Annotated in this window: 48 protein-coding genes (1 of these 48 only partly in view); 23 read left to right on the plus strand and 25 right to left on the minus strand. The window is 73.6% G+C overall.

Annotated elements, in window-relative coordinates:
- Positions 1-279: hypothetical protein (locus tag MUU72_RS18125; protein WP_248014344.1), on the plus strand; the 279-nt coding region annotated here is incomplete at its 5' end.
- 194 nt (positions 280-473) lie between these two features.
- On the opposite strand, the gene MUU72_RS18130 is transcribed toward MUU72_RS18125, so the two are convergent.
- Positions 474-1,481, minus strand: coding sequence for a stage II sporulation protein M (locus MUU72_RS18130; RefSeq protein ID WP_248014345.1), 1,008 nt, complete (start codon positions 1,479-1,481; stop codon positions 474-476).
- Between the two features lie 150 nt (positions 1,482-1,631).
- Between MUU72_RS18130 and MUU72_RS18135 the strand changes: the two genes are divergently transcribed.
- Entirely contained in the window at positions 1,632-2,771 is a 1,140-nt protein-coding gene (locus tag MUU72_RS18135; RefSeq protein ID WP_248014346.1) for an RDD family protein, read from the plus strand.
- A gap of 583 nt (positions 2,772-3,354) precedes the next feature.
- Here MUU72_RS18135 and MUU72_RS18140 read toward each other — a convergent pair.
- From MUU72_RS18140 to MUU72_RS18175, 8 genes are all read right to left on the minus strand, one after another.
- A complete protein-coding gene (locus MUU72_RS18140; RefSeq protein WP_248014347.1) occupies positions 3,355-3,969 on the minus strand; it encodes a hypothetical protein in 615 nt (204 codons plus the stop codon).
- A 159-nt stretch (positions 3,970-4,128) separates the two neighbouring features.
- Positions 4,129-5,586: an adenosylhomocysteinase gene (gene ahcY / locus MUU72_RS18145; protein ID WP_248014348.1), complete on the minus strand. Its 1,458-nt coding sequence runs from the start codon at positions 5,584-5,586 to the stop codon at positions 4,129-4,131.
- Positions 5,587-5,883: 297 nt separating this feature from the next.
- Positions 5,884-6,828 carry a cation diffusion facilitator family transporter gene (locus tag MUU72_RS18150; protein WP_248014349.1) on the minus strand — a complete coding sequence of 315 codons (945 nt, stop codon included), beginning with the start codon at positions 6,826-6,828 and terminating at the stop codon, positions 5,884-5,886.
- A 129-nt stretch (positions 6,829-6,957) separates the two neighbouring features.
- Entirely contained in the window at positions 6,958-8,160 is a 1,203-nt protein-coding gene (gene manA / locus MUU72_RS18155) for a mannose-6-phosphate isomerase, class I (protein WP_248014350.1), read from the minus strand.
- 66 nt (positions 8,161-8,226) lie between these two features.
- Positions 8,227-9,363 carry an SIS domain-containing protein gene (locus MUU72_RS18160; protein WP_248014351.1) on the minus strand — a complete coding sequence of 379 codons (1,137 nt, stop codon included), beginning with the start codon at positions 9,361-9,363 and terminating at the stop codon, positions 8,227-8,229.
- 39 nt (positions 9,364-9,402) lie between these two features.
- A complete protein-coding gene (locus MUU72_RS18165) occupies positions 9,403-9,597 on the minus strand; it encodes a Trm112 family protein (RefSeq protein WP_248014352.1) in 195 nt (64 codons plus the stop codon).
- 132 nt (positions 9,598-9,729) lie between these two features.
- Positions 9,730-11,088, minus strand: a complete 1,359-nt coding sequence (locus MUU72_RS18170) for a phosphomannomutase/phosphoglucomutase (protein WP_248014353.1) — start codon at positions 11,086-11,088, stop codon at positions 9,730-9,732.
- Between the two features lie 128 nt (positions 11,089-11,216).
- On the minus strand, positions 11,217-11,663 hold the full coding sequence (locus tag MUU72_RS18175; RefSeq protein ID WP_248014354.1) for a DUF3499 domain-containing protein: 447 nt from the start codon (positions 11,661-11,663) through the stop codon (positions 11,217-11,219).
- A gap of 247 nt (positions 11,664-11,910) precedes the next feature.
- Between MUU72_RS18175 and MUU72_RS18180 the strand changes: the two genes are divergently transcribed.
- Positions 11,911-12,369, plus strand: coding sequence for a metallopeptidase family protein (locus MUU72_RS18180; protein ID WP_248014355.1), 459 nt, complete (start codon positions 11,911-11,913; stop codon positions 12,367-12,369).
- A gap of 36 nt (positions 12,370-12,405) precedes the next feature.
- Here MUU72_RS18180 and MUU72_RS18185 read toward each other — a convergent pair whose 3' ends face one another.
- From MUU72_RS18185 to MUU72_RS18195, 3 genes are all read right to left on the minus strand, one after another.
- Positions 12,406-14,013, minus strand: a complete 1,608-nt coding sequence (locus MUU72_RS18185; RefSeq protein WP_248014356.1) for a DUF5719 family protein — start codon at positions 14,011-14,013, stop codon at positions 12,406-12,408.
- A complete protein-coding gene (locus MUU72_RS18190) occupies positions 14,010-17,795 on the minus strand; it encodes a glycosyltransferase (RefSeq protein ID WP_248014357.1) in 3,786 nt (1,261 codons plus the stop codon). The genes MUU72_RS18185 and MUU72_RS18190 overlap by 4 nt, the downstream gene beginning before the upstream one ends.
- Before the next feature lie 319 nt (positions 17,796-18,114).
- Positions 18,115-18,378: a WhiB family transcriptional regulator gene (locus tag MUU72_RS18195; protein ID WP_003983763.1), complete on the minus strand. Its 264-nt coding sequence runs from the start codon at positions 18,376-18,378 to the stop codon at positions 18,115-18,117.
- A 716-nt stretch (positions 18,379-19,094) separates the two neighbouring features.
- On the opposite strand from MUU72_RS18195, the gene MUU72_RS18200 reads away from it, so the two are divergent.
- The 3 genes from MUU72_RS18200 (at position 19,095) to MUU72_RS18210 (ending at position 22,475) form a co-directional block, all read left to right on the plus strand.
- Positions 19,095-19,679 (plus strand): cysteine dioxygenase, encoded by a 585-nt coding sequence (locus MUU72_RS18200; protein WP_248014358.1) that lies wholly within the window; start codon positions 19,095-19,097, stop codon positions 19,677-19,679.
- A gap of 67 nt (positions 19,680-19,746) precedes the next feature.
- The gene (gene cofD / locus MUU72_RS18205) at positions 19,747-20,706 is read left to right on the plus strand and encodes a 2-phospho-L-lactate transferase (RefSeq protein ID WP_248014359.1); all 960 of its coding nucleotides are present in this window, start codon (positions 19,747-19,749) and stop codon (positions 20,704-20,706) included.
- A 137-nt stretch (positions 20,707-20,843) separates the two neighbouring features.
- Complete coding sequence (locus MUU72_RS18210; RefSeq protein ID WP_248014360.1) at positions 20,844-22,475, plus strand: coenzyme F420-0:L-glutamate ligase; 1,632 nt, start codon at positions 20,844-20,846, stop codon at positions 22,473-22,475.
- A gap of 172 nt (positions 22,476-22,647) precedes the next feature.
- On the opposite strand, the gene MUU72_RS18215 is transcribed toward MUU72_RS18210, so the two are convergent.
- Together MUU72_RS18215 and MUU72_RS18220 are read right to left on the minus strand one after the other, a co-directional pair.
- On the minus strand, positions 22,648-23,553 hold the full coding sequence (locus MUU72_RS18215; RefSeq protein ID WP_248014361.1) for a DNA-3-methyladenine glycosylase family protein: 906 nt from the start codon (positions 23,551-23,553) through the stop codon (positions 22,648-22,650).
- Positions 23,554-23,634: 81 nt separating this feature from the next.
- The gene (locus MUU72_RS18220; RefSeq protein ID WP_248014362.1) at positions 23,635-24,897 is read right to left on the minus strand and encodes a peptidoglycan recognition protein family protein; all 1,263 of its coding nucleotides are present in this window, start codon (positions 24,895-24,897) and stop codon (positions 23,635-23,637) included.
- An 817-nt stretch (positions 24,898-25,714) separates the two neighbouring features.
- Here MUU72_RS18220 and MUU72_RS18225 point away from each other — a divergent pair.
- The 4 genes from MUU72_RS18225 to MUU72_RS18240 all read left to right on the plus strand — a co-directional run bounded on the left by MUU72_RS18225 (position 25,715) and on the right by MUU72_RS18240 (position 31,933).
- Positions 25,715-26,473 (plus strand): TIGR03089 family protein, encoded by a 759-nt coding sequence (locus MUU72_RS18225; protein WP_248014363.1) that lies wholly within the window; start codon positions 25,715-25,717, stop codon positions 26,471-26,473.
- 387 nt (positions 26,474-26,860) lie between these two features.
- A complete protein-coding gene (locus MUU72_RS18230) occupies positions 26,861-28,102 on the plus strand; it encodes an LCP family protein (protein WP_248014364.1) in 1,242 nt (413 codons plus the stop codon).
- 246 nt (positions 28,103-28,348) lie between these two features.
- Positions 28,349-30,109, plus strand: coding sequence for an LCP family protein (locus MUU72_RS18235; protein WP_248014365.1), 1,761 nt, complete (start codon positions 28,349-28,351; stop codon positions 30,107-30,109).
- 63 nt (positions 30,110-30,172) lie between these two features.
- Positions 30,173-31,933, plus strand: a complete 1,761-nt coding sequence (locus tag MUU72_RS18240; RefSeq protein ID WP_248014366.1) for an LCP family protein — start codon at positions 30,173-30,175, stop codon at positions 31,931-31,933.
- Between the two features lie 46 nt (positions 31,934-31,979).
- Here MUU72_RS18240 and MUU72_RS18245 read toward each other — a convergent pair whose 3' ends face one another.
- Positions 31,980-33,011 (minus strand): glycosyltransferase family 2 protein, encoded by a 1,032-nt coding sequence (locus MUU72_RS18245; RefSeq protein ID WP_248014367.1) that lies wholly within the window; start codon positions 33,009-33,011, stop codon positions 31,980-31,982.
- Positions 33,012-33,283: 272 nt separating this feature from the next.
- On the opposite strand from MUU72_RS18245, the gene MUU72_RS18250 reads away from it, so the two are divergent.
- The 3 genes from MUU72_RS18250 to MUU72_RS18260 are packed head-to-tail and all read left to right on the plus strand — an operon-like array spanning position 33,284 to position 35,845.
- Entirely contained in the window at positions 33,284-34,753 is a 1,470-nt protein-coding gene (locus MUU72_RS18250; RefSeq protein ID WP_372503175.1) for an LCP family protein, read from the plus strand.
- On the plus strand, positions 34,750-35,202 hold the full coding sequence (locus tag MUU72_RS18255; protein ID WP_248014368.1) for a hypothetical protein: 453 nt from the start codon (positions 34,750-34,752) through the stop codon (positions 35,200-35,202). The genes MUU72_RS18250 and MUU72_RS18255 overlap by 4 nt, the downstream gene beginning before the upstream one ends.
- A gap of 40 nt (positions 35,203-35,242) precedes the next feature.
- On the plus strand, positions 35,243-35,845 hold the full coding sequence (locus MUU72_RS18260) for a VanZ family protein (RefSeq protein WP_248014369.1): 603 nt from the start codon (positions 35,243-35,245) through the stop codon (positions 35,843-35,845).
- A gap of 33 nt (positions 35,846-35,878) precedes the next feature.
- Here the strand turns inward: MUU72_RS18260 and MUU72_RS18265 are convergent, their stop codons facing one another.
- Positions 35,879-36,430 (minus strand): acyl-CoA thioesterase, encoded by a 552-nt coding sequence (locus tag MUU72_RS18265; RefSeq protein WP_248014370.1) that lies wholly within the window; start codon positions 36,428-36,430, stop codon positions 35,879-35,881.
- A 282-nt stretch (positions 36,431-36,712) separates the two neighbouring features.
- Between MUU72_RS18265 and MUU72_RS18270 the strand changes: the two genes are divergently transcribed.
- Entirely contained in the window at positions 36,713-37,996 is a 1,284-nt protein-coding gene (locus tag MUU72_RS18270) for an LCP family protein (RefSeq protein WP_248014371.1), read from the plus strand.
- 228 nt (positions 37,997-38,224) lie between these two features.
- On the opposite strand, the gene MUU72_RS18275 is transcribed toward MUU72_RS18270, so the two are convergent.
- A complete protein-coding gene (locus MUU72_RS18275; RefSeq protein ID WP_248014372.1) occupies positions 38,225-39,328 on the minus strand; it encodes a helix-turn-helix domain-containing protein in 1,104 nt (367 codons plus the stop codon).
- 140 nt (positions 39,329-39,468) lie between these two features.
- On the opposite strand from MUU72_RS18275, the gene MUU72_RS18280 reads away from it, so the two are divergent.
- The 4 genes from MUU72_RS18280 (at position 39,469) to MUU72_RS18295 (ending at position 42,250) form a co-directional block, all read left to right on the plus strand.
- Positions 39,469-39,693 (plus strand): hypothetical protein, encoded by a 225-nt coding sequence (locus MUU72_RS18280; RefSeq protein WP_248014373.1) that lies wholly within the window; start codon positions 39,469-39,471, stop codon positions 39,691-39,693.
- Between the two features lie 407 nt (positions 39,694-40,100).
- Complete coding sequence (locus tag MUU72_RS18285; protein WP_248014374.1) at positions 40,101-40,640, plus strand: class IV adenylate cyclase; 540 nt, start codon at positions 40,101-40,103, stop codon at positions 40,638-40,640.
- A 24-nt stretch (positions 40,641-40,664) separates the two neighbouring features.
- A complete protein-coding gene (locus MUU72_RS18290) occupies positions 40,665-41,777 on the plus strand; it encodes a radical SAM protein (RefSeq protein WP_248014375.1) in 1,113 nt (370 codons plus the stop codon).
- 164 nt (positions 41,778-41,941) lie between these two features.
- Complete coding sequence (locus tag MUU72_RS18295) at positions 41,942-42,250, plus strand: hypothetical protein (protein WP_248014376.1); 309 nt, start codon at positions 41,942-41,944, stop codon at positions 42,248-42,250.
- Positions 42,251-42,495: 245 nt separating this feature from the next.
- Here the strand turns inward: MUU72_RS18295 and MUU72_RS18300 are convergent, their stop codons facing one another.
- Complete coding sequence (locus tag MUU72_RS18300) at positions 42,496-43,677, minus strand: acyl-CoA dehydrogenase family protein (RefSeq protein ID WP_308403834.1); 1,182 nt, start codon at positions 43,675-43,677, stop codon at positions 42,496-42,498.
- Positions 43,678-43,893: 216 nt separating this feature from the next.
- On the opposite strand from MUU72_RS18300, the gene MUU72_RS18305 reads away from it, so the two are divergent.
- Both MUU72_RS18305 and MUU72_RS18310 read left to right on the plus strand, forming a co-directional pair.
- Positions 43,894-45,261 (plus strand): UDP-glucose dehydrogenase family protein, encoded by a 1,368-nt coding sequence (locus tag MUU72_RS18305; protein ID WP_248014377.1) that lies wholly within the window; start codon positions 43,894-43,896, stop codon positions 45,259-45,261.
- 205 nt (positions 45,262-45,466) lie between these two features.
- Entirely contained in the window at positions 45,467-45,847 is a 381-nt protein-coding gene (locus MUU72_RS18310; RefSeq protein WP_248014378.1) for a VOC family protein, read from the plus strand.
- A 4-nt stretch (positions 45,848-45,851) separates the two neighbouring features.
- On the opposite strand, the gene MUU72_RS18315 is transcribed toward MUU72_RS18310, so the two are convergent.
- From MUU72_RS18315 to MUU72_RS18325, 3 genes are read right to left on the minus strand one after another with little or no spacing between them, the layout of a single operon-like run.
- Positions 45,852-47,039 (minus strand): dipeptidase, encoded by a 1,188-nt coding sequence (locus MUU72_RS18315; protein WP_248014379.1) that lies wholly within the window; start codon positions 47,037-47,039, stop codon positions 45,852-45,854.
- Positions 47,036-47,572 carry a 5-(carboxyamino)imidazole ribonucleotide mutase gene (gene purE, locus MUU72_RS18320; protein ID WP_248014380.1) on the minus strand — a complete coding sequence of 179 codons (537 nt, stop codon included), beginning with the start codon at positions 47,570-47,572 and terminating at the stop codon, positions 47,036-47,038. Before purE ends, MUU72_RS18315 begins: the two co-directional genes overlap by 4 nt.
- Positions 47,569-48,741: a 5-(carboxyamino)imidazole ribonucleotide synthase gene (locus MUU72_RS18325; protein WP_248014434.1), complete on the minus strand. Its 1,173-nt coding sequence runs from the start codon at positions 48,739-48,741 to the stop codon at positions 47,569-47,571. Before MUU72_RS18325 ends, purE begins: the two co-directional genes overlap by 4 nt.
- Positions 48,742-48,923: 182 nt before the next feature.
- On the opposite strand from MUU72_RS18325, the gene MUU72_RS18330 reads away from it, so the two are divergent.
- Both MUU72_RS18330 and MUU72_RS18335 read left to right on the plus strand, forming a co-directional pair.
- On the plus strand, positions 48,924-49,358 hold the full coding sequence (locus tag MUU72_RS18330) for a protease inhibitor I42 family protein (RefSeq protein WP_248014381.1): 435 nt from the start codon (positions 48,924-48,926) through the stop codon (positions 49,356-49,358).
- A gap of 141 nt (positions 49,359-49,499) precedes the next feature.
- Positions 49,500-50,009, plus strand: coding sequence for a GtrA family protein (locus tag MUU72_RS18335; RefSeq protein WP_248014382.1), 510 nt, complete (start codon positions 49,500-49,502; stop codon positions 50,007-50,009).
- Positions 50,010-50,028: 19 nt separating this feature from the next.
- On the opposite strand, the gene MUU72_RS18340 is transcribed toward MUU72_RS18335, so the two are convergent.
- Both MUU72_RS18340 and MUU72_RS18345 read right to left on the minus strand, forming a co-directional pair.
- Positions 50,029-51,276: a sensor histidine kinase gene (locus MUU72_RS18340; RefSeq protein WP_248014383.1), complete on the minus strand. Its 1,248-nt coding sequence runs from the start codon at positions 51,274-51,276 to the stop codon at positions 50,029-50,031.
- 6 nt (positions 51,277-51,282) lie between these two features.
- Complete coding sequence (locus MUU72_RS18345) at positions 51,283-51,963, minus strand: response regulator transcription factor (protein WP_016575659.1); 681 nt, start codon at positions 51,961-51,963, stop codon at positions 51,283-51,285.
- Between the two features lie 510 nt (positions 51,964-52,473).
- Here MUU72_RS18345 and MUU72_RS18350 point away from each other — a divergent pair.
- Complete coding sequence (locus MUU72_RS18350) at positions 52,474-54,000, plus strand: peptide MFS transporter (protein WP_248014384.1); 1,527 nt, start codon at positions 52,474-52,476, stop codon at positions 53,998-54,000.
- Between the two features lie 83 nt (positions 54,001-54,083).
- Here MUU72_RS18350 and MUU72_RS18355 read toward each other — a convergent pair whose 3' ends face one another.
- On the minus strand, positions 54,084-55,559 hold the full coding sequence (locus tag MUU72_RS18355; protein WP_248014385.1) for a hypothetical protein: 1,476 nt from the start codon (positions 55,557-55,559) through the stop codon (positions 54,084-54,086).
- Positions 55,559-56,163: the end of a hypothetical protein gene (locus MUU72_RS18360; protein WP_248014386.1), read on the minus strand. The gene runs 619 nt beyond the window's last position; only the last 605 of its 1,224 coding nucleotides appear in the window; the start codon falls outside the window, past its right edge; it ends in the stop codon at positions 55,559-55,561. The genes MUU72_RS18355 and MUU72_RS18360 overlap by 1 nt, the downstream gene beginning before the upstream one ends.

The raw sequence follows: 56,163 nt of genomic DNA on the forward strand, positions 1-56,163 counted from the left end.
ACTCTATCAGATCCTTTCGGTTCCGATTTTCGCCGGTGCGATCCGGCCTTTCGGCTTTCTCGCGGTTCCAACCTTACCAGATCCGTTTCCGTCTCTGGCCCCCTGCTGGAGCGGGGTCCGGCCGTTTCGCTTTCGCTTTCCGGCCTTTCCGACTTTATCAGATCTTCTTTCGTGTCGGACCGCGTAGCGGCCGAGGCGAATTCCGTTCTGAATTACCCGTCGGAAGGGTTTTGCCTTTCGGCTTTTTTGACTTTATCAGAAGACGTTCGATCTGAATGAACGAGCGGGCTTCTGTAAGAGGTCGGTGCGCTCCGCCACTGTGAAGGTGGGGCCGGAGCGGACGTAGACGCTAACCGTCGCGGTTGAACCTGTCCAGTCCGTCGCAACCGTTTGAATCTACCTCACCCAGCAAGCCGTGTCAACGGATCGCTGGGATGGAGAGAGATTAGCAGGTCAGCGGGGTGGGACGCACCTCAGGCGGCGGTCGGGAGGAGCGCGTCGCGGTCGGCGGCGTCGACGTCGCCGGTCTCGCCGGCCCGGACCGCGCGGCCCCCGAGGACGTAGACGTAGGTCAGGAAGGCCAGCTCGGCGAGGACGCCGATGCCGATGCGGGCCCAGGTGGGGAGGCCGGAGGGGGTGACGAAGCCTTCGAGGATGCCGGAGACGAAGAGCACGGCGGCCAGGCCGAGGGCGACGCCGAGGGCGGCGCGACCCTCCTCGGCGAGGGTGGCGCGGCGGGTGCGCGGGCCCGGGTCGATGACGGTCCAGCCGAGGCGGAGGCCGATGCCGGCGGCGACGAAGACCGCGGTCAGTTCCAGGAGGCCGTGCGGGAGGATCAGGCCGAGGAAGGTGTCGAGGCGGCCCGCGGAGGCCATCAGGCCCAGGCCGGCGGCCAGGTTGAGCATGTTCTGGAAGAGGACCCACAGGACGGGGAGGCCGAGGAAGGCGCCGAAGACCAGGCAGAGGGCCACGGCCTGGGCGTTGTTCGTCCATACCTGGGCGGCGAAGGCCGCGGCGGGGTGGCTGGAGTAGTAGGTCTCGTACTCGCCGCCGGGGCGGGTCATCTCGCGGAGCTCCTGGGGGGCGCCGAGGGTGGCCTGGACCTCGGGGTGGGCCGCTATCCACCAGCCCAGGAGGGCGGCGACGGCGACGGAGAGCACCGCGGTGGGGATCCACCAGTGGCGCAGGCGGTAGACCGCGGCGGGGAACCCGGTGGTGAAGAAGCGGGCGGCGTCGCGCCAGGAGGACCTGCGGGCGCCGGTGACCTTGCTGCGGGCGCGGGCCACGAGGGAGGTCAGGCGGCCCGTCAGGGCGGGGTCGGGGGCGCTGGAGAGGAGGAGGGAGAGGTGCGTGGTGGTGCGTTGGTAGAGGGTGACGAGCTCGTCGGCCTCGGTGCCGGTCAGTCGGCGCTTGCGGTTCACCAGGGCTTCCAGGCGGTCCCAGTCGGCGCCGTGGGCCGTGACGAAGACATCGAGGTCCATAACGGGGGTCGCTCCTCGCAGCGCGGTGGGTGGGTGCCGGGTCAGCTTGGCAGACTGACCGGGCGCGGGGTCGTGGTCCTCAGGGGTGGCCCACCGGTAACGGTGGCCGGAGGGCGGGCTCCGGGAACCGAGGCGTGAGGGAGTGGGCGGATGAGTCAGCTGGTGACGGGTGAAGCGGTGGTCCTGGGGCTGCGGCCGGCCCGGCTGGCGAGCCGGGGGCTGGCGGTGGTGGTGGACCTCGCGGTGGCCTGGGCGGCGTACCTCGCGGTGACGCTGGGGATGGTGACCGCCTTGTCCTCGATGGACGAGGCGGTGCTGGCGGCGGTGACGGTGGCGACGTTCGTGCTGGTGCAGGTGGGGATTCCGATCGCGGTGGAGACGCTGAGCCACGGGCGGTCGCTGGGGAAGCTGATCTGCGGGCTGCGGGTGGTGCGGGAGGACGGCGGGCCGATCCGGTTCCGGCATGCGCTGGTGCGGGGCGCCATGGGGGCGATCGAGATCGTGATGACCATGGGGGTGGTGGCGTCGATCGCGTCCCTGGTGTCGGCGCGGGGGCGGCGCCTGGGGGACGTGTTCGCCGGGACCCTGGTGATCCGGGAGCGGGTGCCGGAGGCGGAGGCCGGCGGGGTGCTGCTGCCGGCGCCGCCCGCATGGCTGACCGGTGAGGTGGGCGGGCTGGATCTGTCCCGGGTCCCGGACGGGTGGTGGCTGGCCGTGCGGCAGTACCTGGGGCGGCTCGGGGAGCTGGACCCGTCGGCGGGTGCGGCGATGGCCGGGCGGCTCACCGCCGATCTGCGGGGTTACACGGGGGCGCAGGTGCCCGCCGGGGTGGACCCGACCCTTTATCTGGACTCGGTGGTGCGGGAGCGGCAGGGGCGGGAGTCCCGGCGGGCCTTCGGGGGTGTGCAGGCGGGCGGCGGTGCGGCGGGGCCGGCGGGGGCGGTCGCCGGGGGGACGGTGGCTTCGGGGGCGGTGGTCGCGGGGGCGCCGGTTTCCGGGGTGGCTGTGCCGGGTGGGGGTGCAGGGGGCGGGGTGGCCGGTGTCGGTGCCGGTCCCGGTACGGGTGTCCCGGTGGGTGGGCAGGCCGGTGGGGCGTGGGCGGCGCCTGGGGGCACGGGGTCGGCAGGTGCTGCGGGGGTGCCGCGTGGTGGTGCGGTGTCGGGTGCGGGGGTGTCGCCGGGTGCGGAAGTGGGTCTGGGGGCGGGAGTGGCGCCGGGGGTGCGTGAGGGCAGTGGTCCGGCGGGTGGAGAGGTACCGCGTGGGGGGAGCGGGTTCGCGCCGCCGGCGTAATGGGATGGCGGACGCCGGGGCCGGGGCTTGGAGCCAGCGCCCGGCGTCGCGGAGGCGCGGAGGCGCGGAGGCGCGGAGGCGCGAGGGTGGCGGGGCTGCGGCGTGGGGGGACAGGTCCGGGGGCGACCCGGTTCCGCGCCTGACGGGCGGCGTCCAGCCATCGCGTTCCGGAGGTCGGCCGCATCGCGCCGGGGTCAGCGCCTCGGGCCCGGACTCGTGGACGCACGGTCCCGGGCCCCGGCCCTGGAGGTGGGCTTTTAAAGGACGCCGGGCTCAGGATCTCCGACCCGTTCCCAGGAGCCCGACCGCCGGCCTCGTCCCCAGGGCTCCGGTCCCAGCACACCGGACCCCGGGGACCCGGCCTCAGCGCGCCGGGCCCCGGCACGCCGGTGCTCAACCCCCTCTCAGCACCCCGTTCTCCGTCCGCCGGGTTCCGTGTTTCCCGCCTCGTTCTCCTCCGTGCGGCCTCCGGCGTGCGGCGTGCGGCGTTCCTGTGGCGCGGCGTCGGCGGGGCGAGGGCGGCCGTGGCGGTGGGGGCAGGTGTGGCGGTGGGGGCGGGTGTGGCGGTGGGGGCGGGTGTTCGTCAGGTGAACGTCGACGGGGGTGTGTCGAGGGATTCGAGTTCGATGCCGGGGGCGGACAGGACGACGTCGCCGGCGAGGTGGACGGTGTGCTGTTCGCCGGTTTCGAGGTCGGTGACCTGGTATTCGTCGGCGATGAGCGGGGCGCTGTCAGTGGCGTGTGGTGTGCTGGAACGCAGGGCCCAGGACTGGTCGAGGGTGCGGGGTGCGAGGACGGGGGGTGTGAAGGCGACGAGCCGGACGCGGGTGGCGCCGGCGCCGAGGGCGGGGCGCAGCAGGCGGGCGGTGGCGACGAGGAAGGCCGGGGAGGCGCCGGTGAAGGCGTGCGCGGGGGCGTTCCCCTCGGTGGCGTGGGTGCCGGTGGGGTCGGTGCGGACCCAGGTGACGCCGTCCAGGGCGGCGCCGCGGACCTGCCAGGCGCGGGCGTGCAGTTCGAGGCGGAGCGGGCGGCCGAGGTCGTCGAGGGTGAGGTCGACGGAGCCGGTGTGCTCGCCGGCGGTGTCGAGGGTCTGGGAGACGTAGCGCCAGCCGGAGGGGCCGGGGGCGCAGTGGAAGTGTTCCTCGCCGAGGGGGGTGTGGTCGTGCGGGTCGTACAGGGAGTAGTGGCCGCGGGGCATGGGGGTGCAGTCCTTGGGACAGGGGGGTGGGGCGGTGCGCCGGTGGCGCGGGGTTTTCCGGGGACTCTACGGGTCAGGCCCCCGCCGAGGGGGCGGGGGCCTGGTGCCGGCGGCTGCCGAGGGTGCCGGGGGCCGGCCCGGGGGCGGGCCGGCGGCGGCTCAGTAGCGGTAGTGGTCGGACTTGTACGGGCCCTCGACCTCGACGCCGATGTAGGCGGCCTGCTCCGGGCGCAGGGTGGTGAGCTTGACGCCCAGCGCGTCCAGGTGGAGGCGGGCGACCTTCTCGTCCAGGTGCTTGGGCAGGACGTAGACGTCGGTCGGGTACTGCTCGGGCTTGGTGAACAGCTCGATCTGGGCCAGGGTCTGGTCCGCGAAGGAGTTGGACATCACGAACGAGGGGTGGCCGGTGGCGTTGCCGAGGTTGAGCAGGCGGCCCTCGGAGAGCACGATGATGGCCTTGCCGTCGGGGAAGGTCCAGGTGTGGACCTGCGGCTTGACCTCGTCCTTGACGATGCCGGGGATCTTCGCCAGGCCGGCCATGTCGATCTCGTTGTCGAAGTGGCCGATGTTGCCCACGATGGCCTGGTGCTTCATCTTGGCCATGTCGGCGGCCATGATGATGTCCTTGTTGCCGGTCGTGGTGACGAAGATGTCGGCGGTCTCGACGACGTCTTCGAGGGTGGCGACCTGATAGCCGTCCATCGCGGCCTGGAGGGCGCAGATCGGGTCGATCTCGGTGACGATGACGCGGGCGCCCTGGCCGCGCAGGGACTCCGCGCAGCCCTTGCCGACGTCGCCGTAGCCGCAGACGACCGCGACCTTGCCGCCGATGAGGACGTCGGTGGCGCGGTTGATGCCGTCGACGAGGGAGTGCCGGCAGCCGTACTTGTTGTCGAACTTCGACTTGGTCACCGCGTCGTTGACGTTGATCGCCGGGAAGAGCAGGACGCCGTCGCGCTGCATCTCGTAGAGGCGGTGGACGCCGGTGGTGGTCTCCTCGGTCACTCCGCGGATCTCGGACGCGAGCTTGGTCCACTTCTGCGGGTTCTCGGCGAGGGTGCGGTTGAGGAGCTCCAGGATGGCGCGGTGCTCGTCGTTCTCGGCGGTCTCGACCGCGGGGGCCTGGCCGGCCTTCTCGTACTCGACGCCCTTGTGGACGAGGAGGGTCGCGTCGCCGCCGTCGTCGAGGATCATGTTCGGGCCGCCGGTGGGGGCGTCCGGCCAGGTCAGGGCCTGCTCGGTGCACCACCAGTACTCGTCGAGGGTCTCGCCCTTCCAGGCGAAGACCGGGACGCCCCGGGGGTTGTCGGGGGTGCCGTCCGGGCCGACGGCGATGGCCGCGGCGGCGTGGTCCTGGGTGGAGAAGATGTTGCAGGAGGCCCAGCGGACCTGCGCGCCCAGGGCGACCAGGGTCTCGATCAGGACGGCGGTCTGCACGGTCATGTGCAGGGAGCCGGTGATCCGGGCGCCGCTGAGGGGCTGCTGGTCGGCGTACTCCTTGCGGATCGCCATCAGGCCGGGCATCTCGTGCTCGGCGAGGGTGATCTCCTTGCGGCCGAAGGCGGCGAGGGAAAGGTCGGCGACCTTGAAGTCCTGGCCGGTGGCTGCTGTCGTCATACGTGCTGCTCCTCGGATGTCGAGGTCGGTCGGGCAATTCGGGCAGTCTGCGGCGCGGGTCGGGGTCCCCGGTGGTGTCCGGGCGCACCGAGCCTACGTGGGGGCCGGTACACCTCTCCCCTTGCCGCAGCGCAGTCCGTCGGAGGCCCTCTCTCCCTCGGCCGGTCCGCGGTGCGGGCCGCCCGACCGCCATCAGCAGCGACGTCTGGCACTGGGATCGAATTTACACCGATCGGGTCCGTGACCCCAGACCGTGTGGACGTTGGCCGGTTCTGTGCGGTGGGCGGCCGGGCGGGGTCAGCCGGCGGCGGGCGGGGCGGCCGCGGCGGCGCGCTCGTCGTAGATGTCGGGTTCGAGGTAGATGACGCGGGCGATCGGGACGGCTTCGCGGATGCGGGCCTCGGCGGCGTCGATGGCGCGGGCGATCTCGGTGGCGGTGTCGTCGTGCTGGACGGCGATCTTGGCGGCGACGAGGAGTTCCTCGGGGCCGAGGTGGAGGGTGCGCATGTGGATGACGCGGGTGACGACGTCGCCGTCGACGAGCGCGGCGCGGATCCGGGCGACCTGGTCGGGGCCGGCGGCCTCGCCGAGCAGCAGGGACTTGGTCTCGGCGGCGAGGACGAGGGCGATCAGGACGAGCAGGGCGCCGATGCACATGGTGCCGATGCCGTCCCAGACGCTGTTGCCGGTGGCGAGGGTGAGGCCGACGCCGCCGAGGGCGAGGACGAGGCCGATCAGGGCGCCGAAGTCCTCCAGGAGGACGACGGGCAGCTCGGGGGCCTTGGCGCGGCGGATGAACTGCGCCCAGCTCTGCTGCCCGCGCAGTGCGTTGGACTCCTTGACGGCGGTGCGGAAGGAGAAGCCCTCGGCGACGACGGCGAAGACCAGGACGCCGACCGGCCAGTACCAGGCTTCCAGCGGCACGGGGTGCTGGATCTTCTCCCAGCCCTCGTAGAGCGCGAAGACGCCGCCGACGGTGAACAGGACGATGGAGACGAGGAAGCCGTAGATGTAGCGCTCGCGGCCGTAGCCGAAGGGGTGTTCCTCGGTGGCGGCGCGCTGGGCGCGCTTGCCGCCGAGGAGGAGCAGGCCCTGGTTGCCGGAGTCGGCGAGGGAGTGGACGCCTTCGGCGAGCATCGAGGAGGAGCCGCTGAAGGCGAAGGCGACGAACTTGGCCGCGGCGATCGCCAGGTTGGCGCCGAGCGCCGCCACGATCGCCTTGGTACCGCCGGATGCGCTCATGGGTGCGCCATGTCCCTTCCGTAGACCGGGCTTTACCGCCCCTTTAATGCCGTGCGGCGGTCATTGTTGCAGCCCGGTCCGCGGGCGCGGCGGCGAGGTTCGTCCCCGGGGGGGGCCGGGGGCGGTGGGTCAGACGGCGACGGTGGCGCGGAAGAGGGTGCCGTCGCCGGCGGCGGTGAGGTGTTCGCCGGCGGGGGCGAAGACGGCGCCGCCGGGGGTGAGGGCGGCCTCCCGGGTGGTGCCGCGATCGCTGGTCAGGCGGACGGCGCCGGCGGTGCACAGGAGGATCTGCGGGGGGCCGGCGGGCAGCGGGTGGGGGGCGCTGCCGGGGGCGAGGACGAAGCGGGAGAGCCGGAATTCGCCGGCGGGGGTGTCGTAGACCTCCTCGCCGCCGGTGTCCTCGGGGCGCAGCACGGCGGCGTCGCGGGGGGCGAAGCGGACCACGCGCAGGAGTTCGGGGACGTCGACGTGCTTGGGGGTCAGGCCGCAGCGCAGGACGTTGTCGGAGTTGGCCATCAGCTCGACGCCGAGGCCGCTGAGGTAGGCGTGCGGGATGCCGGCGCCGAGGAAGAGCGCTTCGCCGGGCTGGAGGCGGACGTGGTTGAGGAGCGTCGCGGCGAGGATGCCGGGGTCGCCGGGGTGGTGGTGGCCGAGGGTGGCGCAGGCGGCGTAGGCGGCGGCGTACGGGCCGCCCTTGGGGGCGAGCCGCTCGGCGGCGGCGGCGGTGCGGTCGGCGGTGTCGGCGAGGGCGCGGGGTTCGGCGCCGAGGACGGCGCTGAGGACCTCGCGCAGGGCGGCCTCGGCGGGCTCGGCGCGCAGGATGTCGGCATAGGGCTTGAGGTCGCCGATGCCGAGGTCCTCCAGGAGGTCGGCGGTCTCGGCGGGGTGGCGGAAGCCGCAGAGGCCCTCGAAGGGGGTGAGGGCGCAGATGAGTTCGGGCTTGTGGTTGCGGTCCTTGTAGTTGCGGTGCGGGGCGTCGAGGGGGATGCCGCGGGCCTCCTCGGCGGCGTAGCCGGCCTCGGCCCGGGTGCGGTCGGGGTGGACCTGGAGGGAGAGGGGGGCGCCGGCGGCGAGGAGTTTGAACAGGAACGGCAGGCGGGGGCCGAAGGCGCGGACGGTGTCGGGGCCCAGTTCGGCCTCGGGGTCGGCGGCGATGACGTCGGCGAGGGAGACCGGGCCGTGGCCGCGGTCGAGGCGGGAGGGGGCGCCGGGGTGGGCGCCGAACCACATCTCGGCCTGGGGTTCGCCGGTGGGCGGGACGCCGAGGAGGTCGGGCAGGGCGGTGGTGGAGCCCCAGGCGTAGGGGCGCACGGTGTTGACGAGGCGGTCCATGGGGGGCTGCTTCCTGACGGTGCGGGGCGGTCCGGCGGGGCGCCGCCGGGCGGCGCCCCGCCATGATCACTCGGTGCCGGCGAGCGCCAGGTAAACGGCGCCGAAATCGGCGATGGCGAGGAGTTCCGCGGCGCGTTCCAGGTCGCTGCCGGTGCCTGGTTCCAGTGCGCTGAGGGGGGTGTCGCGTTCGTCGGCGAGCTGCTGGGCGGCGCGGGTGGCGGACAGGGCGTCCGGGGCGCGTTCGCGGAGCAGGACGATCCTGGCGTGCAGGGCGGGGGGCTGCTCGACGCGGTCGCGGAAGAAGTCGTCGGGGTCGGCGCCGGCGGCGAGCGCGCCGGCCAGCAGGGTGCGGTGGGTCAGCAGCGCCTCGGGGAGCTCGGCGGCGAGCGCGGGGCGGCCCGCCAGGCCGGCGAGTTCGGTGGCGAAGTGGCGGCCGACGGCGCCGGCGAGCGGGCCCTCGGTCCAGATCAGCGGGAGCGCGTCGGCGAGGTCGGCGGCGAGGGTCTTGCCGGGGTTGGTGTACGTGGGGATGGCCGGGCCGCAGCGTTCGGCGACCTGGTCGAGGCGGTCGGCGAGGGAGCCGAGGGCGTCCGGCGGGGCGCTGATCAGGCCGATCCGGTCGGCGAGCGCGAGCAGCGGGATGAGCACGGACCACAGGGTGCCGGGGGCGGCGGGCGGGGCGCCCTCGAGGTCGAACTCGGCGTCGTAGGCGGTGGTGGCGAGCGGCACGGCCAGGCCGCGGGCCTGGATGATGGCGTCGGCGAGGGGGCCGCCGGCGGGGGTGACGGCGACGACGGCGCAGCCGCGGCGGTACGCCTGCTCGACGAGTTCGGCCAGGCCGGGGTCGGCGGCGTCGGGGCCGGCGAGCAGGAGCAGGTCGAGCGGGCCGGCCCAGCCGGGGAGGGTCCAGCGCAGCGCGCCGGGGACGGGGGCGACGCCGGTGGGCTGGAGGAGGCTGACCGGGCAGCTGCCGCCGCTGAGGGCGCGCAGCAGGTCGGCGACGCCGGCGGCGGCCGGGCCGGGGCCGGCGACCAGGACGGCGCGGGGCCGGCCGTCGGGGGTCAGTTCGGCGATGCCGGCCTCGGCCGCGCTGCGGACGGCGGTGCGGACCCGGGCGCCGGATTCGGCGACGGCGCGCAGCAGGCCGAAGCGGTCGGCGCCGGCCAGCGCCTCGGGAGCGTCGAGCAGGGACTCGTCGAGCATGGTGGCGCGGCCTCCGTTCGCCGGCGGGCTGGTACCGGGTCAGGCGGTGGGGGTGCCCTTGGGGGTGGCTTCGTCGACGAGGAGGACGGGGATGCCGTCCCGGACCGGGTAGGCCAGCTCGCAGTCGGCGGAGGTGCAGACCAGCTCGGCCGGGTCCGCCGCGGTGCGGTCCGTGAGCGGGGCGTGGCAGGCCGGGCAGGCGAGGATCTCCAGCAGGCTGGCTTCGACGGGCATCGGGCGCTCCTTCGGCGTGGTTGCGGCGTGGCCAGCGTACCGCCGGTGCGGGGGGCGGGGCCTGCCCGGAGGGGGTGTGGCCCGGTGGGGCGCCGCCGGGCCACACGCCTCCACCGGGCCGTTGCCGGGCGGTCAGCCGCGGATGATCCCCAGGGCCTCGTCGCGGACCCGGTCGACGGTGGTGCGGTCGCGGGCCTCGGCGTTGAGGCGGAGCAGCGGTTCGGTGTTGGAGGGGCGGACGTTGAACCACCAGTCGGGGGCGGTGACGGTGAGGCCGTCGAGCTCGTCGAGGGTGATGCCGTCGCGGCCCTGGTAGGCGGCCTTGACGGCGGCGAGGCGGGCGGTCTGGTCGTCGACGGTGCTGTTGATCTCGCCGGAGGCGGCGTACCGGTCGTAGGCGGCGACGAGCTGGGACAGCGGGCGGTCCTGTTCGCCGAGGGCGGCCAGGACGTGGAGGGCGGCGAGCATGCCGGTGTCGGCGTTCCAGAAGTCGCGGAAGTAGTAGTGCGCGGAGTGCTCGCCGCCGAAGACGGCGCCGGTGCGGGCCATTTCGGCCTTGATGAAGGAGTGGCCGACGCGGGTGCGGACGGGGGTGCCGCCGTGCTCCTTGACGACCTCGGGGACGGACCAGGAGGTGATGCAGTTGTGGATGACCGTGCCGCCGGGGTGCTTGGCCAGTTCGCGGGCGGCGACCAGGGCGGTGATCGCGGACGGGGAGACCGGGTCGCCGTGCTCGTCGACGACGAAGCAGCGGTCGGCGTCGCCGTCGAAGGCCAGGCCGAGGTCGGCGCCGACGGCGCGGACGCGGGCCGTCAGGTCGGTGATGTTCTTCGGGTCGAGGGGGTTGGCCTCGTGGTTGGGGAACGAGCCGTCGAGCTCGAAGTAGAGGGCGTCGAGGTCGAGCGGCAGGCCCTCGAAGACGGTGGGGACGGTGTGGCCGCCCATGCCGTTGCCGGCGTCGACGACGACCTTCAGGGGGCGGATGGCGGTGAGGTCCACCAGGGACCGCAGGTGGGCGGCGTAGTCGGCGAGGACGTCGCGGTGGGTGACCGTGCCGGGCCGGGCGGCCGGTTCCGGGGCGCCCTCGGTGCTCCAGCGCTCCACCAGGGCGCGGATGTCGGCCAGGCCGGTGTCCTGGCCCACGGGGGCGGCGCCCGCCCGGCACATCTTGATGCCGTTGTAGCGGGCCGGGTTGTGCGAGGCGGTGAACATCGCGCCGGGCAGGTTGAGTGCGCCGCTGGCGTAGTACAGCTGGTCGGTGGAGCACAGGCCGATCTCGGTGACGTCGGCGCCGCGGGCGGCCGCGCCGCGTCCGAAGGCGGCGGCCAGGCCGGGGGACGAGGGCCGCATGTCGTGCCCGATGACGATCGCGTCGGCGCCGGTGACCTCGACGAAGGCCGCGCCGAAGAGTTCGGCCAGGGTCTCGTCCCACTGGTCGGGGACCACACCGCGCACGTCGTACGCCTTCACGATCTGCGACAGATCAGTCACAGCCAAGCCCTCCTGGAGTCGCGTCGGAGTCACAAACCTACCCGCAGGTTCGGTGCGGGGGCCGTGAACAAGCCGGGTACGGCGGCGGGCGGGCCGGTGGCGGTCCGGGAGGACTGAGCGCGGGCCGGTCAGGAGTCGGGTGAGCGCAGGACCCGGAGGTGGCCGCGGCGGGCGACCTCCATGGGGTGGCCGTCGCGTCCGGTGGGGGCCGGGGTGTCGGTGCCGCCGGCGGCGCGCTCCTGGGGGCGGGCGGCCTCGCGGACGGCGTTGGCGAGGGCTTCGAGGTCGTCGCCGCTGGGCCGGGCGGGGCCGGAGTCGATGGCGAGGCGGACGACTTCCCACCCGCGGGGGGCGGTCAGGCGCTCGGAGTGCTCGGCGCACAGGTCGTAGCAGTGCGGCTCGGCGTAGGTGGCGAGCGGTCCGAGCACGGCGGTCGAATCCGCGTAGACGTACGTCAGCGTTGCGACGGCGGGGCGGCCGCACGCAGTGCGCGAACAGCGACGTACAGGGCTCACGACGTTGGACGGTACCGCACTCTTGAGCGGGCCGCGACGACTCCGCCCCGGCTCACCCAACCGTGTCGTCCCGCTTCGTCCGATGCGTCTGACCTGCACCCCGCGACCGGGGCCGGAGCCGCGGGGCGGTGCGGCGGGCGGCACCTCCGGACGAGGTGGGGCAATTCATGTCAGGACGCAGGGGCGGGGCGGTCGGAGGCGGGGCCGCAAACGATCCGAAGGGGGTCCGGTCCGGTCACCCGGCGACAAGTGGCGAGTTGTCGCACAACGCGGTGCGGGCCGTCCCCGGAGGGCTACGCTCGATCTGATGGACAGTCCCGTACCTCCCCGCCCGGCGGCGCCGCGGCCCCGCCACCGCGACCGGCACGGCCGCGGTATGCGCGGCCCGATCGCCCCGCCCCAGGTGCCGCTGTCGGTGTCCCGCGCCGACGCGTTCGCGGATCTCGTCTACGACTCCCGGGACCGGCTGGAGCGGCGCTGGCCGCAGCTGGCGCAGGTCGACTTCCTGGTGCTGGAGGTGCCGGGCTTCGGGCCGGACGGGGATCCGGACCCGCTGGCGGACGAGGAGGGCGTGCCGCTGGGCCGGGCGCTGCCGGCCGAGGGCGGATATCGCGACCGGATCGTGATCTACCGCCGGCCGGTGGAGATCCGCAGCAAGGGCCGCGACGAGCGGGCGCTGCTGGTGCACGAGGTCGTCGTCGAGCAGGTCGCCGACCTGCTGGGGCTGGCACCGGAGTCGGTGGACCCGCGCTACGGGCAGGAGTGAGCCGGAGCGCGGGTCCGGGGCGGGCCGGGCGCCGGGTCAGCGGGTGAGCAGCGACAGGTCCTGGCCGGCGGACGGGACGAGCACCGAGCCGCGGTCGTCGGGCAGCGGCTGGATGGTGAAGGCCGGCACCCCGCCCTGGGGCAGCGCCAGCATCCGCGAGGCGTGGACCGGGCCGCCGCCGGGCTTGGGGGCGACGGTCAGCGCGTAGGCGCCCTTGAGGCCGGCGGGCCGCGGCGGGGTGACCGCCAGGGTGGTGCCGCCCTTGACCGTGTACGTCCGGGAGGCCGGGGTGCCGCCCCCGGAGCCGGCCGAGGCGGTGACCGTCACCGTGGCGTCCTTGCCCTTCTCGGGGGCCACCAGGAAGAGGGTGCTGCCCTTGTCCCGGTTGTCGGCGGCGGTGCCGCGCGCCTCCAGGGGGCGGGTCGCCGGGATGAAGGCCATCTCCTGGTCGGCGCCCTTGCCGCGGGTGACCCGCACGGCGGCGGTGACCGGTGCGGCGGACCCGTCGTCGCCCGGCGTGAGGACCAGCGAACCGGCCTCGCCCCGGGTGAGGCCCTTCAGGTCGGCGGTGACCGCCATCCCGCTCTTGACGTGCAGGGACTCCAGGCCGGCCGGGGTGATCAGACCGGTCTTGGTGGCCAGCTGGACCTTGAGGTCGGCGTCGGAGTCGCCGGGGGCCACCACGACCAGCTGGACGTCGGTGGCGTCGGCCGGGATGCCGGGGAGGACGGCGGACGGTGCCGGGTCGGCGGCCGGTGGCAGCCAGTCGCCGCCCTGCGTGCCGTCGGCGGCCTGCACGGCGGCCCCGATCCGGCCGGAGCGGGCGGTGACGTGCAGCGCCGCACCGTCGACGGGGGTGCCGGTGAGGGTGGACAGCAGCACCGGGACCGTGGTGTGCGGCGGGACGGTGATGTCCTCGCCGCCGCCGCCCGACAGCGGGCCGTCCTTGCCGCGCAGCTCCAGGTCGACGACGGCCGGCACCGGGTCGGGGTTGGTCAGGTGGACGTAGTCGGTGCGGCCGGAGGCGGTGCTCACCCCGGGGAACCAGAACTGGGTGTCCGGGGCGGTGCAGCTCAGCCCCTGGAGCCCGCGGCCGGAGCCGGCCGCGATCGCGGTGGTCTGCTGGACCGTCCAGCCGGGCGCCAGCAGCCCGTCGGCGTTGCCGGTCAGCGCCGGGGCGTCGGCGCTGTCGGTGGACGCGGTGACCGGCTTCCCGGCCTGCGTCAGGGGCACCACCGGCTTGGTGTCGGGCGGCGGGACGGTCCGCGGCCCGCCGGCGTCCGCACCCCCGGCGGGGCCCTTGGTGTCCTTGGCGCCCTTGCCGTCCTTGGCGTTCCGGCCGCCCTTGCCGGCGGGGTTGCCGCCGCTGTCGGCGACGGTGCCGGCCGGCTGGAGCTGGGCGGTGCCCTTCTTGGTGTCCGCGCCGGCCGCGGCGCCCGGCGGCGCGAACGCGGTGTAGGTGGTGTCGGCCACCTCGGAGGAGCTGGGCGCCGGGCAGACCAGCGTGGACCGCTGGACGGGCAGCCGGGTGCCGCCCGCGGGCGCCGCGGCCGGGGCGCCGCCCGGGGCCGCGACCGCGGCGACCCCGGTGACGGCGGCCAGTGCGGCCGCCGCGGCGGTCAGGGACAAGATGGTGCGCTTCACTGCTGCTCGCTCCCGTCACGGCGCGGCTCGGGGAAGGCGCCGGGATACGTCGTGCCGTCGTAGGGCTGCTGGTAGGGCGCGGACTGCTCCGGCGCGGTGCCGGGGTAGGGCTGCTGGGCGCCGTAGCCGTACGGGTCGTAGGCGCCCGCCTGGTAGGGGTCGGCCGGATAGCCGCCGGGCGGGTAGCCCTCGGCCGGATAGCCGTCGGCCGGGTACCCCTCTGCCGGATAGCCGGCGGCCTGGTACGGGGCGGCCTGGTACGGGTCGCCGGCCGGGGCGTGGCCGTACGGGTCCGCCGGGGCCTGGGCCGGGGCGGCCTGCCAGTCCTCGTAGGAGGGCTGCGCGGGGACCGCGGCGTACGGGTCGGCGGGCGGCGCGGGGTCCGGGACGGGGGCCGGCTCCGGGGCGGCCGGGGGCTCCTGGCCCGTGCCGGCGGTCGTGGCGCCCGCCGGGGACGCGGCCGCGGCGGCCTCGGCGCGGTCCCGCAGCCGGCGGGCCCGGCGGCCCTCCCCCGCGGGCTGCGGAGCGGCGGCCGCGGCGGCCTCCTCGGGCAGGTCGTCGTCGATCTCCCGGCGGCGGCCCGGCAGCGCCATCACCACCAGGACGAGGGCGAGCAGGCCCTGCGTCCACAGCCACAGGGTGTGGCCGAGGGGGGCGTCGTGGGTGAGGTCGAGCCGGCCGCCGCCGGTCGGCAGCTGGAAGCCCTGGGCCCAGCCGTCGACCGTGACGGGCTTGAGCGGCGTGCCGTCGAGGGTGGCGTGCCAGCCGTCGTCGGCGGCGTCGGCGATCCGCAGGACCCGGCCGGCGGGCCCGGCGGGCACCTTCGCGGTGTGCGCCTCGACCGGGCCGGCCGGGACCGGGACGGGCGCGGCGGCGTCGCCGCTGCCGGTGCCCTCCTCGGTCGTTCCGGACACGATCGCGATCCGGGACACCCGCTGGTCGACCCGCCACAGGGCGCTGCCGTCGTCCTGGCTGAGCCGGGTCAGGCCCGGGGTGGCGTCCAGGACGCGGCCCATCTCGCGTGGGGCGCCCTTGCGGACCAGGACGTAGCGGACCGCGTAGCCGCCGAGCCGGTCGGTCTGGTCGGCGCCGGACCCGGCGACGAGGTGCGCGACGACGGCGTCGAGCCGGGCGTCCGGGCCCGCCTCGGCGGCCAGGTCGGCGTCGCCGAGCCGGGCCCCGGAGCCGCGGACGAGGGAGTAGGAGACCGTGCCGGGCGTACCGTCCAGGACGAGGGTGCGGGCCTGGTCGGAGGTCGAGGACTCCTCGGCGACGAACGCCGGGACCTGCGTGGGGTCGCGCCGCTCGACCGGCCCGGCCGCCCCGGTGACCATCCAGCTGACCGCGGCGTACAGGGGGGCGACCAGGCAGGCCGCGGCGATCAGCACGGCGGCCGGCTGCTTCCAGCCGAAGCCGAGCGCGGCCATCCGGGTGCGGATGCCCTCGGCGCCGACCGCGGCCGCGCACAGCAGCGCCAGCCCGTAGACGAGCATGGCCGGGCCGGTCCAGCCGGACGCGTTGCCGAGCGCGGCGCACAGCAGCCCGGTCAGGGCGACCGCCCAGGCGGTGCGGGTCGCGGTCCGCCGCTCGTCGCGCAGCATGGCGCCGAGCGCGGCCAGGACGACGCCCAGCAGCAGGACGCCGCCGACCGCCTTGGGTCCGCCGGGGCTGAGCCCGACCAGGTCCAGGACGGACGCGGACCCGGCGCCGTAGTCCAGCCCGGCCTCCCGGAAGAACCGCGAGGGGTGCGCGAGCAGCGCCAGCGACCAGGGCGCCAGCACCACCAGCGGCACCACCGCCACGGCCAGGAACCGCAGCGCGTACGCCACGATCAGGCCGCGGCTGCCGTCGAGGAACCGCAGGACCAGCAGCGCCACGCCGAGCACCACCGCGATCGGCCAGACGATCGGGGTGAAGGCGGTGGTGACGGTGACCAGCAGCGCGTAGGCCCAGGCGGCGCGCCAGCCGGGGCGGGTGCCGGGGGCCAGCCGCAGGCCGCTCGCGGCGACCGCGGCACGGGCCATCAGCGGCAGCAGCACGGCCAGCACGGCGGTGCCCAGCCGGCCGCCGGCCAGCGCGCCGGTCGCGGCGGGCAGGAACGCGTAGGCGACGCTGCCCCAGGCGCGCAGCAGCCGGGAGGCGACCAGCGGGCGGGACGCGAAGTAGGCGGTCAGGCCGGCCAGCGGGACCGAGCAGACCAGCAGCAGGGTCAGGGTGAAGCCGGTGCTGCCGAGGAAGACCGTGGAGAGCACGGCCAGTACGGCGAGGTAGGGCGGGGCGGACGCGGTGTCGCCGACGCCGACCGGGTGCCAGCCCTGGACGTAGGACGACCACAGGGCGCCCAGGCCGTCCGGGGCGGGCAGCAGCGCGCCGCCGGCCAGCGAACCGCCGCCGAGCAGCCCGCGGCAGGCGACCAGCGAGACGACCAGCAGTACCAGGAAGAGCACCGGGGCGGGGCGGCGGGCGATCCGCTTGAGCCGGGCGAACTGCTCGATCTCCAGGAAGTCGGCGTCGTCGCCGCCGGGCCCGGACTCGACGGCGCCGTGCCGGCCGGAGGACGCCACGTCGGGGGCGGCCCGGCCGGCGAGGTTGCCGGCGATCTGCTCGACGGTGGCCCGGACGGTGGCGCCGGGCGGCGGGAACAGCGGCCGCAGTTCACCCGCGTCCACCGGTGGTTTCCCGCGCCGCTTGCGGGCGGCGAGGATCTTGCCGGGCCGCAGCAGGGTGCCGAACAGCCCGGCGAGTTCGTCCAGCGCCTGCCCGGGGACCTTCCCGACCAGGTAGGCGACGACCCGCAGCAGGGTGCCGATCAGCAGCCGCACCAGGGTGTACGGGACCAGCGCGCCGCGGGTGTTGGCGAGCAGGGTGTAGACCGCGCCCGCCTTGTCGACGCGGTGCGGGCTGGCCACCGAGCGGCCGACGCAGTCGATGGGGCGGCGCTCCCGGGCGGCGGCCTCGGCGTGCCGGAGCACCGCGTCGGGGGCGACCAGGACCTGGTGGCCGGCGGCCTGGGCGCGCCAGCACAGGTCGACGTCGTCGCGCATCAGCGGCAGCCGGCGGTCGAAGCCGCCCAGCTGCTCGTAGACGTCGCGGCGGATGAGCATGCCGGCGGTGGAGACGGACAGCACGGGGCGGACCTGGTCGTGCTGGCCCTGGTCCTGTTCGCGGCGGTCCAGCCCGGTCCAACGGCGGCCGCTGCGGGCGATGCTGACGCCGGCTTCGAGCAGCTGCCGGCGGTCGTACCAGCTGCGGAGCTTGGGGCCCACGATGGCGGTGGACGGGCTGGCGTCGGCGACCCGCAGCAGGGCGGCGAGGGCGTCGGGGGCGGGCGCGCAGTCGTCGTGCAGCAGCCACAGCCACTGGACCGGCTCCCCGTGCGGGAGTTCCGGCATGTCGTACGCCTCGTCCTGCCAGGTGCGGCTGACCGGGTCCCAGCCGCTGGGGCGGCGCAGGTAGGGCAGGTCGTCCGGGCCGAGGACGGGAGCGGTGCGCACGGCCTCGTCGACGGCGGTGCCGAAGCCGGAGCGGCGGGCGAGGTGCAGGACGCGGTCGTCGCCGATCGCCTCGGCGAGCAGCTGGGCGGAGTCGTCCGCGCTGCCGGTGTCGGCGCCGATGACGTTCTGCACCGGGCGTTCCTGGCCGAGCAGGCCGGCCAGTGCGTCGGGCAGCCAGCGGCCGCCGTCGTGGGAGACGAGCACGGCGGTGACGACGTGTCGCGGGAACTCTGGTGTGGCGGCTGCGTACGGGGCGGCCTGGGCCGCCGGCTGGCTGTGCACGGACATCGAGGTACGGGCCCTCCGGACCCGGGGGTCCGGGGCCCGCGGCGAAGTCGCTCAAGGCCCCCGCCCCCGGAAGACACTGCGACGGACTACGAGGGACACGCGCACCCCGCGCCGGCGGCGTTGGCGTGTCTCGGACGGGGCCCCACACTAATGCTTCGCGCGCGGCCGCCGACCGGGTCCGTACACAGCAGACCGCCTCCGGCGGGCGGGGCGCCGGAGGCGGTGGGTTCGCTATAGGGGGATATGGGGAGTTGGGGTGGTGCGGCGGCGTGGTCGGCGCGGCCGCGCGGAGCGGGTACGGGGGGCCGGCGGGTCACGGTCAGACGGCGGCCTTCTTGAGCCGGCGCCGCTCGCGTTCCGACAGTCCGCCCCAGATACCGAAGCGTTCGTCGTTGGCGAGGGCGTATTCGAGGCACTCGGACCGGACTTCGCAGGCGAGGCAGACCTTCTTCGCCTCGCGGGTGGAGCCACCCTTCTCCGGGAAGAAGGACTCGGGGTCGGTCTGGGCGCACAGTGCGCGCTCCTGCCAGCCGAGCTCCTCGTCCGCCTCCTCGACCAGCAATTCCTGGAACAGCTCGGTCATGTGCGCCCCTCGTCTGTCTTTACGTCCCCGTGATCAAGCCGTGATCGAATTCGGCTGAACGACACGAGTGAAATTACAAGTGTGCTGATCCGGGCCAGTCAAGCCGAGATCTGCTATTGGGCCTCTTATTCACTCTGCGGAACCAAGCGCGTGCGGAAAGTGTTCAAATCATGCAAAACCAGGACACTTCCTCGGGCGGTTGACCCGCACTCCCGATCCCACCGACCAAGACGCCGCGGAACGGGTTCCGCGTTGCACCCCGCCCCCCGAAGCGGGCGAGATCACAGCCGGATCACAGGTCCGCAACGGCAGCCGTGGGGCGGTTGGTGACCGCTTGTCCCCGCCCCGGGGTGCATAAACCTTTCTCCGGACGGTGTAACCGGATGAGGTGAACCCCGTCCCACACCTCCCTCCCCGTTTGACAGCGCGCCGCCGCCCCGTGTCTCCTTGACCGCATGCCAGCGACCCCCGCGCACCGACTGACCCGTTCCTACGGGTCGCGCTGCGCCGTGCAGGCCCGCTGTCGCTGTTCCAGCTGTCGCAGCCACTGAGCTCCAGCCCCCCGCGCCCGCGCCATCCCGCGGCGCACCCCTCCCCGCGCGCACCGCGCCGCGCCTCCCACGAGGAACGGCCCGCGCCGTGCCGCACCCCCTTTCCAGCCACCGCTGGCCGGGACCCCCGCGCGCCGCCCAGCACTTCCGCCGAGGAATCCGCCCATGAACAGCGACGTCCAGATCGCCGGCGACCCGCTCGCCCTCCCCCACCTCCTGCCGCCCGTCCCCGCCCACCCCGCGACCGTCGCCGGCTTCGTCGGCCTGGCCCGCGCGATCGCCGCCGACCGCGCGTCCTGGGCCCCGCTGGTCCGCTACGACGCCACCACCCGCTGGTACCACCGGCTGCGCACCGTCCCCGGGAGCACCGGCCCCGGCCGCGCCGCCCAGGTCCCCGTCGGCTACGAGGTGTGGCTGCTGAGCTGGCTCCCCGGCCAGGGCAGCGGACGGCACGACCACGGCCCGTCCTCGGGTGTACTGACCGTGCTGGAGGGCGAGTTGACCGAGCACGGCCCCGGCGGGACGCGGGCCCTGCCGGCCGGCGGCCGGGAGCGGGTCTTCGCCCCCGGCTACGTCCACGAGGTCGTCAACGACGCCCTGGTGCCGGCCGTCAGCCTGCACGTGTACTTCCCCGGCCTGACCGAGATGCCGATGCGCCCCCGCCCGCGGCACCGGCCGGCCGCGGGCACCCCCGCCGCACCGCGCACCGCCCTGGGCGCGGCCCCGGCCCCCGGGACCGCGGCGCCCTGACGACCGGGCGTTCCCGCCTCGCCCCCGTCCCGCGCCCGCCACCCGTCCGGCTGCGACACTTACCCGCATGCGCATTGTGGTTCTGGCCGGCGGTATCGGCGGCGCCCGCTTCCTGCGGGGACTGAAGGCAGCGGCTCCGGACGCGGAGATCACCGTCATCGGCAACACCGGCGACGACATCCACCTGTTCGGGCTGAAGGTGTGTCCGGACCTCGACACCGTGATGTACACGCTCGGCGGCGGCATCAACGAGGACCAGGGCTGGGGGCGGGCCGCCGAGACGTTCCGGGTCAAGGAGGAACTGGCCGCGTACGGCGTCGGACCGGAGTGGTTCGGGCTGGGCGACCGGGACTTCGCCACCCACATCGTGCGGACCCAGATGCTCGGCGCCGGCTATCCGCTCAGCGCCGTCACCGAGGCGCTGTGCGACCGCTGGCAGCCCGGCGTGCGGCTGCTGCCGATGTCCGACGACCGGGTCGAGACCCACGTCGCCATCGAGGACGGGACCGGCGAGCGCAAGGCGGTGCACTTCCAGGAGTACTGGGTGCGGCTGCGGGCCTCGGTACCGGCGCTCGCCGTGGTGCCGGTCGGCGCCGAACAGGCCAAGCCCGCCCCCGGCGTCCTGGAGGCCCTCGCGGCCGCCGACGTGATCCTCTTCCCGCCGTCCAACCCGGTCGTCAGCGTCGGCACGATCCTGTCCGTACCCGGCATCCGGGAGGCCGTCGCCGAGGCCGCCGCCCCGGTCGTCGGCCTCTCCCCCATCGTCGGCGACGCCCCGGTGCGCGGTATGGCCGACAAGGTGCTGGAGGCGGTCGGCGTGGAGTCCACCGCGGCGGCGGTGGCCAAGCACTACGGCGCCGGCCTGCTGGACGGCTGGCTGGTGGACGAGGTCGACGCGGCCGCCGTCCCCGAGGTCGAGGCCGCCGGCATCCCCTGCCGCGCCGTCCCCCTGATGATGACGGACCTGGACGCCACCGCCGCCATGGCCCGCACGGCCCTCGCCCTGGCGGCGGAGGTACGGGGGTGACGGGGGTGCCGGGAGCCTCGGGCCGGGCGGGGGTGCCGGAAGTGGCGAGTGTGGCTGCTGCCGTGGTGGGTGCTGCTGAGGTAAGGGATGCGGCTGCTGCGGTGGTGAGTGGTGCCGGAGTGACGGGTGGAGCTGGGGTGGCTGGGGTGACCGGGGGCGGGGCGGACGCCGGGGCGGCGGAGGTGCCCGGGTATCGGGTGTGGGCCGTGCCCGGGATCCCGGAGGTGCAGCCGGGCGACGACCTCGTCAAGCTGATCGCGGCCGCGGTGTCCGGCGGAACGGCACCCCAACTGGCCGACGGGGACGTCCTGTTGGTCACCTCGAAGATCGTGAGCAAGGCGGAGGGCCGGATCGTCGAGGCCGCCGACCGCGAGGCGGCGATCGACGCCGAGACGGTCCGGCTGGTGGCCCGCCGCGGCACCCTGCGGATCGTCGAGAACCGCCAGGGGCTGGTGATGGCCGCGGCCGGCGTGGACGCGTCCAACACCCCGTCCGGCACGATCCTGCTGCTGCCCGAGGACCCGGACGCCTCGGCCCGCGCGCTGCGGACCGGGCTGCGCGAGGCGCTCGGCGTGAACGTCGGCGTGGTCATCAGCGACACCTTCGGGCGGCCGTGGCGCAGCGGCCTGACCGACGTCGCCATCGGGGCGGCCGGGGTGCGGGTCCTGGACGACCTGCGCGGCGGCACCGACGCGTACGGCAACCCGCTGGTCGCCACGGTGGTCGCCACCGCGGACGAACTGGCCGCCGCCGGCGACCTGGTGAAGGGCAAGGCCACCGGCCTCCCGGTCGCGGTCGTCCGCGGCCTGCCGCACGTCGTACTGGGGCACGCGGCGGGGCCCGGTGCGGCGCCGGACACGGACACGACGGACACGGACACGACGCGGACGGGCGGCGGCGCCTCGGCCGATCCGGGTACCGGCAGCGGGGCGGAGGGCGAGCCGCATGGCGGCGCCCCTGGGGCCACGGGCGAGCCGTACGGCGGTATCCCTGGAGCCGAGGCCAGGCCGTACGGCGGGGCGCCCGGGGCCGAGGGCGAACCGGGCGGTGGCGGCGGGGCCGCGGGCCGCGCCGGGGGCGTCGCGGACGCCGGCCGCGAGGACGGGAGCGACCCGGGGGCGCGGGCGCTGGTGCGGAACGCCGCGGACGACATGTTCCGGCTGGGCACCTCCGAGGCGATCCGGGAGGCGGTGACGCTGCGGCGCACGGTCCGGGAGTTCACCGACGACCCGGTGGACCCGGGCGCGGTACGGCGCGCGGTGGCCGCGGCGGTGACCGCGCCGGCCCCGCACCACACCACACCGTGGCGGTTCGTCCTCCTGGAGTCCGCGGAGGCCCGCACCCGCCTGCTGGACGCGATGCGGGACGCCTGGATCGCCGATCTGCGCGCCGACGGCAGGTCGGAGGAGGCCATCGCCCGGCGCGTCCGCCGCGGCGACGTGCTCCGCAACGCGCCCTACCTCGCCGTGCCGTGCATGGTCCTGGACGGCGCGCACAGCTACCCGGACGCGCGGCGCAGCGCCGCCGAGCGCGAGATGTTCGTCGTGGCCCACGGCGCGGGCATCCAGAACTTCCTGGTCGCCCTGGCCGGCGAACGGCTGGGCTCGGCGTGGATCTCCTCGACGATGTTCTGCCGCGACGTGGTCCGGGCGGCCCTGGACCTCCCGGCGGACTGGGAACCCATGGGCGCCGTCGCCATCGGCCGCCCGGCCACTCCCCCGACCACCCGCCCGCCCCGCCCACCCGAGGCGTTCGTCACGGTGCGCTGAGAACGGCGCCGGGAGCCGGGCCAGTAGCTGCGGGCCGGGGACGGGGAGGGGCGGTCGGCCGCGAGCAGGTAGCCGGGGCGCGGGCCGGAGCCGAAGGCCCCGCGCCACCCATCCCGCGTCGCGCAACCCGCCCCGGGTCGTGCCTCCCGCCTCCCGCCTCCCGCCTCCCGCGTCACAGCCTGGCGATGTCGCCCACCGGGAAGCGCGGGGCGCGGCGGGGCGGGACGAGGCCGGAGAGCAGGATCATCCTCGCCGCCCGGTGCCGCTGGCCCTCGTAGGGCGCGAGCAGTTCGAGCATCTCCTCGTCGGTGGCGCCCCGGCGGCCGGTGAGCGCATAGCCGATGATCTTCGGCAGGTGCAGGTCGCCGACGGTGATCGCGTCGGGCGCGCCCAGCACGCGTTGGAGCGTCTCGGCCGCCGTCCAGGGGCCGATGCCCGGTATCGCGGTCAGCCGGCGGGTGGCCTCGGCGAGGTCCATCCGCGCGGCCTCCTCCATACGGGCCGCCACCCGCACCGCGCGCAGGATCGCCGACGACCGCTTGGCGTCGACGCCCGCCCGGTGCCACTCCCAGGACGGGATCAGCGCCCAGCCGCGCGGGTCGGGCATCACCCGCAGCCGGTCCCACGGGCCGGGCGCGGGGGTGCCGTGCCGCTGGAGCAGCAGCCGCCAGGCGCGGTACGCCTCGTCGCTGGTGACCTTCTGCTCCAGCACCGAGGGGATCAGTGACTCCAGGACCAGGCCGGTGCGGGCGAGGCGGACGCCGGGGTGGCGGCGGCGCGCCTCGTGCACGACGCGGTGCCGGGCGGTCAGCGCTTCGGGCTCGTCGGACTCACCGAGCAGCTCCGGCAGGTGCTCCAGCAGCCACTCCGCGCCGGGGCCCCATGCCGTCGCGATCACGCAGCCCTCGGCGGGGCGGGCCACCAGGCGCAGGGTGCCGGGGCCGGCGGGCGTACGGCTGGCGCGCCAGATCTCGTCGCCGCGGACCGCGTACGCCGGGTCGCCGGGGCCCCGGGACAGCACCCCGAGGGTGCGGTGCAGGTCGTACGGGCCGGGCGGGACCCAGGTGCGGGCGGGCATGCGGCCAGGTTAGGCGATCCGGGCGGCGGGCCCGCCGGGCTGTGGACGGCGGCCGGGCTGTGGACAACGGAAAGGCTGAGGTCAGCGGCCCTGGAGGCGGGCGGCGGTTTCGCGGAGGGCGGGGAGGTCGGCGTAGAGGCGGGCGCCGGGGCATTCGGTCTTGTAGCCGTCGCGGTGGCCGGAGATGACGTGCTGCCGGACGACCTTGCCCTTGGGGTAGAGGTTGCCGCCCGTGGAGGTCATCGGGGTGCGGCCGCGCGGGTCGGCGCCGTACAGGCCGAGTTTCCAGGCCGTGAGCCGGCCGAGGGCCTCGATGGCGGGGGCCGGCGGCGCGAGCTTGCCGAACGAGCCGAGCAGGGCGATGCCGGTGCTGTCGTTGTTGAAGCCGAGGGTGTGGGCGCCGAGCACGGGTTTGGCGACGCCGCCGGCCCGGCCCTCGTAGATCGTGCCGCACTTGTCGATGAGGAAGTTGTAGCCGATGTCGCGCCAGTGGCTGCTCTTGACGTGGTAGCGGTACAGGCCGCGGATGACCGAAGGGGCCTGGGCGCAGGTGTAGTTGTTGCCGGTGGCGCTGTGGTGGACGAAGGCCGCGCGGACGGTGCGGGTGTAGACGAAGCGGGCCTCGCGGAGTTTCTCGTCGGCCCCCCAGCCGGCGCGGGTGACGATGCGGGGCCGGGCGCCGATGTGGACCGGGTCGGCGGGGATGCGCCCGCCGGCCGCCGGGATGTCGGTGCGGGCGGCGGTGGCCTGGTCGGCGGCGGGGATCTCGGTGGCGCCGAGCGGCACCAGCGCGGCGTTCGCGGCGGAACTGGCGGTGGCTTCGGGGGTGGCGGGCGGGCCGCCGCGGACGACGGGGGTGTCCGGGCCGGGGTCGACGAGTTCCAGGCGCAGGCCGTGCGGGAGGGCGGCGGTGGCGCGGTGGGCGTCGGGGAGGGTGAGGCGGAGCTGGACCGCGTCGCTGACGCCGACCCACAGGGGCGCGGTGCTGCCGCGGGCGGGGGTGCCGCCGCCTTCACCGGCGCCCGGGTCGGGGGCGTCGTCGGTGTCGGTCTGGAGCTCCTGCCAGGCGGACCAGGCGCCGCTGTCGCGGGCGCGGGTGCGGACCTGCGCGCGGCCGTGCAGGGGGGCGGTGGCGTCGTCCCAGACGACGCCGACGAGGGAGAACGGCTGGACGCTGCGGGCCGTGAGAGTGCGGACTGTGGGGCCGGAGGGGCTGAAGGGTCCGAAGGGTCCGAAGGGGACAGTCTGGGGGGAGGTCGCTGTCCGGGCGGCGGTGGCGCCTGGGTGGGTGGCCGAGGCTGCGTAACGGGCAGCGGACGGGGCGTCAGGGGCTACGGGGCTCACAGGGTTCCCCTGGCCCGCCGGACTTCCCTGACTCGCCGAGCCTCTCTGACTCGCCGGGCGTCCTTGGCTCGACTGCCTTCCCTGACTCGCCGGGCTTCCCTGGCCCGCAGGGCTCCCCTGGCTCACCGGGCTTACCTGACTCACCGGGCCTACCGGGCTTCCGGGCTTTCTCGCGTACCCCTGGTGTCCCGGGTGCCCTGGGTGTCCCGGGTGCCCCAGCTGCCCCAGCTGCCCCAGGTGCCCCGGCTGCCCCACGGGCCGCGGGCCTTGCGCGCCTCCCGGGCCGCCGGGCTCTCCTCCGGTGCCCGCGGTCCCGCCGGTACCCGCCGTCCCCGCCAGGAGGTCGTCCAAGGGCAGGGACTGGGTGGCGCCCGGCAGTTCGCCGGTGCGTACGGGGGCGGACGCGGTGACCGGGCCCGGGGCCGGTACGCGCCGGCCGGCCCCGCCCCCGGCCCCGTCCGAGGGGAGGCGAGCGCCCAGGGGGAGGCCCGGCCCCGGGAGAACGCGAGGGCCCGGTTCCGTACGGGCGGGGTGCCCGGCGGCCGGTGCCGTGACTGACGGGGGCTCAGCGGCCGTCCCCGAGGGACCTCCGGCCGCCGGTCCCGGGGCGTGTGCCGTCGCCGAGTTGGGGGGCAGGAGGACGGCGGCCGTGCAGGCGGCGCCGAGGCAGGTCGTGAGGAAGGGGCGCATGGGAAATCCTGGGCACGGCGCGGGGCAACGCGCCATCGCTGGTCTGACGGGTCATCGGCCGATCCGGTGGCCGGTCCGCGGCGTACCGGACTGACCGTCAGCGGGCGCCGCGCGTACCCTGGCGGCGATGAACGCCATCGATCGCACCCCCGCCGACCTGCTCGGTTCCGCGCTCGCCGCGGACCCGGCCCGCCCGCTGGTGACCTTCTACGACGATGCCACCGGTGAACGGGTGGAACTGTCCGTCGCGACCTTCGCCAATTGGGTGGCGAAGACCGCCAACTACCTCCAGGGTGATCTGGCCGCCGAGCCGGGTGACCGGCTGGCGCTGCTGCTGCCGGCCCACTGGCAGACCGCCGTGTGGCTGCTGGCGTGTGCGTCGGTGGGCGTGGTGGCGGACGTCGGGGGTGATCCGGCGGCGGCCGATCTGGTCGTCAGCGGGCCGGACACGCTCGATGCGGCGCGGGCGTGTTCCGGGGAGCGGGTGGCGCTGGCGCTGCGTCCGCTGGGCGGCCGGTTCCCGCAGCCGCCGGCGGGTTTCGCGGACTACGCGGTGGAGGTTCCGGGGCAGGGTGACCGGTTCGCGCCGTTCGTACCGGTGGATCCGGGGGCGCCGGCGCTGGTGGCCGGTGCGGTGGAGCTGACCGGGGCGGAGATCGGGGCGCGGGCGCTGGCGGATGCGGCGGCGGCCGGGATGCCCGAGGCGCCGCGGGTGCTGTCGGGGCTGCCGTACGACACGTGGCGGGGGCTGTCGTTCGGGCTGTACGCGCCGCTGGCGGCGGGTGGCTCGGTGGTGCTGTGCCGGCACGTGGAGCGGCTGGACGAGGCGGCGCTGGCGGATCGCACGGCGGCCGAGAAGGTGACGTTCACCGCGCCGCAAGCCTGAGCCGCGTCCCGCAAACCTGAGCCGCGGACCTGAGCCGCGTCCCGTGAACGCGGTCCGCAGACGCGGGCCGCGGGCACGTGCCGCGGACGCGCCCCCACCGTCCCTCGCCGGCCGGAAGACGGCACCCGCCCCACCCCGGACACCGGCCGAACCAGCCCCTCGCCGCCCGTCGGCAAGCCCCCCTCCCGCACGCCTCCCCCTCCGCCCCCTTCCGCCTCTTCCGCCCTTCCCTCCCCCGTCCGGCGGAGGGGGATCGGTGTCGGGCGGGCCGGGTGGGGCGGGTGGGGCCATGCTCGATGTATGCAGGCCCGGTGGGTGCGGGGGCCGGCGGGGCGCCGTCCGGTGGTGCCCGGCGCGGGGCCGCCGACTCCGTGAGGAGGGACGCAGGTGACCGAGAGCCCCGAGACCCCGCCCGGCCGCGGCCGTTCCCGGAAGCCGGCGCGGTTCCAGGGGTGGCCGGAGCGGCCGGTGGGACTGCTGGGGACGGACCGGCCGGGGGCGCCGCGGACGCCGCCGCCGTGGCACCGGCGGTGGCTGCGGGCCGGGGTGCTGGCGCTGGCGGTGGCGGTGCTGGCGTCGGGGGCGCTGGGGTGGGCGATCTGGACGCGGCTGAACGGGAACATCCGGTCGGACAGCGCGACCGAGCGGGAGCTGGAGAAGTACGAGTCGGAGCGGCCGCCGGCGGGCCCGCCGAACGCGCAGAACATCCTGCTGATCGGTTCGGACAACCGGGCCGGGGCGAACCGGGAGTACGGGGCGGACAACGGCACGCAGCGGTCGGACACCACGATCCTGCTGCATCTGGCGGCGGACCGGCGCAGCGCGACGGCGGTGAGCATCCCGCGGGATCTGATGGTGCTGGTGCCGCACTGCAAGCGGGCGGACGGGACGGAGTCGGCGCCGCAGAAGGTGCAGTTCAACTGGGCGTTCGCGTTCGGGGGTGCGGCGTGTGCGATCCGTACGGTGGAGCGGATGACGCGGATCCGGATCGACCACCACATCATCGTGGACTTCACCGGGTTCAAGAACATGGTGGACGCGGTGCACGGGGTGCAGGTGTGTCTGGCGCGGCCGATGCGGGACGAGGAGGCGCATCTGTCGCTGCCGGCGGGGCGGCAGACGCTGGACGGGGAGGCGGCCCTGGGGTACGTGCGGGCGCGCAAGTCGGTGGGGGACGGCAGCGACACCCAGCGGATGGCCCGGCAGCAGCAGTTCCTGGGGGCGCTGGTGAAGAAAGTGCAGAGCAATGGGGTGCTGCTGAATCCGATGCGGCTGTATCCGGTGATGGATGCGGCGACGAGTTCGCTGACGACCGATGCGGGTCTGGCGTCGCTCCGGGGTTTGTACGAATTGGTCCGCAGTATGCGGGGCATTCCCACCGCGCATGTGCAGTTCCTGACCGTGCCGCGTACCGAGTACCGCTACGACCCGAATCGGGATGAGCTGGTGGAGCCGGATGCGGAGCGGCTCTTCGGGCGGTTGCGGAAGGATCTTCCGGTGGCGGTGGCGGCGCGGCGGGCGGGGGACGGGAAGGGCGGCGGGGCGGGGCGCGGGGGGCGGCCGGCGCCGGCGGGAAGTGCGGTGCCGGTCTTTCCGGGGAGTACCGCGGACCGCGCGGCCTGCGAATAAAAACGCCGCAAAGGGTTCCGGGGAACGGCGAAGAAAATGGGCGGATTGCCCAGTTGTAGGGAAGTGGAATTTGTCACGGGCGTCGCTCGACGCTGAACTGGGCGGATAGTGTGAGCGATCCGGTCCGCCCGACCAGCTGGCCGCTGACCGCCGAGCAAGCAACCGAAACCACCTGACACAGGATCGACCGACCGTGCGCCTGGAGGGGATGGCGCCGCGTGGTACCGACGGAGGACTCAAGGCACCGTGGACGCGCAAGGCCGTGGGCAGGCGGACGACAACAACGTCGACCCCGCCGATCAGTGGGTGTTCGACCCGAACACCGGCAACTACGAGCTGCGGGCCGCCCCGTCGGGCCGGCCCCCGGCCCGGCCCGACGACCGGCCGGCGCCCGGGAGACGCGGTGCCGCGGGGGGCGCGGGCGACGGTGACACCGATACCCGTCCGCTGCCGGTGCAGCGGGGCCGCCGGAAGGGCGGCGACGAGGGTGACGGTGCCGCGGCGGGCGGCCGGGCGGCGCGCCGGGCCGCGGCGCGCGGCGGGTCCGGTGCGGCGGCGCGGGGTGCGGCGAGCCGCCGCAAGCCCAAGGCGCGGGCGTCGGGGAAGCGGAAGGCGCTGTACTGGACGGCGGGGGCGGTGGGTTTCGTGCTCGTCGCCGGCTGCGGGACGGCGTTCGTGATCTACCAGCAGCTGGACGGCAACATCAAGAAGGTCGATGTCGGCGAGGAGAACGCGGCGGTCACCGACGGCCCGGTGAATCTCCTGGTCATCGGCACCGATGCGCGGACCGGCAAGGGCGACAGCGGGTACGGCGACTCGGGCAGTGTCGGGCACGCGGACACCACGATCCTGATGCACATCTCCAAGGACCGGTCGAACGCGACGGCGCTGAGCATCCCGCGGGACCTGATCACCGACATCCCGGACTGCCCGACGAAGCAGCCGGACGGGTCGACGAAGGTGATCCCCGGTCAGCACCGGGTGCGGTTCAACACGAGTCTGGGGCAGGAGGGCCGGGATCCGGGCTGCACCTGGCGGACGGTGGAGAAGCTGACCGGGCTGAAGGTCAACCACTTCATGATGGCGGACTTCAACGCGGTGAAGGACCTGTCGAACGCGGTGGACGGCGTGGAGGTGTGCGCCGGGAAGGACATCAACGACCCGAAGTCGCACCTGCGGCTGTCGGCGGGCCGGCACGTGGTCAAGGGCGAGCAGGCGCTGGCGTTCGTGCGGACCCGGCATTCGGTGGGGACGGGCAGTGATCTGAGCCGGATCCAGTTGCAGCAGCAGTTCGTGGGGTCGCTGATCCGGAAGCTGAAGTCGAGTGCGTTCAGCAGTCCGGGGAAGCTGCTGGACGTCGCGCAGGCGGCGACGAAGGCGCTGACGGTGGACACCGGGATCGGGACCGCGTCGAAGCTGCTGGACTTCGGGACCGACCTGAAGCGGGTCGACCTCAACAAGATCACGTTTGCTACGGTTCCGGTGCTGGACAACCCGCAGGACAAGGCGACCGTGGTCCTGGACACGGCGAAGGCCGAGCCGCTGTTCCGGATGGTGCAGCAGGACCACGCGCTGGCGAAGGGTGCCGCCAAGGGGAAGGGCAAGGGTGCGGCGCCGGTGAAGAAGGCGCCGGCGGGGCTGGTGCGGGTCGATGTGACCAATGGCGGCGGGCCGTTCGGCGCGGCGCAGGAGACCGTGGACTGGTTGCAGAACTCCAAGGGGGCGCGGCTGTCGACCAATGCCGGCAACGCGCCGGAGAAGCTGTCGGCGACGCGGTTGGAGTACGCCCCGAACCAGGCGGACCAGGCGGCGACGCTGGCGGAGTGGATGGGGCTGCCGAAGAGCGCGCTGAAGCAGTCGGCGCAGGACGCCGGTCCGCGGGTGCCGATGAAGCTGGTGCTCGGCAAGGACTTCACCGCGCCGGGGACGCCGATCGAGGCGCCGACCGAAACCCCGGCGGGGGTCCAGCACGTCAATGCGGATGACAAGAACATCTGCGCGAAGTAGTCCGGCCGCCCACCGTGCCGGGGCCACCGAGCGCACCGGAACGGACAACGGGGAGAGTGCCGAATGCCGCAGAGCGGTGTGCGCGGGGAGGGGCAGCGGCGGGGGCGCCGGGCGAAACCGGAGCCGCTGGGCTGGGCGGACAGCGGCTTCCGCGACCAGGGCCTGCCGCCGGACGCGCCCGGCTGGGCCCCGGACGGGCCGGGCCCCGGCGCGTCCACCGGTCCGGCCGACGAGGCCGGCGGGGCGTCCGGCGGGTCGTCCGGCGGCGGTGCCTCCGAGGGCGGCCCGGAGGGGGCGGCCGCCGGGGAGCGGCCGCGCCGGAAGGGCCGGCGGGTGCTGCGCTGGACGGCGCTGGGGCTGGGTCTGCTGCTGGTGGCCGGGGCCGGCGGCGGGTTCCTCTACTACCAGCACCTGAACGCCAACCTCCGCAAGGAGGCCCTGGACCTGGGCCCGGGCGGGCTGAAGAAGCCGGAGCCGAACGCGTTCGGGCAGACCCCGTTGAACATCCTGCTGCTGGGGTCGGACGGCCGGAACAGCGAGAAGAACATCGAGCTGGGCGGGGCGCGCCAGGACGCCGACCGGAAGCCGCTGGCGGATGTGCAGATGCTGCTGCACGTCAGCGCGGACCGCAGCAACATGTCGGTGATCTCCATTCCGCGGGACACCCGGGTGCTGATACCGCAGTGCACCGATCCCAAGGACGGGCGGGTCTACGCGGAGACCACCGCGCCCATCAACGAGTCGCTCCAGCACGGCGGTCCGGGCTGCACCGTCGCCACCTGGAAGGCGCTGACCGGCATCTACATCGACCACTTCATGATGGTCGACTTCGCCGGGGTGGTGAACATGGCCGATGCGGTCGGCGGGGTCCCGGTCTGCGTGGACCGGAACGTGTACTCGCACGACAGCAAGGGCCACGGCAGCGGTCTGCGGCTGACCAAGGGCACCCATCCGGTCAAGGGCGTCCAGGCGCTCCAGTGGCTGCGCACCCGTTACGGCTTCGAGGACAACACCGACATCGGCCGGGCCAAGGCCCAGCACATGTATCTGAACTCGATGATCCGGCAGTTGAAGCAGGGCACCAAGCTGACCGATCCGGTGCAGCTGCGGGACCTGGCGGAGGCGGCGACCAGCGCGCTGACCGTCGACGAGGACCTGGGGTCGGTCAAGCGCCTCTACGATCTGGGCGGCGATCTCCAACGGGTGCCGACCAAGCGCGTCACGATGGTGACCATGCCGTGGCAGTACGGGCCCGGTGAGCGGTACGTGGTGCCGAAGCCGGGGGAGGCGGAGGCCACGTTCGCGATGCTGCGGAACGACGTGGCGCTGGACGGGGAGGACGCCAAGGCGGGGAAGAAGAAGCCGGCGCCGGACCCGGAGCCGTCGACGCCGAAGGCGAAGCTGGGCGTGATCGTGCAGAACGGGACGGGGAGCGCGGACCGCGGCCCGGTGCGGGGCCGGGCGGGGCAGGTGTACGGGCGGCTGGTGGAGCTCGGGTACACCGGCGCGAGCCAGGATTCCCGGCTGGTCAGCCAGGCGGACACCACCCTGCTCTACCGGGACGCGGCGCAGCGGGGTGACGCGCTGGCGCTGGGCAAGGCGCTGGGGCTGCCGCGGGGGGCGGTGCGCCAGTCGTCGGCGGCGTCCGGGCTGCGGCTGGTGGTGGGCAACGACTGGCGGAGCGGTGCGGATTACGCGGCGGCCGGCGGGGCGGGCGGTTCCGGTGGGGCGCCGGCGGACAAGGCTCCCAAGAGCGCGGATCCGCTGAACGCGGAGAAGGACTCGGGGGCGTGCATGACGGTCAATCCGCAGTACTCGTTCTGAGTCGGCCGGCGGCGGGGTGCGCGCCCGGGGCGCGCACCCCGGGCGGTCAGTCGGTGGCCGGGGCGGCGGCGCGGACGGCGGGCCGGCGGCTGGCGATGACCTTCCTCGCCAGGGCGCGCGGGCTGGTGAGGAAGCCGAAGCCCCAGGACATGTGCATGGTGGCCAGGGCGAGCGGGATCTGGGCGCGGGCCTTGAGCGGGAGGCCCTTGCCGGCCGGCAGGGAGCCGACGGTGATCGCGGCGAGGTAGCCGGCCGGGACGACCAGGCCCCAGGGGGTGACGGCGGCGCCGACGACCAGGCCGGCGGCGATCGCGCAGACCGCGGTCGGCGGGGCGAGGTAGCGGAGGTTGATCGATCCGGAGTGGTAGCGGGCGACGACGTGCCGCCACTTGCCGTAGTCCTTGTACTGCTTGGCCAGGGCCCGGACGCTGGGGCGCGGCCGGTACTGGACCCGGAGTTCGGGGGAGAACCAGATCTGGCCGCCGGCCTCGCGGATGCGGAAGTTCAGTTCCCAGTCCTGGGCGCGGATGAACTCCTCGTTGTAGCCGCCCTGCTGTTCCAGGACCTCGCGGCGGAAGACGCCGAGGTAGACGGTTTCGGCGGGGCCGGCGGCGCCGCCGGTGTGGAAGGCGGCGTTGCCCACGCCGATCCGGGAGGTCATGGCGGCGGCCACCGCGTCCTCCCAGGCGTTCTCGCCCTCGGCGTGCATGATGCCGCCGACGTTGGCGGCGCCGGTCTCGTCGAGGAGGCGGACGGCGGTGGCGATGTAGTTCGGCGAGAGCATGCCGTGGCCGTCGACGCGGACGACGACGGGGTGCCGGGACGCCTTGATGGCGGCGTTCAGGGCGGCGGGGGTGCGGCCGGTGGGGTTGGGCACGGTGTGCACGCGGGGGTCCTCGCGGACCAGTTCCGCGGCGATCTCGTCGGTGCGGTCCGTGGAGGGGCCGAGGGCGATGACCACCTCCATCTCGCCGGCGTACTCCTGCTCCAGGATGTGCCGGACCGCGTTGCGCAGGTGACGTTCCTCGTTGAGCACCGGCATGATCACGGAGACGGCCGGGAGCTGCTGCTGGGGCATGGTTCCTCGGGGGTACGGCCCGCCGGCACGCCGCCGTGGGGGCGGCTGCGCCCGCCGGGAGACTGCGGATTTCCGCCTCACGGTACCGCGAACGGGGGACGGGGTCGGACGGCAACCGGGTGGCCGCACACCATCTGCCCGGTGTGTGGCGTTTTGCAGCAGATCGTATCGGCTTACGGTGACCCGGTCCGCTCCGTACCGCACCGTTCCACGCCCGCGCGGGCCGCCCGTGCGGGTCCGCTCCCCGTCCCCGTCCACCGCGGAGGTGGCCCGTGACCGCGCCGTCCCCCTCCTCCCGCACCGTGCCGGGCCGGCGTCCCCGGCGGTCCCGGCGGCGTCCGCGCCGGCGCCCCCAGGGGCGGCGCTGGGGGCTGCGGATCAGCGCGGCGGCGGCCGTGCTGCTGCTGTCGGCGGGCGGGGTGGGGCACGCCATGGTCACCGGCGTGGAGACCGGGATCGGGCGGGTGGACGCGTTCCAGGGGATCAGCGACCGGCCGGGCGGCGGCGCGGGCCTGACGTTCCTGGTGGTCGGCACCGACGGCCGGGACAAGCTCACCGACGAGGAGAAGCGGAAGTTCCACCTCGGCGGTGCGCCCTGCCACTGCACCGACACCCTGATGCTGGTGCACCTGTCCGCCGACCGGAGCCGCGCCAGCGTCGTCAGCCTGCCCCGCGACTCCTACGCCGAGGTGCCCGCCCACCAGGACGCCGACGGCCGGCGCCACCCCCGGCACGCGCTGAAGCTGAACGCCGCCTACGCCGAGGGCGGCCCCAACCTGACCGTGCGGACCGTCGAGCACATGACGGGCGTGCACATCGACCACTACCTGGAGGTCGACTTCACCAGCTTCATGCGGACCGTGGACGCGGTCGGCGGGGTGGAGATCTGCACCGTGCGGCCGCTGCGGGACCGCTACTCGGGGCTGGACCTGCCGGCCGGGACGTCCCGGCTGGGCGGCGGCCAGGCGCTCCAGTACGTCCGCTCGCGGCACGTCGACGCCTCCGCGGACCTGGGCCGGATGCAGCGCCAGCAACGCTTCCTGGCGGCGCTGGTGGACCGGATCACCTCGACCGGGGTGCTGATCAACCCGGTGCGGCTCCAGGAGGTCGCGGACGCGGTGCTGCGGTCGGTGCGGGCCGACGCCGGCTTCGGGGCGGCGGATCTGACGGATCTGGCGCAGGCGATGCGCGGTTTCGGGCCGGCGTCGTCGGAGTTCGCGTCGGTGCCGCTGCGCGGCGCGGCGGAGAACGTGCCGGGGCTGGGCTCGACGGTGCGCTGGGACCCGGTGGCGGCGCCGCAGCTGTTCCGGGCGCTGCGCGAGGACCGGCCGTTCGCGGCCCGCCCGGACCGCACCGGGCCGGCCGCCGCGGTGGTGGACGTGCCGCCCGGCCGCGTCCGGGTGCGGGTGGACAACGGCACCGGGCGGCCCGGGCTGGCCACGCGGGTCACCCGGGAGCTGCACGCCGCGGGTTTCGCCACCACCGGCGTGCCCGGGGACGCCGCCCAGGGCCCGGTGGCACGCACGGTGGTCTCCTACGACCCGCGCTGGGACCGTTCGGCGCGCTCGCTGGCCGCGGCGCTGCCCGGCGCGCAGCTGCGGCCGGCGCCGGGGCAGGGCCCGGAGATGCGGGTGACCGCGGGGGCGGACTTCCGGGCGGTGCGGCCGGTGCGGGCCGAGGAGCCGACGCCGGCGCCCGGCACCCTGGCGGCGATCACCGGTGACCAGGCGGTGTGCCGATGACCGTGCCCGCTCCCCGCCGGATGGCCCCGGGGCCGTCGCCGGCCGGTCCGGACCGGCGCCGCCGGGCGGCCCGGGTGGCCGCGGCGGGGGCCGTGCTGGGGCTGCTGCTGGCCGCGGCGGCGGCCGCGCCGGCCGCCCCGGACGCGCCGACCGGCTGCGGCGACCTGCTGCACGGCCGGCTGTGCCTGCGCGGCCCGGTCGGCGCCACGGGCGTCTACACGGCCGTCTACCGGCGGGACGACCCGGCGCGCGGCGAGCTGACCGTCCGGCTGGGCTACCAGCGGAAGAACGCGCGGATCACGGCGTTCCCCGGCTGGTTCGGCACCGGGCGGACGCGGGGCGGCGCGGTGCGGCTGAGCGGCCGGGTGGAGATGCTGCCCGACGAGTGCATCCGGGGTGTCATGGAGCACGTCCGGACGGTGTTCGTGACCAAGTGGAGCTGCGGCTGACGCCGGGCCGCCCGGTGTCCGGAAAAGGCGGAGGCGAACCATGTGGCAGGTCGTCCTGGCCGTCACCCCGGCCACGGTGGCGCTGTTCCTGGCCGCGGTGCTGGGGCTGGCGCTGGGCCTGGCGGTGTGGTCGGTGCGGGCCGCCCGCCGGCGGACCCCGCGGACCGCGGCCCGGGTGCTGCTGGCGGGCTGGCTGGTGCTGATGCTGGTGGTGACGCTGGCGCCGGTGCAGCCGGTGGGGTCGGCCGACGCGACGTTCTGGTGGCGGCCCGGGGAGGGCCTGTTCGAGCTGGGCGCCCGGCTGGAGCCGGGGCAGGTGGCGCTGCTGGTGCGGCGGCAGGTCGCGGGGGCGGCGCTGTTCGTGCCGGTGCCGGTCCTGCTGCGGTTCGCCGCGCCGCGCTGGTCGGCGGCCGGCGCGTTCCTGCTGGGGGTGGGGCTGAGCGCCGCCATCGAGGCCGGGCAGCTGCTGATGCGGGCGGGCCGGGTCGCGGACATCGACGACGTGCTGTGTGCGGCGGCCGGGACGGTGACCGGGGCAGCGCTGGCGCTGGCGGCGAAGCTGGCGGTGGCGGTGGTCCACCGGCGGGCGCTGCCGCGGCGTGCGGTGCGGGCCGCGCCGGCGCCGGCGCCCGAGGAGGCGTGAGGCCCCGCCGGGCGGCCGGGGGCGGGCGGGGCGTCAGGCGTCGAGGCCCTCGGCGGCGCGGCGCTCGCGGAGTTCCTTGATGGCGCGGCGGCGGGCCAGCCGGTGCGTGCGGCGGATCTGGGCCTCCTGGTAGCGCCGCTTGTCGCGCTCGGTCTCGGGGATGACCGGGGGGACCGGGCGGGGCTTGCCGTGCTCGTCGACGGCGGCGAAGACGAGGTAGGCGGAGCCGACCTGCTGGGCGGGGGTGGATTCGTTCCAGCGCTCGGCCAGGACCCGGACGCCGACCTCCATGGAGGACCGGCCGGTCCAGTTGACCTGGGCCTTGACGTGGACGAGGTCGCCGACCCGGACCGGTTCCAGGAAGGCCATCTCGTCCATGGACGCCGTCACCGCGGGGCCGCCGGAGTGCCGGCCGGCGACCGCGCCCGCCGCGTCGTCGACCAGTTTCATGATCACTCCGCCGTGCACGGTGCCGAGGAGGTTGGTGTCGGCCGCGGTCATGATGTGGGAGAGCGTGGTGCGGGAGACGGAGGTGGGCTTGCCCGCGAGGGCGTCCTCCGGGGTGTTGGTGACGAGGTCGGTCATGCAGACCAGCGTAAGCCGGTGCCGTACGGGACCGTACGGCACCGGGGCGGGTGCGGCCGCGGGGGTGTGACGGGGGTCTCGGCGGGGGCGTGAGTTCCGTCTCGTCGGCCCCGCCGGAAAGCATCCGGAATGAAGGTTTCCGGAAGCCCCGTCGGAATCGTCGGCCCCTTCGCGGTATGGGGCGTTACCGCTCCCCCGCTTTGCATCAGCTCTGCAACAGCCCCGCCCCGATCCCGCACCCGCCCTATGGAGCGGTGCCCCGCGGCGTGCACACTTCCCCCTATGAATGAGTGGCCCCAAGGACGGTCCGGCGACCCCGGCGGCAACCGGTACGGACGCGGCAGCGGCAGCGCCGAGCCCGAGGGTGCGCGCGCCATGCCCCACGTACGGCGCGACGCGGCCCCCGGCTACCGGCGGAACGAGCCGCCGCTGCCGCCCTCGCTCTCCCCGCGCGGCGGCGCGGGCGTCCCGCCGCAGGCGTCCCGGGGCCACGGCGACCGCGGCGGCTACGACGGCTACAACACCGGGCAGGTCTACGGCGCGGGCGGCGGCCGCGGCGACGGCGGCGGCCCCGCCCGGCCGCGCCCGAACTGGGGCCGCCGCATCAAGTGGACGGCGCTCACCCTGCTCGTGGTGGTGCTCGCCACGTCCATCGGCACCTACTTCTGGGCCGACGGCAAGCTGCGCCGGGAGATCGACCTGAGCAAGGTCATCGACCGCCCCGCGACCGGCGACGGCACCAACTACCTCATCGTCGGCACGGACAGCCGCGAGGGCATGACCGACGACATGAAGCAGAAGCTGCACACCGGCGGCCCCACCGACGGCGGGCGCACCGACTCGATGCTGATCCTGCACGACGGCAGCAACGGCCCCACGCTGATATCCCTGCCGCGCGACTCCAACGTCGAGGTGCCCTCGTACGTGGGCTCGACCTCCGGCAAGAAGTACCCGGCGACCGGCCGGCACACCAAGCTGAACGCCACCTACGCCGAGGACGGCCCGGCCCTGCTGGTCCGCACCGTGGAGTACAACACCCACCTGCACATCGACCACTACGTGGAGATCGGCTTCGCCGGCTTCGCCAACATCGTCGACGCGCTGGGCGGGGTGGAGATGGACATCCCCAAGGGCTTCAAGGACAAGGACTCCGGCGCCGACTTCAAGGCCGGCACCCAGACCCTCACCGGCGCGCAGGCCCTCGCCTTCGTCCGGACCCGGCACGCCTTCGCCAGCCAGGACCTGGAGCGCACCAAGAACCAGCAGAAGTTCCTGGCCGCCATCGCCCACCAGGCCGCCACGCCGGGCACCGTCCTCAACCCCTTCAAGCTCTACCCGACGCTGGGCGCCGGCCTGGACACGCTGAAGGTCGACAAGGACATGAGCCTGTGGGACCTGGGCCAGATGTTCTTCGCGATGAAGGGCGTCACCAGCGGCGACGGCAAGTCGATGAACATGCCGATCTCCGGCACCGTCGGCGGCAACCTCGTCTGGGACCAGGCCAAGCTCAAGCAGCTCGTCCAGCAGCTCAACAACGACGAGCCGGTCACCGTCTCCGGCAACTGACCGACACCGGCCGCCGACGCAACGGGGCCCCGACCGCACCGAGCGGCCGGGGCCCCGTCCCCTTGCGGCGGACCGCCCTACGGCAGGTTCCGCGCCATCACGATGCGCTGGACCTGATTCGTGCCTTCATAAATCTGGGTGCTTACGGCATGCAGCGCCCTGACCTGCATATATACCCCTCAATTGGGGTGCCCCCCAGCATTCCCCATGATCATCATGAGGGGACCCCTACGCCTTGATCTCATCCATGAGCATCCGGAGCGTCAGCGAGTGCTTCTCGGCCGGTAGGGCATCCATCGCGGCCTGCGCGTAGCGAACGCCTCCCGTGCGGTCGCCGGACCTGGCCAGCATCAGACCCCGGTGAAGCTCAAGGTGAGTGGCGAACCTGGGGAGCGACGCCGGAAGCTCCTTGCGCGATTGCTCCTGAGCCTCCACAGCCCCCTTCTCGTCACCGAGGCGGGCCAGCAACAGGGACCGGAATACGTGCAGCCGCCACCACGGGACGGCATAGTCCGAGGTCTGCTCGTACGACCCGGCCGAATCGAAGATCCGGCGCCCTCGCGCGTCCAGTTCCAGGGCCGTTGCACGGTCGCCCCGGAGAGCAGCGGCGTGCGCCTTGCCGTAGATCGCATTCAGCAGCCCCAGGGACGGTCGATCGGTGACGGCCATGGCCTGATCGGCGAGCACGTCAGCCACAGGCAGAGAGGCACCCTCGTACCCCAGGGCGATAGCCGCCCGGCCTCGAACCCACACCCGCGCCGCCTCATCCCCCGACTCGTCAGCAGCCTTGGCCGCCATCCGGTACCAGTGGACAGCCTTGGACCCATCTGATCCCGGAAACGTCTTGGCATACAGGGTCATGAGCCGGGAGGCCACAGACCACAAACGAGGGGTGTCGAGCTGCTGCTGCACCACAACCAGCTCGCCGGACACGCGGCGTTGGATGTCGGCCGCCCCCATGGACATGTAATCCGTGCCGTAGGTACTTAGCTTGCCCTCCCAGTCTTCCGCAGATGGGCCACCACGAAGCCGGGCGGCGAACCCTACGGACAACAGGTCTGAGGCCACCATGGGGGCTATGGCCGCACCCGCAAGATCGGTGAGGAAGGTACGCCGTTCCAACTCGTTCTCCAGGACAGCTAGGGGTACGTCCAAGACCGCCGACAGAGCCCGGAGGGAGAACGCTCCTGGCTCATGCTTGGAACACTCCCAGCCGCTCACATACTCCCGACTGAGGGTCGTTCCGAACTGGTTGTTGATTTCTGACGCTAAGCGCCCCTGCGACCAGCCGCGCGCCGAACGTAGCTCACGGATCAGTTCCCCGATGCCCATGAGCCCATCTTGCTCCTACGAATGCCACTGGGCATCCAACATCCCTGATGATGGGGCGGTTTGCCACTACGAGTCACACTAGGCCGCCCATTCGGGATCCCCGATGCTCAAGAAACCGAGCAACGGAGCGAGGGCAAACCATGATTGAGGCCACACCAGAGACCCGCACCCCCACCGAGGCCGTACAGGAGGCGGTGACCGATCTGAGGAAGGCCGCGAAGGAGGCGGGAGTGCCGTTCCCCAGCCTGCGGCTCGACCCGAAGCCCTTGGGTGAGGACGGAGCGCTTACCCACCTGATCGACACCGGCCGCATCAACATCGGCACCGCCCGGAAGCTGACGAAGATTCTCAGGGCGGCGCGGTGAGGAGCGAGAAGAAGGAAAAAGGCAGCACCGCGGACCTGTCCAAGAAGCTCAAGGACGCCAACAGCCGGAGCCAGAACGGCGGGGGCAAGCGGTGAGCAGAGGCCGCCACACTCCCCCGAGGATCACGCCGTTACGTGGACTGCGGTGTCCTGTGACGGTTGGTTCCGGGGCGGAATCCTGGCCGTCATGGTGTGGGGCAGCTGCATCGCCTTCCTGATCACGGCGGCTACCGGACAGTTCACCTAGGGGCGCCAGGGCGTTCCCGTTCCCCGCCGGTGAATCAGGCTCGGCGGGACACGGAGGGAACGCCGCCAGACGGCGTGCCATAGGCCCCAATGCTGCGCATTCTCGGGCGTGTTGGAGAACTAGGCTCCTCAGCTACATCCACCGTCAGAAACGAGCACACCATGGGTACCACCGAGTTCGAGGCCAGGGCGTTGAACATCGACGTCGAAGCCATCGCCGCGACGATCAAGCAGCGTGGCGGCGTACACATCGCGGACCGGTTGATGCGCCGGTACGTGTATGACGTAGTCCCCGGCGAGCAGGGACGCTGGATCAGACTGCGGGACACCGGCTCCGAGGTCACTCTCTGCGTCAAGCACATCACCTCCGACGCAATCGACGGCACGCACGAAGAGGAAGTGGCCGTCTCCAGCTTCGAGGACACGAACACGCTGCTGAACCTCATGGGTTTTACCGCGAAGGCGTACCAGGAGAACCGTCGGACCTCATACGTCCTCGACGGCGTACGGCTTGAGATCGACTCCTGGCCACTGATTCCTCCGTACCTGGAGATCGAGGGCGACAGCGTCGAGGACGTGACCGCCACGGCCAAGATTCTCGGCCTGGACCCGGCCGGGCTCACCGGCGTGAACACCGTCGGCATCTACACCCAGTACGGCATCGACCTTGAGCAGATCAAAGACCTGCGATTCCCGGACTAGACCCACCCCTGTGGGAGGAACGCTGTGTACCAGGAAGACTTAGCCAGCCTGCCAGTATCCGTGGTGCCGGACCGCACGATTCGAGTGAAGATCATTGACGCCTGTGGGTTGGCCTGCGGGTTCTGTCACAACGAGGGAACACCGGTCGCCACCGATAACACCGGGCGCCGGCCGAATGAGTTCACCGGGGCGCCCGGCAAGACCGGCCGTGTCTCCCTCTACCTGCGCACCAACGGGGCTGACTTCCTCCCCGCGAGGATCGAGCCTGACGCCGACTTCGCCTTGGCCCTGGCGGCCATGCGCGGGGCGATAGAGACCAGTGAGGTTCACTTCACGGGTGGGGAGCCCACGCTGCACCCGAAGCTTCCTGACCTCGTCGCCAGGGCTCGTCAACTGGGGCTGACCGTTGGGTTCACCTCTAACGGCGAGAACGGCGCCGCCGTGCTGGAGGACTGTGCAAAGGCAGGGCTCGACCGCGTCAATCTCTCCGTGTTCGGTACTACTGCGGATGAACTCGCCGCAGTCCAGGCCCCGCGCTTCGGTTCGGTGAAGCTCGCGGAGCGGAAGATCACGGCACTTCATGCCTCCATCGACTCGGCGCTGAAGAGTGGCGTGAAGGTCTCGGCCAACCTGGTCGTTCCGGACAGCAGCCACGCGTCCAGGGTTCTGCGGGTCATCGAGGAGTACGGCCGCAATGTCGTGGTCCGGATGCTGGTCAGCCTCGAAGATGACGGTGCCTCCCTCGCAGCGATGAGGGAGGTTCTGAACACCCTGGGAGCAGTCCCCGTACGTCACATCTTCACGGCAGGCACCTCGGATCAACGCACCCGCTACCGGCTGCCCGACGGCCGAACGCTCTACGCCAAGTCGATTCGGCCGGTACGACTGCCCGAGACCTGCGAGGGATGCCGTTTCAACAACGGCACCGATTGTGAAGAGGGGTACTACGGAATCCGCTTGTACCGCGCGCAGAACGGTCCGTTCATGGTCGGAGTGTGCATCCAACGAATGGACCTGTGCGTCACTCTCGGCGAGTTCGTCATGAGCAAGATGCGGGACGAAGTGCGCTACCTGCGCGATCAAGAGTTGCTGCGCTTGCGCATTGAGCACAGATCTCAGATGCAGGAAGCGGCGTAGGCACCACTCGACCTGTGGAATCAAGCAATGAAAGCCCCCGCAACGCGGGGGCTTTCATTCTGAGGATGCGGGCCCACGGTGCGGCCTGCTCACCGACCGGAAAGGCCAGCACGGCAGTGGCGAGGGCATGGGTAGCACGCTCGAAAGACGACCCGAAGAAGTGGATGACTTTCTGGTACGACCCGGACGGGAAACAGAGGCAGAAGAGCTTCAACACCAAGAAGCGGGCCGACGGCCAGCGCAAGCGCAAGGAACAGGAACTCGACGCCGGGACCTGCCTGGACGACCGGTTGGGCAAGCAGCCCGTGACGGCCGTGTGGGAGGAGTGGACGAATCAAAGGAAGCTGGAGAACAGCACCAAGAAGCAGTACCGGTCCATCCAGAAGACGACCCGGACGTGCTGCGCGAGCACTACCACGACATCTTTGAAGGAGCCGAGCAGCGCAGGCGGGCGGCCATCGCAACGATGCTGACGCCCGGCGCGGACGACCCCACAGAAGGACAGGCGGAAGCCGCCTGAACGAGCCCATGCGAACGGCCCCCGGCACAAGCGCCGGAGGCCGTTCTGTTTGTGCAGGTGGTAGGCGGTTTCCCGCCCAGCGGCAGCCCAGGATTTCCCCAGCATGACGCCCATGATCGGCCCGAATCGGACCCGAACGGACCGGAAGCCGATCACAGCCCGCGAGCCATCGAAAGTGGCCGCTGACCTGCGGAAACCCTACTGCGGCAGGTTCCGCGCCATCACGATCCGCTGCACCTGGTTGGTGCCCTCGTAGATCTGGGTGATCTTGGCGTCCCGCATCATCCGCTCCAGCGGGTAGTCGCGGGTGTAGCCGTAGCCGCCGAGCAGCTGGACGGCGTCGGTGGTGATCTCCATGGCGGCGTCGGAGGCGTAGCACTTGGCGGCCGCGCCGAAGAAGGTGAGGTCCTCCTCCTTGCCGCCGGCCGAGATCCGCTCGGAGCGGGCCGCCGCGGCGTAGGTCAGCTGGCGGGCCGCCTCCAGCTTCATCGCCATGTCGGCGAGCATGAACTGCACGCCCTGGAAGTCGCCGATCGGCTTGCCGAACTGCTTGCGCTCGCGGACGTAGCCCTTGGCGTAGTCCAGCGCGCCCTGGGCGATGCCGAGCGCCTGCGCGGCGATGGTGATGCGGGTGTGGTCCAGGGTCTTCATCGCGGTGGCGAAGCCGGTGCCCTCCGCGCCGATCATGCGGTCGGCGGGGATCCGGACGTTGTCGAGGTAGACCTCGCGGGTCGGGGAGCCCTTGATGCCGAGCTTCTTCTCCGGCGCGCCGAAGGAGACGCCCTCGTCGCCCTTCTCGACGACGAACGCCGATATGCCCTTGGAGCGCTTCTCCGGGTCGGTGACGGCCATGACGGTGTAGTACTCCGACACCCCGGCGTTGGTGATCCACCGCTTGACGCCGTTGAGGACGTAGTGGTCGCCGTCCCGGACCGCCTTGGTCTTCATCCCCGCCGCGTCCGAACCGGCGTCCGGCTCGCTCAGGCAGTACGAGAACATCGCGTCGCCCTTGGCGAGCGGCGCCAGGTACTTCGCCTTCAGCTCCTCGCTGCCGGAGAGGATCACCGGCAGCGAGCCGAGCTTGTTGACCGCCGGGATCAGGGAGGAGGAGGCGCAGACGCGGGCCACCTCCTCGATCACGATGACCGTGGCCAGCGCGTCCGCCCCGGCGCCGCCGTAGGACTCCGGTACGTGGACCGCGTGCAGGTCGTTGGCGACCAGCGCGTCCAGCGCCTCCTGGGGGAAGCGGGCCTCCTCGTCCACCGCGGCGGCGAACGGCGCGATCTTCGCCTCGGCGAGCGAGCGCACCGACTCGCGGAGCATGTCGTGCTCCTCGGACGGCCGGTACAGATCGAAATCAGCGGCCGCGTTCTTTCCCACTCGCGCCAAGGTGTCTCACTCCCCTGTGAGGTGTGGCAGCGCTAACTACCGTTAAGTAACCCTTACTGGCAAGGGATTCTAGGGCCGATGGCGGACCGCGGATAGGTGAGGTTCCCGACAGTCCCCCCAAGGGGTGTCCGCGGACGGGAGGGGCGCGTTCCGTGCCCGACTATGCTCGGTCAGCACCGTTTTCCCGGAGAACGTCTGGAGCCCCGCATGGCCCTCAAGATCACCGTGATCGGCACCGGCTACCTCGGTGCCACCCACGCCGCCGCGATGGCGGAGCTGGGTTTCGAGGTGCTGGGCCTGGACGTCGCGCCGGAGAAGATCGAGATGCTCCGGCGGGGCGAGGTCCCGATGTACGAGCCCGGTCTGGAGGAGCTGCTGCGCCGCCACGTCGCCGGGATCGAGGGCTCCAGCGGGCGGCTGCGGTTCACCACCTCCTACGCCGAGGCCGGCGCGTTCGGCGACATCCACTTCATCTGCGTGAACACCCCGCAGAAGCACGGCGAGTACGCCTGCGACATGTCCTACGTCGAGGCCGCCTTCGACTCCCTCGCCCCGCACCTGGCCCGGCCTGCGCTGGTGGTCGGCAAGTCCACGGTGCCGGTGGGCAGCGCGGCCCGGCTCGCCGGGCGGCTGGCCGCCGCCGCACCGGCCGGCGCCGACGTCGAGCTGGCCTGGAACCCGGAGTTCCTGCGCGAGGGCTACGCCGTCAAGGACACCCTGCACCCCGACCGGATCGTGGTCGGCACCGCCGGGCCCGAGCACCTGCCCGAGGGCAGCGGCGGGCGGGCCGAGGCGCTGCTGCGCGAGGTGTACGCCACGCCGATCGCCGAGGGCTCGCCGTTCGTCGTCATGGACTTCCCCACCGCCGAGCTGGTCAAGACCTCCGCCAACTCCTTCCTCGCCACCAAGATCTCGTTCATCAACGCCATGGCCGAGGTCTGCGAGGCGGCCGGCGGCGACGTGGTCAAGCTCGCCGAGGCGATCGGCTACGACGAGCGGATCGGCAGCAAGTTCCTGCGGGCCGGCATCGGCTTCGGCGGCGGCTGCCTGCCCAAGGACATCCGCGCCTTCATGGCCCGGGCCGGCGAACTGGGCGCCGACCAGGCCCTGACCTTCCTCCGCGAGGTCGACTCGATCAACATGCGGCGCCGCGCCCACATGGTCGAGATGGCCCGCGAGGCGGTCGGCGGCAGCTTCCTCGGCAAGCGGGTCGCGGTCCTCGGCGCGACCTTCAAGCCGGACTCCGACGACGTCCGCGACTCCCCCGCACTCAACGTCGCCGGCCAGATCCACCTCCAGGGCGGCCAGGTCACCGTCTACGACCCCAAGGGCATGGCCAACGCCGCGCGGGTCTTCCCGACCCTGGGTTACGCCGAGAACGCGCTGGAGGCGGTGCGCGGTGCGCACGTCGTCCTGCACCTGACCGAGTGGCGCGAGTTCCGCGAGCTGGACCCGGCGGCGCTGGCCGAGGTGGCCGGCGAGCGGAGCGTCCTGGACGGGCGCAACGCGCTCGATCCGGAACTGTGGCGCAAGGCGGGGTGGACGTACCGGGCGCTGGGGCGGCCCTCCGCGTAGGGGTTCGCCGCCCGCGTGGTCGGCTTTCCCCCCGTGCGGGGTCTTTCGTGTGCGCCTGCGGCGCGTTGCTTTTCCGCTGCGCGGGGCTATCGGGTGCCCCTCCCGTTGTGGGTAGGGATGCGGTGGGTGGGGGTACGCGTGGGAGGGATGGTGCGGGTGGGACTGGGGCCCGTGCCGGTTCGTGCCGTGCAACGGAGGTAATGCCATGAGCTCGATCAGCCTCGGAGTCGTCGCCGTGGACTGTCCCGACCCGCGGGCGCTGGCCCGGTTCTACGCCGAGATGCTCGGCTGGGAGGTCGTCGACGACGGCCGGGCCGACTGGGTGGAGGTCACCGGCCCCGGCGGGCGGACGCTCGCCTTCCAGCAGGTCGAGGACTACCGCCCGCCGCAGTGGCCGGGCCAGGAGACGCCGCAGCAGCTGCACCTCGACTTCGACGTCCCGCGCGAGAGCCTCGACGAGGCCGAGCGGAAGGTCGTCGCGCTGGGTGCCCGGCCCGTCCAGCACGACGAGGGGAAGCGGGACTTCCGGGTCTATCTGGACCCGGCCGGGCACCCGTTCTGCCTGTGCTTCCCCAAGGAGCGCTGAGCCCTCAGCCGGCCGGCTCCGCGAGCACGGCGTTCGAGGGGCCGCGGCGGGCCTGCTCGTCGCGGGCCACGTCCTCCGCCGCGCGGAGCACCCGGACCGCGTTCTGCCAGGTCAGCTTGGCCAGGTCGGCGTGGGACCACTTGCGGTCGAGGAGCTCGGCGATCAGCACCGGGTAGCTGGCGACGTCGGACAGGTCCGCGGGCGTGAAGGCGGTGCCGTCGAAGTCGCCGCCGATGCCGAGGTGGTCGATACCGGCCACCTCGCGCATGTGGTCGAGGTGGTCGGCGACGGTGGCGGCGGTGGCGACCGGCCGCGGGTTCGCCGCCTCGAACGCGCGCTGGACCGCCATGCCCCGCTCGGTGGTGTCGAGGTGGTGCAGGCCGTGGGCGCGCATGTTCGCGTCGGCGCGCAGCGTCCACTCGCCCGCCGCGGGCAGCACGAACTTCGGGACGAAGGTGGCCATCGCGACCCCGCCGTTGGCGGGCAGGCGTTCCAGCACGTCGTCGGGGATGTTGCGCGGGTGGTCGCAGACCGCGCGGGCCGAGGAGTGCGAGAAGACCACCGGCGCGGTGGTGACGCGCAGCGCGTCCCGCATGGTGTCCGGGGAGACGTGCGAGAGGTCGACGAGCATCCCCAGGCGGTTCATCTCGCGCACGACCTCCTCCCCGAAGGGCGCGAGGCCGTGATGGCGGGGCTCGTCGGTCGCCGAGTCCGCCCAGTCGTTGTTGTCGTTGTGGGTGAGCGTCAGGTAGCGGACGCCCAGGGCGTGGAAGGCCCGCAGGGTGGCCAGCGAGTTGTTGATCGAGTGGCCGCCCTCGGCGCCCATGAGGGAGGCGATGCGGCCCTCGGCGCGGGCGGCCTCCATGTCGTCGGCGGTGGCCGCCAGGCGCAGGTCGGCCGCGTACCGGGCGGCCAACTGCCGTACCGCGTCGATCTGTTCCAGGGTCGCGCTGACGGCGTGGTCGCCGCTGTAGTCGGAGCGTACGTACACCGACCAGAACTGCGCGCCGACGCCGCCGGCGCGCAGCCGGGGGATGTCGGTGTGCAGGTGGGCGCTCTGGTCGGTGGCGACGTCGCGCCGGTCGAGGTCGTAGCGGACCTGCTCGCGCAGGGCCCAGGGGAGGTCGTTGTGGCCGTCGACGACCGGCCAGGCGGCGAGGAGTTCCCGGGCGGCGTCCGCGGCGGCGGTCACTTGCCGCCCCCGAAGCCGAAGCCGGCCGCGCCGGCGACCTTGTTGCGCAGCCGCTTGCCCTTCTCGGTGGCCTGGTCGTTCAGCTCCTGCTGGAACTCCCGCATGCGGGTGAGGAGTTCGGGGTCGTGCGCGGCGAGCATCCGGGCGGCGAGCAGGCCGGCGTTGCGGGCGCCGCCGACCGAGACGGTGGCGACCGGGACGCCGGCGGGCATCTGGACGATGGACAGCAGGGAGTCCATCCCGTCGAGGTACTTCAGGGGGACGGGGACGCCGATGACCGGCAGGGGGGTGACGGAGGCGAGCATGCCCGGCAGGTGGGCGGCTCCCCCGGCGCCGGCGATGATCGCCTTCAGGCCGCGGCCGGCCGCCTGCTCGCCGTACGCGATCATCTCGTGCGGCATGCGGTGGGCCGAGACCACGTCGACCTCGTAGCCGATCTCGAACTCGTCCAGGGCCTGGGCGGCGGCCTCCATGACGGGCCAGTCGGAGTCGGAGCCCATGACGATGCCGACCAGGGGGGAGCTCGCAGTCATTCGGTGATCGTTCCTCGCAGGTAGCCGGCGGCGTGCGCGGCGCGCTCACGCACATCCGCCAGGTCGTCGCCGTAGGTGTTGACGTGCCCGACCTTGCGGCCCGGCTTCACGTCCTTGCCGTACATGTGAATCTTCAACTGCGGGTCCCGGGCCATGCAATGGAGGTACGCGCTGTACATGTCGGGGTAGTCGCCGCCGAGCACGTTGGCCATCACCGTCCAGCGGGCGCGCGGGCGGGGGTCGCCGAGCGGGAGGTCGAGGACGGCGCGGACGTGATTGGCGAACTGCGAGGTGATCGCCCCGTCCTGGGTCCAGTGGCCGGAGTTGTGCGGGCGCATGGCGAGTTCGTTGACGAGGACGGCGGGGGCGCCGCCGGCGTCGCGGACCTCGAACAGCTCGACGGCGAGGTGGCCGACGACGCCCAGTTCGTCGGCGATGCGCAGGGCGAGCTGCTGGGCGTGGGTGGACAGCGCGTCGGAGATGCCGGGGGCCGGGGCGATCACCGTGTCGCAGACGCCGTCGACCTGGACGGACTCCACGACCGGGTAGGCGACGGCCTGGCCGTGCGGGGAGCGGACGACGTTGGCGGCCAGCTCGCGGACGAAGGGGACCTTCTCCTCGGCCAGGACGGGCACCCCGGCGCGGAACGGCTCGGCCGCCTCTTCGGAGGATCGTACGACCCAGACGCCCTTGCCGTCGTAGCCGCCGCGGACGGTCTTCAGGACCACCGGCACGTCGCCCGGCCACTGCCCCTCGTCGAGGCGCCCGGCGCCGCTCCCGCCGATCTCGGCGGCGAACCGCGCCACGTCGGCGGGGTCGGAGACGATGCGGTGGCGGGGGCAGGGCACGCCGATGGCGTCCAGCCTGGCCCGCATCACCCCCTTGTCCTGGGCGTGCCGCAGCGCCTCGGGGCCGGGCCGGATGACGACGCCGTCCGCCTCCAGGGCGTGCAGGTGCTCCGTGGGCACGTGCTCGTGGTCGAAGGTGACCACGTCGCAGCCGCGGGCGAAGGCGCGCAGGGTGTCCAGGTCGCGGTAGTCGCCGATGACGACCTCGCTGACCACCTGGGCCGCCGAGTCCTGCGGAGTGTCGCTGAGGAGCTTGAACTTGATGCCGAGGGGGATACCCGCCTCGTGGGTCATACGGGCGAGCTGACCGCCGCCGACCATGCCGACTACCGGGAACGTCACGCCCCCAGGGTAGCCGCACGGCGGTCGTGCACCCGACCCCGGCTTGGAGGTTCCTCCGAGAGCGGGCGTTCGACGGAGTCCTCCGAAGGTCCAGATCCGCGGTGAGGTTCCGTACCGGGCGGTGTGCGATCCGGCCGGTGCGGCGATGAGGGGGAGGCCGCATGGAGAGCGGCGGCATAACGAGGCACTCCCGGGCGCTGGTGACCGCCCTCGCCGTCACCGCCCTGCTGATCGCCCTGTACTCGGTGGTCAGCCGGCTGTCCGGGCCGGAGGTCTACGGACCGGCGGACACCGAGATCGCGGTCTCCGCCGGGGACCGCTTCACCGTCGAGGTCCCCGACGACCCCGGCGACGGCTTCCACTGGATCATCGCCGCGCCGCGGCCCGATCCGGCCGTTCTGCGCCCGGACGGCGAGCGGGCCCCGGACGGCAGCCCCGGCGGGGCGCCGCCGGCCGCCGGCACCCGGTGGCTGGACTTCCGGGCCGGCCGTCCCGGCCGTGCCGACCTGCGGCTGCTGCGCTGCCGGCGGTGCGCGACGGGCGCGGCCTACGAGCCGGGCGCGCGGGCCCTCAACTTCCGTGTCACGGTGGGATGACCGGCCGGTCCGCACCGCCCGCCGTAGGCGGTGGCGCACGGCCGCCGCCCGCGCACGGCGCTTCGGCGGCCGTGGTTAGCATGGGGGCCCACCGGGCCGCCGGCCCGCCCAACCGCCCACGACGGGGAGCTGAACGATCACATGAGTGAACGGAGCGCACTGCGGTCGCGGCTGGAGGCGCTCACCCGGGAGATCGTGAAGTTCGGCGCCGTCGGCGGCGCCGGGGTCGTGGTCAACTTCGCGGTCTTCAACCTCGTCCGGCACCTGACCGAGCTGCCCGTCGTCCGGGCCAGCATCGTGGCGACGGTGGTGGCCACCGGCACCAACTACATCGGCTACCGCTACTTCGCGTACCGCGACCGCGACAAGCACGGCCGCACCCGCGAGCTGACCCTCTTCCTGCTGTTCAGCATCGCCGGCCTGATCATCGAGAACGGCATCCTCTACGCGGCGACCTACGGCCTGGGCTGGGACAGCCCACTCCAGAGCAACGTCTTCAAGTTCCTGGGCATCGGCATCGCCACGCTGTTCCGCTTCTGGTCGTACCGCACCTGGGTCTTCCGGGCGCTGCCGGCCCGGGAGGCGGTGGAGACCGCCGAGGCGTTCCTGGCGGACGGCTCGCGGCTGCCGAGCGGCGCCACCCGGAAGTAGCGCCGCGACGGGCCGCGGCTCACTCCTCGGTGGGCTCGCCCTCCCGCGCCAGGAACAGCGCGAAGACCGGCGGGTGCTGCTGGAGCAGCTCCAGGCGGCCGCCGTCCGCCTCGGCGAGGTCCCGGGCGACGGCGAGGCCGAGGCCGGTGGAGTTGCGGCCGGAGACGGTCCGCTCGAAGACCCGGGAGCCGAGGTCCGGCGGGACGCCGGGGCCGGCGTCGGTGACCTCCACGACGGCTTGGTTGCCGGTGACGCGGGTGCGCAGCGCGACCGTGCCGGCACCGTGCATCAGGGAGTTCTCGATCAGGGTGGCCAGGACCTGGGCGACCGCGCCGGGCGTACCGACGGCGCGCAGCCCCTTCTTGCCGGAGCGGACGATGGCCCGCCCGGCGCTGCGGTAGGCCGGCCGCCACTCCTCGATCTGCTGCTTGACGACCTCGTCGAGGTCGAAGGCGACCGCGGAGCCGGTGCGCGGGTCCCGGGAGTTGGTGAGCAGCCGCTGCACCACGTCCGTCAGCCGCTCCACCTGGGCCAGCGCGATGGTGGCCTCCTCCTTGACGGTGTCCGGGTCGTCGGTGAGGGTGATCTCCTCCAGGCGCATGGACAGCGCGGTCAGCGGGGTGCGCAGCTGGTGGGAGGCGTCGGCGGCGAGCCGGCGCTCGGCGGTGAGCATCCGCGCGATCCGCTCGGCGCTGGCGTCGAGGACGTCGGCGACCCGGTCCAGCTCCTGGACGCCGTAGCGGCGGTGGCGGGGCCGGGGGTCGCCGGAGCCGAGCCGTTCGGCGGTCTCGGCGAGGTCGGTGAGCGGGGCGGTGAGGCGGCGGGCCTGCCGGACGGCGAGCACCACGGCCGCCAGGATGGCCAGCAGGGCGACGGCCAGGATCACCAGCAGGGTGCGGCCGATCTCGGCGCTGACCGTGGAGCGGGACTCCTGGACGGTGACCGACTCGCCGCGGTCCCCCTGCACCCGGGACTCGATCACGTCGCCGGCCGGCCGCTTGCCGATCTCGATCCGGGGCTTGCCGGGGACCTTGATCACGGCGTAGCGGTGGGCGGTGATCTGCTCGGAGAGGATGTCCGGGGTGATCTTCTCGCCGCTGCCCAGCCTGCTCTCCACTATCCCGACCAGCCGGACCGCCTCGGACGCCACGCTCTCCTGCGCCCCGGCCTGGATCGTGCGGGTCTCGACGATCACCAGGGAGACGCCGAAGACGGCGATGACGACGAGCACCACGGCGAGCGTGGAGTTGATCAGGCGGCGGCGCACGGGCCCCTAGCTCTTTTCGAAGCGGAAGCCGACGCCGCGGACGGTGGCGATGTAGCGCGGGTTGGCGGCGTCGTCCCCGAGCTTCTTGCGCAGCCACGAGATGTGCATGTCCAGCGTCTTGGTGGACGACCACCAGGTGGTGTCCCAGACCTCGCGCATCAGCTGGTCGCGGGTGACGACCCGGCCGGCGTCCCGCACCAGGACCCGCAGCAGGTCGAACTCCTTCGCGGTGAGCTGGAGTTCCTCGTCGCCCATCCAGGCGCGGTGCGACTCGACGTCGATCCGGACGCCGTGCGTGGCGGGCGGCTGCTGGGGCTCGGCGGTGGAGCCGCGGCGCAGCAGGGCCCGGACCCGGGCGAGCAGCTCGGCGAGGCGGAACGGCTTGGTGACGTAGTCGTCGGCGCCGGCGTCCAGGCCCACGACGGTGTCCACCTCGTCGGCGCGGGCGGTCAGCACCAGGATGGGGAAGGAGTGGCCTTCGTTGCGCAGCCGGCGGCAGACCTCCAGTCCGTCCATCCCGGGCAGGCCCAGATCCAGCACCACGAGGTCGATATTGCCCTGGAGACCGGCATCGAGCGCCGTCGGGCCGTCCTCACGCACCTCGACGTCGTAACCCTCGCGGCGCAGGGCGCGGGCGAGCGGCTCCGAGATGGACGCGTCATCCTCGGCGAGCAGTACACGGGTCATGCGCCGATGGTAGTCCGATGTACCGACAGCGAGGGGCGGACCAGCACGGATGGGCGACAGCGGGCCGCTTCGCGCGCCCCGCTCGCGCGCCCGGGACGCGGGCGCGCGGGTGCGGACGTGGTCGCACGGACCGGACCGAGTGGTTCCGCACGTGAGTGTGAGCGTTCTCTCACCACTCCCAACGGCGCGCCGAGCGGACGTATGGTGGCCGGAACGTCCAACGCACAACCACTGGGACCCATGGCGCGGAACCGCCGTCATGGCCCTTGTTGTGTGCGGGGCCGGCACACCCGGTCCCTTGCACAGTGAAAGACCTGTCGACCGGGTCCGCCGGCCGCGCCGTCGCGGCACGGGGGCGTGGATCCCGGTGTTCGGCCTCCCGTCGGCCTCCCTGTGGGGGGACCGAACCTCCCGGACGTGAGGGCGGGCAGGGCGGCGCCGGTGCCGGTCATCCCCCACCCGGGCGCTTACCGAGTCCCTCGGACGCGTCCCGAGAAGCAAGGAACCACCATGGCGTCCAGCCTGACGAAGGACGCGGCCCAGCAGGGAACCCCTGTCAACGGCGGCAAAACCTTCTTCGGCCACCCCCGCGGCCTGGCCACTCTCTTCATGACCGAGATGTGGGAGCGCTTCAGCTTCTACGGCATGCGCGCCCTGCTCGTCCTGTACCTGATCTCCGGTGGTCCGGACGCCAAGATCGGCTCCCAGGGCGGCGGACTGGCCATGACGGCGGCGTCCGCCACGGCGATCTACGCGGTCTACATGGCGCTGGTGTACCTGCTCGCCATGCCCGGCGGCTGGTTCGGCGACCGGGTCTGGGGCCCCCGCAAGACGGTCATCGTCGGTTCGTGCGTGGTCATCGCCGGCCACATCGTCCTGGCGGTCCCCGGCCAGACCTTCTTCATCGGCCTGGCGATGGTGGCGTGCGGCTCCGGCCTGCTGAAGTCCAACATCTCCACGATGGTGGGCCACCTCTACGACGGCCCGCAGGACCCGCGCCGGGACGGCGGTTTCACCGTCTTCTACATGAGCATCAACCTCGGCTCGATGGCCGCCCCGATCATCGTCGGCGGCATCGGCCAGGGCGTGAACTGGCACCTGGGCTTCGCCACCGCCGCCCTCGGCATGGCGCTGGGCTTGATCCAGTTCCTGATCGGCACCCGGCACCTGAACCCCAAGAGCAGCCAGGTCCCGACCCCGCTGCCGGCCGCGGAGCGCAACGGCTGGCTGCGCAAGGGCCTGATCTGGGCCGCCGTCGCCGCGGTCTTCTACGGCATCGTGGCGGGCACCGGCCACTTCACGCTCAACTGGGCGCTGGTCCCGCTGGCGATCATCGGCATCTGCGTCCCGTGCTTCGTGCTGCTGCGCATCAAGCGGGACAAGGACCTGACCTCGGCCGAGCAGGCCAAGGTCAGCGGCTACCTGTGGTTCTTCGTCGCCGCCGCGCTCTTCTGGATGATCTTCGACCAGGCCGGTTCGACGCTGAGCGTCTTCGCCGAGAAGAACACCGCGGAGTCGGTCCTCGGCCTGAGCTTCCCCTCGTCGTGGATGCAGTCGGTCAACCCGGTGTGGGTGCTGGCCCTGGCCCCGGTCTTCGCCTCGATGTGGCTGGCGCTGGCCCGCCGCAACCGCGAGCCCAGCACGCCGGTGAAGTTCGCCATGGCGATGGTGCTGATCGGCGCCTCGTACTTCTTCTTCCTGGTGCCGATCGCGATGTCCTCCGACGGCAGCAAGGTCAGCCCGATGTGGCTGATCACCGTCTACGGCCTCCAGACGATGGGCGAGCTGTGCCTGTCCCCGGTCGGCCTGTCGGTGACCACCAAGCTGGCGCCGCAGAAGTACGCCAGCCAGATGATGGGTGTCTGGTTCCTCGCGGTCACCGCGGGCGACAGCGTCATCTCGCTGGTGTCCATCGCCGGCGCGGACCTCAGCGGGGTGGGGGTGCTGGTCACCGAGGCGGCCCTCGCCGCCCTGGCCGGTGTCGCGGTCTTCCTCTACCGCAAGAAGATCAGCCCGCTCATGGGCGACGTGCACTAGCCTCCGGCCCGGCGGACGGGGCCCGGCGCGCTGCGGCGCGCCGGGCCCCGTCGGCTTTCCCGGGTGCGGTGCCGGGGCCGGGGTCAGCGGCGCAGCCGGCGCGGGGTGAAGGTGAAGGCCGCGGTGCCGAGCAGCACCAGGGTGCCGGCGAGCACCCCGAGGGCGGTCAGCGCGCCGTGGTCGGCCGCGCCGGTCGCGGCCAGCCCGCCGCCGCTGCCGCCGGTCGCCCCGGAGGCGCCGGACGTGCCGCTGCCGGTCGTCCCGGAGGTGCCCGAACTGCCCGAGGTGCCACCGCCCGAGGACGTACCGCCGGTGGTGCCGCCGGGCTGGGCCGCGGTGTCCAGGGTGAGCGAGGCGCCGGGGTCCTTCTCGGGGGTGCAGGTGGTGGTCGTACCGAGCGCGTTGACGGTGAGCACCCCCGGGGTGAGCGTGGCCCGGCCGGTGGCGCCGGGCTTGTAGGTGCCCTTGAGGTCGGGGATCGTGATCGGCTGGCCGGCCTTGATGGGCTGGTCGTTGGCCGGGCCCACGACCTTGACCGCGCCCTTGTCGGCGCCGCCCACCTTCACGTCCATCGACGGGGTGACCGACCCCTTGGGGATGTCGGCGGGGCTGTCCATGACGGACTTGGCGAAGTGCACCGTCAGGTCGTAGCCGCCGCCCTTCTTCACCCCGTTGATCTGGACCGGCGAGGTGGCCTTCTTGTCCCCGATGGGCGTCTTGCAGGCGTACGGGACCTGCACCTCCTGGCCCTTGTAGGCGGTGCCGTCGGGGTCGCCGCCGGAGCCGCCGGTGGACGAGCCGCCCACCGCACCGGAGGAGCCGGACGTGCCGGCCGTGCCGGACGTGCCGCCGGTGGTCGTCCCGCCGGTCGTCCCGGACGAGCCGCCGGAGGAGCCGGTGCCCCCGGTGGAGCCCGTGCCGCCCGTGGAGCCGGTGCCGCCGGTGGAGCCGGTGCCGCCGGTGGTCGTCCCGCCGCCGTCCGTCACCTTGATGGTGACCGCGGGCGGCACCGTCTCCTTGGGCGTGCACTTGGTGTCCGTGGAGATCGGCTTGTTGACGTTGATGGTGTACGCCCCGGGGGTCACGGTGACGTCCCCGGGGGCGGTGAGCTTCAGCGTGCCCGTCATGGCGGACAGCTTCATCGGGCTGTTCTTCGGTATCGGCGGGTTCTGCCGCGGGCCCTGCACGGTCAGGTTCCCGCTCTGCGCCCCGCCGATCGTGAGCGTGCCGGTCGGCCGGACGGTGTCCTTGGCCAGGTCGAGGATGTCGGGGTTCGGGGAGGCCGCCTGGACGGTCGTGACGACCACCTGGACCGCGTCGCCGACCTTGGCGGTGGCGGGCGCGGTCACCTCCACCTTGGTGGTGCCCTCGACGGGCGGCAGCCCCGAGATCGGCGGCGGCTGGCACTCGGTCCGGTACGCCACCGCGGCCGCCTGGGCGGTGCCGGCGGCGGTGACCACACCCGCCCCGGCGAGGGCCAGCGCGGCCGCCGCGGCCACGCCCGTTCTGCTGCGCCGCCCGGTCGGCCTCGCCGGCCTGGTCGGCCTCATCAACGTCATCACGCGGAACCTTTCGACGGGGGTCGTGTGGTTGCTGTGGTGGACGGTGCGGTGTCCGGGGTGAACCACGGCAGCGCGGCGGTGCCCTCGGGCGGTCTCCCCGGGGCGCCGCGACCGGTGTCGTGGCCGTTCTGGTGGCCGGTGTCGCGGCCGGTCCGGTGGCTGGTGGTGCGGTTCGTGTCACGGCTGGCGGGGGTGGCGTGCCCGGCCCCGGTACCGGTACCGGGGCCGGCGGGGAGCCCCGTGCCGTTGCCGGGGTCGCCGGTACGGCGTCGTGCGGGGCGCCGGAGGCGCGGGCCGGTGGCGCTGCGGGGGCGCGCGGCGGGCGCGGTCCCCGCGGGGTCCGGGCGGTGCGGGCGGACCCGGTCGACGACCGCCATGCCGATCCGGAACACCGCCGCCGGGACGACCAGGCACAGCAGCACCCAGAAGAGCGTCACGCCCCACGGCCGGCCGACCTGCCACGGCTGCTCGACCAGCAGCCGGCCGCCGTACGTGAGCGAGACCAGGTAGCCGCCGTGCGCCCCGGCCGCCAGCTCCACCGGGAGCCGGACCTCGGCCCGCCGCCCGGCGGGAACGGTGCCGCGCCACTGCTGGTCCTCCC

Source organism: Streptomyces rhizoryzae, from assembly GCF_023155275.1.
Lineage (GTDB): Bacteria > Actinomycetota > Actinomycetes > Streptomycetales > Streptomycetaceae > Streptomyces > Streptomyces rhizoryzae.

What these genes read in the sequence shown, in the direction of transcription:
- MUU72_RS18130 (WP_248014345.1), bottom strand. Translation starts at nt 1,481, where the DNA reads ATGGACCTCGATGTCTTCGTCACGGCCCACGGCGCCGACTGGGACCGC.
- MUU72_RS18135 (WP_248014346.1), top strand. Translation starts at nt 1,632, where the DNA reads ATGAGTCAGCTGGTGACGGGTGAAGCGGTGGTCCTGGGGCTGCGGCCG.
- MUU72_RS18140 (WP_248014347.1), bottom strand. Translation starts at nt 3,969, where the DNA reads ATGCCCCGCGGCCACTACTCCCTGTACGACCCGCACGACCACACCCCC.
- ahcY (WP_248014348.1), bottom strand. Translation starts at nt 5,586, where the DNA reads ATGACGACAGCAGCCACCGGCCAGGACTTCAAGGTCGCCGACCTTTCC.
- MUU72_RS18150 (WP_248014349.1), bottom strand. Translation starts at nt 6,828, where the DNA reads ATGAGCGCATCCGGCGGTACCAAGGCGATCGTGGCGGCGCTCGGCGCC.
- manA (WP_248014350.1), bottom strand. Translation starts at nt 8,160, where the DNA reads ATGGACCGCCTCGTCAACACCGTGCGCCCCTACGCCTGGGGCTCCACC.
- MUU72_RS18160 (WP_248014351.1), bottom strand. Translation starts at nt 9,363, where the DNA reads ATGCTCGACGAGTCCCTGCTCGACGCTCCCGAGGCGCTGGCCGGCGCC.
- MUU72_RS18165 (WP_248014352.1), bottom strand. Translation starts at nt 9,597, where the DNA reads ATGCCCGTCGAAGCCAGCCTGCTGGAGATCCTCGCCTGCCCGGCCTGC.
- MUU72_RS18180 (WP_248014355.1), top strand. Translation starts at nt 11,911, where the DNA reads ATGGACAGTCCCGTACCTCCCCGCCCGGCGGCGCCGCGGCCCCGCCAC.
- MUU72_RS18190 (WP_248014357.1), bottom strand. Translation starts at nt 17,795, where the DNA reads ATGTCCGTGCACAGCCAGCCGGCGGCCCAGGCCGCCCCGTACGCAGCC.
- MUU72_RS18195 (WP_003983763.1), bottom strand. Translation starts at nt 18,378, where the DNA reads ATGACCGAGCTGTTCCAGGAATTGCTGGTCGAGGAGGCGGACGAGGAG.
- MUU72_RS18200 (WP_248014358.1), top strand. Translation starts at nt 19,095, where the DNA reads ATGAACAGCGACGTCCAGATCGCCGGCGACCCGCTCGCCCTCCCCCAC.
- cofD (WP_248014359.1), top strand. Translation starts at nt 19,747, where the DNA reads ATGCGCATTGTGGTTCTGGCCGGCGGTATCGGCGGCGCCCGCTTCCTG.
- MUU72_RS18215 (WP_248014361.1), bottom strand. Translation starts at nt 23,553, where the DNA reads ATGCCCGCCCGCACCTGGGTCCCGCCCGGCCCGTACGACCTGCACCGC.
- MUU72_RS18225 (WP_248014363.1), top strand. Translation starts at nt 25,715, where the DNA reads ATGAACGCCATCGATCGCACCCCCGCCGACCTGCTCGGTTCCGCGCTC.
- MUU72_RS18240 (WP_248014366.1), top strand. Translation starts at nt 30,173, where the DNA reads ATGCCGCAGAGCGGTGTGCGCGGGGAGGGGCAGCGGCGGGGGCGCCGG.
- MUU72_RS18245 (WP_248014367.1), bottom strand. Translation starts at nt 33,011, where the DNA reads ATGCCCCAGCAGCAGCTCCCGGCCGTCTCCGTGATCATGCCGGTGCTC.
- MUU72_RS18255 (WP_248014368.1), top strand. Translation starts at nt 34,750, where the DNA reads ATGACCGTGCCCGCTCCCCGCCGGATGGCCCCGGGGCCGTCGCCGGCC.
- MUU72_RS18260 (WP_248014369.1), top strand. Translation starts at nt 35,243, where the DNA reads ATGTGGCAGGTCGTCCTGGCCGTCACCCCGGCCACGGTGGCGCTGTTC.
- MUU72_RS18265 (WP_248014370.1), bottom strand. Translation starts at nt 36,430, where the DNA reads ATGACCGACCTCGTCACCAACACCCCGGAGGACGCCCTCGCGGGCAAG.
- MUU72_RS18270 (WP_248014371.1), top strand. Translation starts at nt 36,713, where the DNA reads ATGAATGAGTGGCCCCAAGGACGGTCCGGCGACCCCGGCGGCAACCGG.
- MUU72_RS18275 (WP_248014372.1), bottom strand. Translation starts at nt 39,328, where the DNA reads ATGGGCATCGGGGAACTGATCCGTGAGCTACGTTCGGCGCGCGGCTGG.
- MUU72_RS18280 (WP_248014373.1), top strand. Translation starts at nt 39,469, where the DNA reads ATGATTGAGGCCACACCAGAGACCCGCACCCCCACCGAGGCCGTACAG.
- MUU72_RS18285 (WP_248014374.1), top strand. Translation starts at nt 40,101, where the DNA reads ATGGGTACCACCGAGTTCGAGGCCAGGGCGTTGAACATCGACGTCGAA.
- MUU72_RS18295 (WP_248014376.1), top strand. Translation starts at nt 41,942, where the DNA reads ATGACTTTCTGGTACGACCCGGACGGGAAACAGAGGCAGAAGAGCTTC.
- MUU72_RS18305 (WP_248014377.1), top strand. Translation starts at nt 43,894, where the DNA reads ATGGCCCTCAAGATCACCGTGATCGGCACCGGCTACCTCGGTGCCACC.
- MUU72_RS18310 (WP_248014378.1), top strand. Translation starts at nt 45,467, where the DNA reads ATGAGCTCGATCAGCCTCGGAGTCGTCGCCGTGGACTGTCCCGACCCG.
- purE (WP_248014380.1), bottom strand. Translation starts at nt 47,572, where the DNA reads ATGACTGCGAGCTCCCCCCTGGTCGGCATCGTCATGGGCTCCGACTCC.
- MUU72_RS18325 (WP_248014434.1), bottom strand. Translation starts at nt 48,741, where the DNA reads ATGGTCGGCGGCGGTCAGCTCGCCCGTATGACCCACGAGGCGGGTATC.
- MUU72_RS18330 (WP_248014381.1), top strand. Translation starts at nt 48,924, where the DNA reads ATGGAGAGCGGCGGCATAACGAGGCACTCCCGGGCGCTGGTGACCGCC.
- MUU72_RS18335 (WP_248014382.1), top strand. Translation starts at nt 49,500, where the DNA reads ATGAGTGAACGGAGCGCACTGCGGTCGCGGCTGGAGGCGCTCACCCGG.
- MUU72_RS18345 (WP_016575659.1), bottom strand. Translation starts at nt 51,963, where the DNA reads ATGACCCGTGTACTGCTCGCCGAGGATGACGCGTCCATCTCGGAGCCG.
- MUU72_RS18350 (WP_248014384.1), top strand. Translation starts at nt 52,474, where the DNA reads ATGGCGTCCAGCCTGACGAAGGACGCGGCCCAGCAGGGAACCCCTGTC.
- MUU72_RS18355 (WP_248014385.1), bottom strand. Translation starts at nt 55,559, where the DNA reads ATGACGTTGATGAGGCCGACCAGGCCGGCGAGGCCGACCGGGCGGCGC.